Annotated in this window: 49 protein-coding genes, 1 tRNA gene and 3 rRNA genes (2 of these 53 running past the window's edge); 28 read left to right on the top strand and 25 right to left on the bottom strand. The window is 48.9% G+C overall.

The genetic code is table 11. The annotated features are described in order from the left end of the window. The 3 genes in view from AC5YBX_RS17540 to AC5YBX_RS17530 are tightly spaced (at most 1 nt apart) and all read right to left on the bottom strand, a layout consistent with a single transcriptional unit that may run on beyond the window. Positions 1 to 2,794, bottom strand: partial view of an efflux RND transporter permease subunit gene (locus AC5YBX_RS17540; protein ID WP_494524173.1) — the 5' portion only. 260 nt of this gene lie to the left of the window's left edge; only the first 2,794 of its 3,054 coding nucleotides appear in the window; the start codon lies at positions 2,792 to 2,794; the stop codon falls past the left edge of the window. A gap of 1 nt (position 2,795) precedes the next feature. Further along, on the bottom strand, positions 2,796 to 3,827 hold the full coding sequence (locus AC5YBX_RS17535) for an efflux RND transporter periplasmic adaptor subunit (RefSeq protein WP_494524172.1): 1,032 nt from the start codon (positions 3,825 to 3,827) through the stop codon (positions 2,796 to 2,798). After that, a complete protein-coding gene (locus AC5YBX_RS17530) occupies positions 3,824 to 5,059 on the bottom strand; it encodes a metal transporter (protein WP_494524171.1) in 1,236 nt (411 codons plus the stop codon). Before AC5YBX_RS17530 ends, AC5YBX_RS17535 begins: the two co-directional genes overlap by 4 nt. Positions 5,060 to 5,364: 305 nt before the next feature. Between AC5YBX_RS17530 and AC5YBX_RS17525 the strand changes: the two genes are divergently transcribed. The 3 genes from AC5YBX_RS17525 (at position 5,365) to AC5YBX_RS17515 (ending at position 7,818) form a co-directional block, all read left to right on the top strand. After that, positions 5,365 to 5,907, top strand: a complete 543-nt coding sequence (locus AC5YBX_RS17525; protein WP_494524170.1) for a helix-turn-helix transcriptional regulator — start codon at positions 5,365 to 5,367, stop codon at positions 5,905 to 5,907. Positions 5,908 to 6,030: 123 nt separating this feature from the next. After that, positions 6,031 to 6,267 carry a GDCCVxC domain-containing (seleno)protein gene (locus tag AC5YBX_RS17520; RefSeq protein WP_494524169.1) on the top strand — a complete coding sequence of 79 codons (237 nt, stop codon included), beginning with the start codon at positions 6,031 to 6,033 and terminating at the stop codon, positions 6,265 to 6,267. 882 nt (positions 6,268 to 7,149) lie between these two features. Then, positions 7,150 to 7,818: a DNA-methyltransferase gene (locus tag AC5YBX_RS17515; protein WP_494524168.1), complete on the top strand. Its 669-nt coding sequence runs from the start codon at positions 7,150 to 7,152 to the stop codon at positions 7,816 to 7,818. A 479-nt stretch (positions 7,819 to 8,297) separates the two neighbouring features. Here AC5YBX_RS17515 and hutI read toward each other — a convergent pair whose 3' ends face one another. Beyond that, a complete protein-coding gene (gene hutI, locus AC5YBX_RS17510; RefSeq protein ID WP_494524167.1) occupies positions 8,298 to 9,524 on the bottom strand; it encodes an imidazolonepropionase in 1,227 nt (408 codons plus the stop codon). A 184-nt stretch (positions 9,525 to 9,708) separates the two neighbouring features. On the opposite strand from hutI, the gene hutC reads away from it, so the two are divergent. The 4 genes from hutC (at position 9,709) to AC5YBX_RS17490 (ending at position 14,462) form a co-directional block, all read left to right on the top strand. Beyond that, the gene (hutC, locus tag AC5YBX_RS17505) at positions 9,709 to 10,416 is read left to right on the top strand and encodes a histidine utilization transcriptional repressor HutC (RefSeq protein WP_494524166.1); all 708 of its coding nucleotides are present in this window, start codon (positions 9,709 to 9,711) and stop codon (positions 10,414 to 10,416) included. Between the two features lie 89 nt (positions 10,417 to 10,505). After that, positions 10,506 to 12,185 (top strand): urocanate hydratase, encoded by a 1,680-nt coding sequence (gene hutU / locus AC5YBX_RS17500; protein WP_494524165.1) that lies wholly within the window; start codon positions 10,506 to 10,508, stop codon positions 12,183 to 12,185. A gap of 24 nt (positions 12,186 to 12,209) precedes the next feature. Beyond that, a complete protein-coding gene (gene hutH, locus AC5YBX_RS17495; protein WP_494524164.1) occupies positions 12,210 to 13,742 on the top strand; it encodes a histidine ammonia-lyase in 1,533 nt (510 codons plus the stop codon). A gap of 225 nt (positions 13,743 to 13,967) precedes the next feature. Further along, positions 13,968 to 14,462: a PaaI family thioesterase gene (locus AC5YBX_RS17490; RefSeq protein WP_494524163.1), complete on the top strand. Its 495-nt coding sequence runs from the start codon at positions 13,968 to 13,970 to the stop codon at positions 14,460 to 14,462. A gap of 103 nt (positions 14,463 to 14,565) precedes the next feature. On the opposite strand, the gene AC5YBX_RS17485 is transcribed toward AC5YBX_RS17490, so the two are convergent. After that, positions 14,566 to 15,246, bottom strand: a complete 681-nt coding sequence (locus tag AC5YBX_RS17485; protein WP_494524162.1) for a DUF3157 family protein — start codon at positions 15,244 to 15,246, stop codon at positions 14,566 to 14,568. A gap of 375 nt (positions 15,247 to 15,621) precedes the next feature. Here AC5YBX_RS17485 and AC5YBX_RS17480 point away from each other — a divergent pair, with 375 nt between their 5' ends. Beyond that, positions 15,622 to 16,878, top strand: a complete 1,257-nt coding sequence (locus tag AC5YBX_RS17480) for a mechanosensitive ion channel family protein (protein ID WP_494524847.1) — start codon at positions 15,622 to 15,624, stop codon at positions 16,876 to 16,878. Positions 16,879 to 16,923: 45 nt separating this feature from the next. Here AC5YBX_RS17480 and AC5YBX_RS17475 read toward each other — a convergent pair whose 3' ends face one another. Both AC5YBX_RS17475 and AC5YBX_RS17470 read right to left on the bottom strand, forming a co-directional pair. After that, positions 16,924 to 17,547, bottom strand: a complete 624-nt coding sequence (locus AC5YBX_RS17475; RefSeq protein ID WP_494524161.1) for a LysE family translocator — start codon at positions 17,545 to 17,547, stop codon at positions 16,924 to 16,926. 76 nt (positions 17,548 to 17,623) lie between these two features. After that, a complete protein-coding gene (locus AC5YBX_RS17470) occupies positions 17,624 to 18,181 on the bottom strand; it encodes a lysophospholipid acyltransferase family protein (RefSeq protein WP_494524160.1) in 558 nt (185 codons plus the stop codon). A gap of 108 nt (positions 18,182 to 18,289) precedes the next feature. Between AC5YBX_RS17470 and AC5YBX_RS17465 the strand changes: the two genes are divergently transcribed. Then, positions 18,290 to 18,712, top strand: coding sequence for a YybH family protein (locus tag AC5YBX_RS17465; RefSeq protein WP_494524159.1), 423 nt, complete (start codon positions 18,290 to 18,292; stop codon positions 18,710 to 18,712). On the opposite strand, the gene AC5YBX_RS17460 is transcribed toward AC5YBX_RS17465, so the two are convergent. Together AC5YBX_RS17460 and AC5YBX_RS17455 are read right to left on the bottom strand one after the other, a co-directional pair. Beyond that, positions 18,709 to 19,479 carry an NRDE family protein gene (locus AC5YBX_RS17460; protein WP_494524158.1) on the bottom strand — a complete coding sequence of 257 codons (771 nt, stop codon included), beginning with the start codon at positions 19,477 to 19,479 and terminating at the stop codon, positions 18,709 to 18,711. The two genes, AC5YBX_RS17465 and AC5YBX_RS17460, sit on opposite strands and share 4 nt — an antisense overlap. 84 nt (positions 19,480 to 19,563) lie before the next feature. Next, a complete protein-coding gene (locus AC5YBX_RS17455; RefSeq protein WP_494524157.1) occupies positions 19,564 to 21,162 on the bottom strand; it encodes a ZIP family metal transporter in 1,599 nt (532 codons plus the stop codon). A 229-nt stretch (positions 21,163 to 21,391) separates the two neighbouring features. Here AC5YBX_RS17455 and AC5YBX_RS17450 point away from each other — a divergent pair, with 229 nt between their 5' ends. Beyond that, the gene (locus AC5YBX_RS17450; protein WP_494520489.1) at positions 21,392 to 21,994 is read left to right on the top strand and encodes a YhgN family NAAT transporter; all 603 of its coding nucleotides are present in this window, start codon (positions 21,392 to 21,394) and stop codon (positions 21,992 to 21,994) included. 268 nt (positions 21,995 to 22,262) lie between these two features. Then, complete coding sequence (locus tag AC5YBX_RS17445) at positions 22,263 to 24,869, top strand: immune inhibitor A domain-containing protein (protein ID WP_494524156.1); 2,607 nt, start codon at positions 22,263 to 22,265, stop codon at positions 24,867 to 24,869. Between the two features lie 3 nt (positions 24,870 to 24,872). Here the strand turns inward: AC5YBX_RS17445 and AC5YBX_RS17440 are convergent, their stop codons facing one another. Then, positions 24,873 to 25,445, bottom strand: coding sequence for a chorismate--pyruvate lyase family protein (locus tag AC5YBX_RS17440; RefSeq protein WP_494520491.1), 573 nt, complete (start codon positions 25,443 to 25,445; stop codon positions 24,873 to 24,875). Positions 25,446 to 25,617: 172 nt separating this feature from the next. Here AC5YBX_RS17440 and AC5YBX_RS17435 point away from each other — a divergent pair, with 172 nt between their 5' ends. Together AC5YBX_RS17435 and rlmF are read left to right on the top strand one after the other, a co-directional pair. Beyond that, positions 25,618 to 26,025 carry a flagellar basal body-associated protein FliL gene (locus AC5YBX_RS17435; protein ID WP_494520492.1) on the top strand — a complete coding sequence of 136 codons (408 nt, stop codon included), beginning with the start codon at positions 25,618 to 25,620 and terminating at the stop codon, positions 26,023 to 26,025. A gap of 80 nt (positions 26,026 to 26,105) precedes the next feature. Then, complete coding sequence (rlmF, locus tag AC5YBX_RS17430) at positions 26,106 to 27,281, top strand: 23S rRNA (adenine(1618)-N(6))-methyltransferase RlmF (RefSeq protein WP_494524155.1); 1,176 nt, start codon at positions 26,106 to 26,108, stop codon at positions 27,279 to 27,281. Positions 27,282 to 27,289: 8 nt separating this feature from the next. Here the strand turns inward: rlmF and AC5YBX_RS17425 are convergent, their stop codons facing one another. The 5 genes from AC5YBX_RS17425 to def are packed head-to-tail and all read right to left on the bottom strand — an operon-like array spanning position 27,290 to position 32,955. Beyond that, positions 27,290 to 28,732, bottom strand: coding sequence for a TrkH family potassium uptake protein (locus AC5YBX_RS17425; protein WP_494524154.1), 1,443 nt, complete (start codon positions 28,730 to 28,732; stop codon positions 27,290 to 27,292). Positions 28,733 to 28,761: 29 nt separating this feature from the next. Next, positions 28,762 to 30,171, bottom strand: coding sequence for a Trk system potassium transporter TrkA (gene trkA / locus AC5YBX_RS17420; protein ID WP_494520495.1), 1,410 nt, complete (start codon positions 30,169 to 30,171; stop codon positions 28,762 to 28,764). Positions 30,172 to 30,180: 9 nt separating this feature from the next. Next, a complete protein-coding gene (gene rsmB / locus AC5YBX_RS17415; protein ID WP_494524846.1) occupies positions 30,181 to 31,461 on the bottom strand; it encodes a 16S rRNA (cytosine(967)-C(5))-methyltransferase RsmB in 1,281 nt (426 codons plus the stop codon). Then, positions 31,461 to 32,435 (bottom strand): methionyl-tRNA formyltransferase, encoded by a 975-nt coding sequence (fmt, locus tag AC5YBX_RS17410; RefSeq protein ID WP_494520496.1) that lies wholly within the window; start codon positions 32,433 to 32,435, stop codon positions 31,461 to 31,463. Before fmt ends, rsmB begins: the two co-directional genes overlap by 1 nt. A gap of 7 nt (positions 32,436 to 32,442) precedes the next feature. Continuing rightward, the gene (gene def / locus AC5YBX_RS17405) at positions 32,443 to 32,955 is read right to left on the bottom strand and encodes a peptide deformylase (protein ID WP_475515318.1); all 513 of its coding nucleotides are present in this window, start codon (positions 32,953 to 32,955) and stop codon (positions 32,443 to 32,445) included. Between the two features lie 125 nt (positions 32,956 to 33,080). Here def and AC5YBX_RS17400 point away from each other — a divergent pair, with 125 nt between their 5' ends. The 6 genes from AC5YBX_RS17400 to hemF all read left to right on the top strand — a co-directional run bounded on the left by AC5YBX_RS17400 (position 33,081) and on the right by hemF (position 38,100). Next, entirely contained in the window at positions 33,081 to 34,178 is a 1,098-nt protein-coding gene (locus AC5YBX_RS17400; protein WP_494524153.1) for a LysM peptidoglycan-binding domain-containing protein, read from the top strand. A gap of 84 nt (positions 34,179 to 34,262) precedes the next feature. Continuing rightward, entirely contained in the window at positions 34,263 to 35,282 is a 1,020-nt protein-coding gene (gene dprA / locus AC5YBX_RS17395) for a DNA-processing protein DprA (RefSeq protein WP_475515316.1), read from the top strand. A gap of 2 nt (positions 35,283 to 35,284) precedes the next feature. After that, complete coding sequence (locus AC5YBX_RS17390) at positions 35,285 to 35,758, top strand: DUF494 family protein (protein ID WP_475515315.1); 474 nt, start codon at positions 35,285 to 35,287, stop codon at positions 35,756 to 35,758. Positions 35,759 to 35,909: 151 nt separating this feature from the next. Further along, complete coding sequence (locus AC5YBX_RS17385) at positions 35,910 to 36,473, top strand: DNA topoisomerase family protein (protein WP_494524152.1); 564 nt, start codon at positions 35,910 to 35,912, stop codon at positions 36,471 to 36,473. A 104-nt stretch (positions 36,474 to 36,577) separates the two neighbouring features. After that, positions 36,578 to 37,135 carry an L-threonylcarbamoyladenylate synthase type 1 TsaC gene (gene tsaC / locus AC5YBX_RS17380; RefSeq protein ID WP_475515313.1) on the top strand — a complete coding sequence of 186 codons (558 nt, stop codon included), beginning with the start codon at positions 36,578 to 36,580 and terminating at the stop codon, positions 37,133 to 37,135. 47 nt (positions 37,136 to 37,182) lie between these two features. Further along, entirely contained in the window at positions 37,183 to 38,100 is a 918-nt protein-coding gene (gene hemF / locus AC5YBX_RS17375; protein ID WP_494524151.1) for an oxygen-dependent coproporphyrinogen oxidase, read from the top strand. A 52-nt stretch (positions 38,101 to 38,152) separates the two neighbouring features. Here the strand turns inward: hemF and AC5YBX_RS17370 are convergent, their stop codons facing one another. Continuing rightward, positions 38,153 to 38,581: a group II truncated hemoglobin gene (locus AC5YBX_RS17370; protein WP_494524845.1), complete on the bottom strand. Its 429-nt coding sequence runs from the start codon at positions 38,579 to 38,581 to the stop codon at positions 38,153 to 38,155. 187 nt (positions 38,582 to 38,768) lie between these two features. On the opposite strand from AC5YBX_RS17370, the gene aroE reads away from it, so the two are divergent. Both aroE and AC5YBX_RS17360 read left to right on the top strand, forming a co-directional pair. Then, positions 38,769 to 39,587: a shikimate dehydrogenase gene (aroE, locus tag AC5YBX_RS17365; protein WP_494524150.1), complete on the top strand. Its 819-nt coding sequence runs from the start codon at positions 38,769 to 38,771 to the stop codon at positions 39,585 to 39,587. Positions 39,588 to 39,644: 57 nt separating this feature from the next. Further along, on the top strand, positions 39,645 to 39,914 hold the full coding sequence (locus AC5YBX_RS17360; protein ID WP_494524149.1) for a DUF1488 family protein: 270 nt from the start codon (positions 39,645 to 39,647) through the stop codon (positions 39,912 to 39,914). On the opposite strand, the gene AC5YBX_RS17355 is transcribed toward AC5YBX_RS17360, so the two are convergent. Then, positions 39,911 to 40,468 (bottom strand): gamma carbonic anhydrase family protein, encoded by a 558-nt coding sequence (locus AC5YBX_RS17355; RefSeq protein WP_475515308.1) that lies wholly within the window; start codon positions 40,466 to 40,468, stop codon positions 39,911 to 39,913. The two genes, AC5YBX_RS17360 and AC5YBX_RS17355, sit on opposite strands and share 4 nt — an antisense overlap. 566 nt (positions 40,469 to 41,034) lie before the next feature. On the opposite strand from AC5YBX_RS17355, the gene AC5YBX_RS17350 reads away from it, so the two are divergent. The 4 genes from AC5YBX_RS17350 to AC5YBX_RS17335 all read left to right on the top strand — a co-directional run bounded on the left by AC5YBX_RS17350 (position 41,035) and on the right by AC5YBX_RS17335 (position 46,219). Continuing rightward, a 16S ribosomal RNA gene (locus AC5YBX_RS17350) occupies positions 41,035 to 42,579 on the top strand. 339 nt (positions 42,580 to 42,918) lie between these two features. Then, positions 42,919 to 45,812 (top strand): 23S ribosomal RNA (locus tag AC5YBX_RS17345). A gap of 136 nt (positions 45,813 to 45,948) precedes the next feature. Beyond that, positions 45,949 to 46,064: ribosomal RNA gene (rrf, locus tag AC5YBX_RS17340) — 5S ribosomal RNA — on the top strand. Together the 16S, 23S and 5S rRNA genes with 1 tRNA gene alongside form the textbook arrangement of a ribosomal RNA operon. A gap of 78 nt (positions 46,065 to 46,142) precedes the next feature. Then, positions 46,143 to 46,219 (top strand) — tRNA-Asp (locus tag AC5YBX_RS17335). A gap of 707 nt (positions 46,220 to 46,926) precedes the next feature. Here the strand turns inward: AC5YBX_RS17335 and AC5YBX_RS17330 are convergent. The 8 genes from AC5YBX_RS17330 to AC5YBX_RS17295 all read right to left on the bottom strand — a co-directional run bounded on the left by AC5YBX_RS17330 (position 46,927) and on the right by AC5YBX_RS17295 (position 54,277). Continuing rightward, a complete protein-coding gene (locus AC5YBX_RS17330; protein ID WP_494524148.1) occupies positions 46,927 to 47,904 on the bottom strand; it encodes an alpha/beta fold hydrolase in 978 nt (325 codons plus the stop codon). Between the two features lie 132 nt (positions 47,905 to 48,036). Continuing rightward, positions 48,037 to 50,118: a flagellar biosynthesis protein FlhA gene (gene flhA, locus AC5YBX_RS17325; protein WP_494520506.1), complete on the bottom strand. Its 2,082-nt coding sequence runs from the start codon at positions 50,116 to 50,118 to the stop codon at positions 48,037 to 48,039. Positions 50,119 to 50,133: 15 nt separating this feature from the next. Continuing rightward, the gene (gene flhB, locus AC5YBX_RS17320) at positions 50,134 to 51,264 is read right to left on the bottom strand and encodes a flagellar biosynthesis protein FlhB (RefSeq protein WP_494520507.1); all 1,131 of its coding nucleotides are present in this window, start codon (positions 51,262 to 51,264) and stop codon (positions 50,134 to 50,136) included. Continuing rightward, a complete protein-coding gene (gene fliR, locus AC5YBX_RS17315) occupies positions 51,261 to 52,040 on the bottom strand; it encodes a flagellar biosynthetic protein FliR (protein WP_494520508.1) in 780 nt (259 codons plus the stop codon). Before fliR ends, flhB begins: the two co-directional genes overlap by 4 nt. Position 52,041: 1 nt before the next feature. Further along, positions 52,042 to 52,311, bottom strand: coding sequence for a flagellar biosynthesis protein FliQ (fliQ, locus tag AC5YBX_RS17310; RefSeq protein WP_494520509.1), 270 nt, complete (start codon positions 52,309 to 52,311; stop codon positions 52,042 to 52,044). 4 nt (positions 52,312 to 52,315) lie between these two features. Further along, on the bottom strand, positions 52,316 to 53,047 hold the full coding sequence (fliP, locus tag AC5YBX_RS17305; RefSeq protein ID WP_494524147.1) for a flagellar type III secretion system pore protein FliP: 732 nt from the start codon (positions 53,045 to 53,047) through the stop codon (positions 52,316 to 52,318). After that, positions 53,047 to 53,403, bottom strand: coding sequence for a flagellar motor switch protein FliN (fliN, locus tag AC5YBX_RS17300; RefSeq protein WP_110458447.1), 357 nt, complete (start codon positions 53,401 to 53,403; stop codon positions 53,047 to 53,049). Before fliN ends, fliP begins: the two co-directional genes overlap by 1 nt. Then, entirely contained in the window at positions 53,396 to 54,277 is an 882-nt protein-coding gene (locus tag AC5YBX_RS17295) for a FliM/FliN family flagellar motor switch protein (protein ID WP_494524146.1), read from the bottom strand. Before AC5YBX_RS17295 ends, fliN begins: the two co-directional genes overlap by 8 nt. Positions 54,278 to 55,172: 895 nt before the next feature. On the opposite strand from AC5YBX_RS17295, the gene AC5YBX_RS17290 reads away from it, so the two are divergent. The 3 genes in view from AC5YBX_RS17290 to fliE are tightly spaced (at most 27 nt apart) and all read left to right on the top strand, a layout consistent with a single transcriptional unit that may run on beyond the window. Beyond that, positions 55,173 to 56,042 (top strand): OmpA family protein, encoded by an 870-nt coding sequence (locus AC5YBX_RS17290; RefSeq protein ID WP_494520512.1) that lies wholly within the window; start codon positions 55,173 to 55,175, stop codon positions 56,040 to 56,042. Between the two features lie 25 nt (positions 56,043 to 56,067). Then, complete coding sequence (locus AC5YBX_RS17285; protein WP_494524145.1) at positions 56,068 to 57,375, top strand: sigma-54 interaction domain-containing protein; 1,308 nt, start codon at positions 56,068 to 56,070, stop codon at positions 57,373 to 57,375. A 27-nt stretch (positions 57,376 to 57,402) separates the two neighbouring features. Continuing rightward, on the top strand, positions 57,403 to 57,671 hold the 5' portion of the coding sequence (gene fliE, locus AC5YBX_RS17280; protein ID WP_494520514.1) for a flagellar hook-basal body complex protein FliE. 70 nt of this gene lie beyond the right edge of the window; only the first 269 of its 339 coding nucleotides appear in the window; its start codon is at positions 57,403 to 57,405; the stop codon falls past the right edge of the window.

The following is a 57,671-nucleotide window of genomic DNA, read 5'->3' as shown; positions in this document are numbered from 1 at the left end:
TGACCATCACGACCCCGTTGAGCACCGCCACCCCCAGCAGCGCGATAAAGCCAACCGAGGCGGGTACCGACAGGTATTCACCCGACAGATACAGGCTGACAATACCGCCCATCATGGCAAACGGCACGTTAGCGAGGATCAAGCCCGATTTTGCCAATGAGCCAAAGGTGGTAAATAAAATTAAGGTGATCAAGGCGATTGCAATGGGGATCACCAGTAATAAGTTGTTGGTGGCACGTTGCTGGTTTTCAAACTCACCACCAAAGTTGACGCTGTAGCCGCTGGGAAGTTTAACTTGTTCGGCGATTTTAGCGTCCAGTTCTTCGACAAAGCTGACAATATCGCGACCTTGTACATTGGTGGTGATCACCGAAAAGCGATCGCCTTGCTCGCGTTCAATTAAAATGGGCCCCTCTTTGTAACTTAGTGTCGCCACATCGGTCAGGCGTCTAAGCGAATGATCTGGCATCACCAATAGCTGATTTTGCAACTCATTAATGCTGCTTAAACTGCTTTGATTATTGGCCATCAACACTGGAGTGCGTTTTTTACCTTGCAGCACTTCGGTCACGATAACGCCCTCGAGCTGGCTCTTAAGGTAGCGCGCAAACTCCATGGTGCTCATGCCAAACCCACGAGCCAATTCGTTGTCTAGGGTAAGGTTAATAAAGGGGCTGCCCTCAATCATCGACATTTTGACATCTATGCTGCCGTTGGTGGCGCTGACTAACTGCTCAATTTGACCGGTTAGCTGGCCAAGTGTGTCGATATCACTGCCAAAGACCTTAATTGCCACATCGCCAATGCTGCCGGTCAGCATTTCAGATACCCGCATCTGAATGGGCTGGGTAAAGTTAAAGTTTACCCCTGGGTAATTGAGTAGTTCGCTGCGAATAGCATCAATAAGTTGCTCTTTGGTGTCAAAGCGCCACTCGCTGCGCGGCGCTAGCTCTAAAAACACATCGGTCTCGTTAAGCCCCATAGGGTCCAAGCCTATCTCATCGGCACCAGTACGGGCCACCATCTGCTTGATCTCGGGCACCTTGGCTAGCAGGGTGTGCTCTATCTGTTTATCGATATTGATAGAGGCCTCGAGCGAAATCGACGGTGATTTTTCTAACTGTAAGATGATGTCACCCTCATCTAAGGTTGGCATAAAGGTTTTACCCACCAGACTAAACAGACCTAGGCTGATGATGAGTAAGCTAAAAGCGACAATCATAAAGGGCTTTTGGTAGACAATCGTGCTCTTAAGGCTGGCAAGATAAGCCGCTTTTAGCTTTTCGATCGCCTTGGGCTCCTGCGCCGCTTTTTCGTTAACTAAGTAAGAGGCGATAACCGGGATCACTGTGAGCGACAAGACCAGCGCCGAGAGCATGGCAAACACTATTGTGACAGCCACTGGAGTGAAGAGTTTACCTTCAAGCCCCGTAAGAGTGAGCAGCGGCGAGAAGACGATCATCACGATAACCGTTCCTGACACCACTGGGATCGCCACATCTTTGGTGGCACGAAAGATGAGGTGCAGCCGAGGTAAACGCTGTTTGGTGGCGATAAGGTTGACCATGTTTTCGACCACCACCACAGAGGAGTCGACTAACATACCGATGGCGATCACTAAGCCGCCTAAGCTCATTAGGTTGGCTGATAGGTTGAAAAAGTCCATCATCAAGAAGGTCATTAAAGCCGCAAGTGGCAAAGATAGCGACACGACAAGCGCGGCGCGCACATTACCTAAAAATAGCGCCAGCAACACAATCACTAAAATGACCGCCTCGAACAGTGCGTTAGAAATGGTATCGATAGCGGTGTTGATCAGGTTGGCGCGATCATAGAAGGTGTTGATCTCGCTCCCTTCGGGCAAACTGGCACTGATTTGCTCCAGCTTAGCTTTGATATTGTTGACCACGTCGGCGGTGTTAGTGTCTTTTAGCGCGATGATCAGCGCTTCTGCCGTTTCTTCACCATCTTTGGTCACTGCGCCATAGCGGGCAAGGTGACCTATCTGAATATCGGCTAAATCCTGTAGGCGATAAACCTTGGCATCGTCGGCCTTAATCACCAGTTGTGCCAGTTCGTCGATATCGTCGATACGCCCTTCGGCACGCACAATAATGGTGTCTGTGCCTATGGTAAGCTTACCCGCACCTTCATTATGGTTGTTATCGATAATCGCCTGCTGCAGGGCGGCAAAGCTGACTCCTGCTGCTGCCATCGCCACAGGATTGGGGTTGACGCTAAAGCTTTTAGCATATCCGCCCAGAATATTCACATCGGCCACGCCTGCCACAGTGCGCAGTAGCGGACGCACTTCCCACTCAAGCAGTTGTCGGCGTTCCATCAGCGACAGATTCGGATTTTCTAGCGAGAACATAAAAATCTCGCTCAGCGGGGTGCTCATAGGCGCTACGCCGCCAGAGACGCCTTCGGGAAAGCTGTCCCATACCGCGGCAAGGCGCTCGCTCACCTGTTGGCGTGCCCAGTAGATATCGGTACCTTCGGTGAAATCTAGGGTGATATCGCTGATGGCATATTTGGTGGTCGAACGTAAGATCGCCTGATTAGGAATACCCAATAACTCGGTTTCAATGGGCACGGTGATCTGGGCTTCTATCTCCTCAGGCGTCATGCCTGGCGCTTTGAGGATTATTTTGACCTGGGTCGGCGAGATATCGGGAAAAGCATCGAGCGGAATGGCAAACCAGGCGCGAGCACCGGCTAACATTAAGATCAGCGCCACAATCAGCACAAACAGGCGCTGAGTCAGCGAAAAACGGATCACAGAGGTCAGCATATTATTCGCCTCCTAGGCCGAGCATTATGCCTTTTACTGCGGCAACCGACTGAGATAACACTTGGATTTGGCTCAAGTCTTGGTCGCTGGCGACTATGTATTGCTGTGGGGTTGAGCCTAATATATCGATATTGATGGCCGTGAGTGTCTCTGCGGTTTGAGTAAACACTTGGGTCTCTTGCTGCCAGCTAAATACGCTGTTTTTCGGCAGTAAATATACCGCTTTTTGATACTCGGGTATCACAGTGATTTGTTGGCCTAACAGCAGGTTACACTCTGTTGGTACCGACATTGACCATGCGCCCACAAATGCACCGTCGGCGATGGCTGACATCGAATCGATGGCGATATGGCACTGGTTAATATTGATGGCCGAGAGTGACGTCGACTGGCTCATCGGTACATTAACTTGTACACGAATGCTGTCTGCTGGCACCAGTGAAAACAGCTGTGAGTCAGCCATATAGGGACTGTTGAGTGTGTTTAGTTTAACGATACCGGCCACGGGGGCGCTGATCACTAACGACTCGGTAGTGGCATCTTTACTGTGCACCATCTCCATAAAGTGTTGCATATGCTCAAATTCGAGGTGGCTGCTAAAGTAATCTTGGCTGATCTCACGCCACTTTTCGGCGCTGATACTGCCATTTTTTAATAGCGGCTTATTACGGTCATAGCGCTGCTTAGCCAACTGATACAGACTGCTGGTGGCCTCAAATTGTGCAAGATAATGAAACACTTCTGGCCCTGTTAACCTGACAATCTCTTGTCCTTTGGTGACAATCTGTCCCTGACCGACCAAGAAAGTGACCTGTTGGATATTTTCAGGGGTGCTCACCCAGTAATCGTTACCCGGTAAACGGTCAACTTGTGCCGGTAGCGGGCTACCTTCATAGCTCGCGACCTTTTGCGGTTGGGTATAGCTCAGTTCTAAGTTGCCTAAAGCCGCTAGGGCTAACGATTCGGCTTGTACCAAGCTGGTGGATAGGCAGGCAGATAAACATAACAGGCTTGCGCCATACTTGGCGATCATAATGAAATTCCTAAGGCTTGCAGTTGCTGAGAATGAAGTTGTTGTTGCATCACTTGGTTGAGCGTTAAGCGTGACTCAGTATCGAGAGCGTCCACATAACGGCGAAGCCAGATCTCGTAGCTCACCTGATCTTGGTCTTTTACTTTGGCGAGCTCTTCGGTAATGGTGCGGCTTAATGACAAGCCACGGCTTAAAAGGGCGTGTTGCTGGTGTAAATTACCTTGCTGCTGGGTGAGCTTGTCGATTTGGGTCGTTAACTCTAGGTAGGTGCGATCGCGAGCCAGATTTTGCTCTGTGTGTGCTTGCTGCCATTGTGATAGCTCACCTTGTGACAGCGCCGAACTAAAGCCCAGTGGCACTGTAATACCTAACCCCAATTGCTGGTCATCGACTTGAGCGTCAGACGTGTTTTTTGCCGTAAGCGACACAGTCCAAGGGTCTTGTTCACCCGCTTGCTGGCTTTTGATGATCAACAGCTGTTGCTGCTGTTGTAACGTTTGCAGTTGCCATAGAGGATGCTGGGCTAAATCTGAATTGCCATTGGCTAGTGGGCGCTGGCTTTCGGCTATCTGGGTGGGAACCTCATCTTGTCCTGTCAGTTGGCGATAGAGGGCATGGGCTTCATCTTGTTGCTGCTGAATATCAATTTGCTCAAGCTCAATATCAACCAGCTCGCGCTCAAGCAGTAGCAGATTCGCCAGCGGTAACTCGCCCACATCGGTAAGCCGTTTTTGCTGGGCGTGTAACTTTTGCAGTAAGTTTGTTTTTCGCGCTAACTGCTTAAGCTTTACAGAGGCAATGCGATGCGCCCACAGGCTTTGCCTGAGTAATCCCGATAGGTACAAACTTTGTAAGGCTGATTGCTGGCTCTGAATCGCTTGGCTCAGCTGCGTTAAGCGTTTATCACTTCCGTGTTGCCCCGGTGATTTAAGGGGTAAGTTGAGCGACACTTCTTGCTCGTAACTGTTACCATTATCTAGGCTGCCCAAATGGCTCAAGCTGATGCTAGGTAGGCCGCTTAGCCAAGAAGATGCGCTTAATTCAAGTGCGCGCTCATCATTAAGCGTTGTGCTATTGAGCTGTGACGCTTGTAATCTGGTTTGGCTTAACTGGAGCAGAGGGGACAATGGGCGCTCGGGTGGGGTGTCGCCTGTGGCCGTATGGCCGAGAATACTCGTGCAACTTAACACGCTTAACAGACATATCTTGATACAAGACTTTACAACAGACATACGCGATTTCTTTGCTTTTAAAGTGTGCTGTTAGTCTAAGGCTTGGTACACTGATGTCTTGGGGGAGATGTATCATAAAAACGCTTATGGTACATATGCCCCATAAGTTAATTTTATGATTTTATTTGTTTTTCCTTGTGGTGCCCAAATTGCATCGATAAGGCGCTTGGTTATCATCATAGGCCTCATTATGCTGCTGGTAGGTTGAAAGTTGTATAGCTCGTAGCGAAATAGAGCCTAAATAGATGTGATATCAAATCAACTTATTAGGTGTCATTGATCTTGCTGATGGAGTAGAAGTTCCCATGAAAAAGGATGTCGTCATTATTGTGTTGTTGGTGCTGATCATGCTGTTTAAATTGCTTGATATTGTCGCCGACGTTCAGCTTGATATCCCTGCTTGGCATATAGCTCAAGAGGGGATTTTAGTGTTGCTTACTGTCATCGCGACCGTTTATTTAAGTCATGACTTGATGCGCCGTTCGCGGCAGGTGAAAACCTTAGCCCAGCGGCTAGCCAAAGCCGATAAGCAGATAGATAACATGACCAGCCAGATGCGCTCCGCTCGGCAAGAATATAGCCAGGCAGTCTCTAGTCAGTTTACGACCTGGGGGTTCACTAAGAGCGAGCAACAGGTTGCTTTTCTCTTGTTAAAAGGCTTAAGTTTTAAAGAGATTGCCGAGGTGCGGCAAACCAAAGAGAAAACCGTACGCCAGCAGGCTTCCTCTATTTACAGCAAGGCCGATGTCGATGGTCGCCACACCTTCTGTGCTTGGTTTATGGAAGATTTTATTCAAGATCGTAATGATGAGTTAGCCTCGAGCGCTGCGGCAAATGAGGCTGCTTAGTCGGTAGGCAAACCTACCCAGCACAGCTCGAATCACCTTAACTAAGCCATTTAGTTTACTCGAATAGGGTTTTACCTTATCGACACCGATGTGAGCTATATGTGCGCTATAAAAAGTGGAGGCATGATGAACCCGATACCAAGCCCAATAGCGTTAGTTTCTGAAATAACCTGCCCTTACTGTGGTAAGCATGCACAAGAAATCATGCCAACCGATGCCTGTCAGTTTTTCTATGAGTGCACCGCTTGTCACCAACTGCTTAAGCCGCTTGCGGGTGATTGCTGCGTGTTCTGCTCTTACGGCACAGTGAAGTGTCCGCCGATTCAGCAAGGTAGCGGCTGTTGTCAGGGAAAAGGCTAACAGACTCAGTTGTTCAGTTGTTAGTTGCGGTCTGATTGCTGTGAGGTAATAGGCCGCGAAGGAGTGGGCTGACTCTCAACACTTTTAGACATACCTGACTGCAATAATATTGGCTTAGATGTATGCGGGTCTTTCCTTCATCGAGGTTAATCGCCTGTAGCGGGCTTATGTGCAGGTATGTCCAACGTCTCTTCGATTAACCTTTTTGGGTTAATGCCGCCAAATAAATATTGTGGGTATCAGTGCATGTCAATGTATCGGCGAAGCTAGATATATTGGTTATGAGCCTTTGTGTTTATAGATAACCGACTAATTTATCTTATTTTATTCTATATTCTGTTTCGTGAGATCAAGGGGCGTTGAGGTCGAGAAAGTTGGTTTGTTAAAAAGCACTAGCAGAAATTTCATAAAAATCAGTGTCGACGTTAGAAATCATTTCCATTGATTCTTTTTTGGTCTCAATCTTACTGCCAGCCTAAATAGTGAACAGGTTTATGTATAGATACATGCAATCTGCGTTTTTCTTATCGTTATGCGATTCGCTGTATCACGTTGATTTAATAATTTAAAAGTTCAATATAAAAAGGAGTTTTATATGGGATGTGCTTGCTGTGGATCTAAGTTAAATAGTGGCATGTTGACTAAAATTGATTTCAACACTGGTCAAAAATTTAAGTCATGCCCGCACTGTTCGGCTGCCAATGGGAGGAGCATGTGTTTCATCCATATCCTGCTCAATTTGGCAAAACTCCTGCTCGTGTAACGGCAAGAAATCCTGATGGACATCAAAGTTATTGCATTGATTGTCGGGGGTTAGACAAAGGCATTGTTTCAACAGTACACTCGCATGGACGTTCTTGTAGTACTTTTTAGCAGGTATTAATGCAGTTATTTCGTGATGACGCTATAAGTTGGTTATCAACGCTCGCCGATGCGAGCGTTGATCTTATTGTGACTGACCCACCATATGAGTCTCTTGAAAAACATAGGAAAATAGGGACCACGACTCGTTTAAAAGTCAGTAATGGTTCGAGTAACCAATGGTTTGATATTTTTCCTAATCAACGCTTTGAGGAGCTGTTCACTGAAATTTATCGTGTATTAAAGAAAAACGCTCATTTTTATCTGTTTTGCGATCAAGAAACTATGTTTTATGTGAAGCCAATAGCTGAGAAAGTTGGTTTTAAATTCTGGAAACCAATAGTTTGGAATAAGCTCGCGATTGGTATGGGCTATCACTATCGAGCTAAATATGAGTTTATTCTTTTTTTTGAGAAGGGTAAGCGTAAGTTAAACGATCTCGGCATATCCGATGTTTTGGAATGTAAAAGAGTGCATCGGGGCTACCCGACTGAAAAGCCTGTCGAGCTGATAGAAATTTTGATAAAGCAAAGTTCTCTCCCCAATGAGTTAATCGCCGACCCATTTTTTGGTTCTGGTTCTGCTTTAATCGCTGCAAAAAATTTGGGGCGGAAGTCGATAGGGTGCGATATTTCAGAGGCAGCACATACTCATATTCGCCAAAGAGTCAAAATTGATGAGTTGAGTTAATCATTAAGTCATTCAAGTGGTGTTAAGTATACGAAATAGCTGTGTGCTGAACAAAGAGTCCAATCGAAGAGATTGATGACTAAGTGTAAGCACGCTTTTGGCCTTCGGTGGCATGGCCGCTCTTTGACATCTAGGTCATCGCTGCATTTGTGAATCCATTCACATCAGATGCCATGGAAGAGCACCCAGGGATGGTCTTGAACAACGTCCCTGTTTAACTGCCAGTTCGGCATCCATGCCTCTCGTTCGTGAGCTAGAAGCAGCGCTTCACCCACCGTGTCGAGGCGGTATCTGCACATGAGGTCGTTCTTTCACATCCATGTGATCACGACATTGGTATGTCCCTATACTGCACCTGCGGCAGGCAATTAAGATAACTAATAGGCCATGGTTATCTAACCCTAAAACGAGTATCGAATTACTTTCGGCTAAATCAACCTAAACGATGCATCAGCCTCATCGCTTAGGCTAAGCCAAGGCTATTGATGCACTAATCGGCCTTTTTTCACCACATCCTTACACACATTAACCCCATAGCTATAGGCCAGTGCGGCTGGGGTGGTGATATCCCAGTGACAGAAGTCGGCTTGCATGCCAGCGCGCAATACGCCGACACTCGCTTCAATACCCAGCGCCTTGGCGGCGTTGCGTGTCATGCCGGCTAAGGCTTCTTCTGGCGTTAAGCGGAACAGGGTGCAACCCATGTTGAGCATCAATAGGCTCGAACACAGCGGTGATGAGCCGGGGTTGTAATCGCTGGCGAGCACCATAGGCACTTGATATTGGCGCAACAAGTCGATAGGAGGCATCTGGGTTTCACGCAGGAAGTAGTATGCGCCTGGCAGCAGGGTGGCACAGGTACCGCTTTCACTGAGGGCCTTTACGCCCGCTTCGTCTAGGTATTCGATATGATCCACCGATTTAGCGCCCAGCTTGGCGGCCATAGCCGAGCCGCCTAAATTAGATAACTGCTCGGCATGAAGCTTGATATCCAGCCCCGCCGCTTTGGCGGCGCTGAGTACGCGCTCCGTTTGCGCTAGGTTAAAGGCGATATTTTCGCAAAACACATCGACGGCATCGGCAAGGTTTTCAGCTATCACCGCGGGTAGCATCTCGTCGATAACGAGATCCACATAAGCGTCGCTATCATTTTTATACTCTGGCGGGATCGCATGGGCGCCTAAAAACGTGGTTTTTACATCCACATGATGATGCTTGCCAAGCTCACGGGCAACGCGCAGCAGTTTGAGTTCGGTGTCGGTATCCAGCCCATAGCCTGATTTTATCTCGACCGTGGTCACTCCCTCTTTAGCTAGGGCATTGAGACGTTGCCTTGCAAGGTCAAATAACTCGGCTTCTGAGGCGTCACGGCAGGCTTTGACTGTCGAGATGATACCGCCGCCCGCCCGCGCAATCTCTTCGTAGCTGGCGCCTTGCAGGCGCAGTTCAAACTCATTGGCACGATTACCTGCGAACACTAAATGAGTGTGGGCATCGATAATGCCCGGGGTCAGCCAGCCACCTTTACCTCTGTAAACTGGGGTTGACAATACGTCAAATTGTGGCAATTCACTGCGTGGGCCAACCCAAGCAATTTTGCCCTCTTTTACTGCCAGAGCCGCATCGGTGATTGCACCGTAAGGCACTGAAATATCTGGATCCATTGTCGCAATGTTGACGTCAATCCAAACCTGATCCCAAGACATAATATTTCCCTCAAGGTGCGACCTAAACATGTCGCGATCATTAATTTGTGTGAGCTAGCTTGTGCTTGCTTGTATATACAAGCTAGGATTATAGCGGTTAATTTAATCACTTTTAAAGTGATATTGCCCTATCACAGTCTGCATCAAGATGATGGGGTCATCACCATAAGCTTAAGGAGCTTAGATGGCTACGCCTAAGTTTGCTGAGATTAAACAATTCATTCTGACCAAGGTTGAAACCGGTGAGTGGCAACAACATAGCCGCGTGCCGTCTGAAAATCAGTTAGCCGAGCTGTTTGAGTGTAGTCGCATGACGGCCAGACGGGCGTTAACAGAGCTCACTGAATCGGGCGTGCTCGAGCGCTCTCAAGGGCTAGGCACTTTTGTGGCTGGGCTAAAGTCGCAGTCGTCGATGCTGGCGATTCGCAATATAGCCGATGAGATCAAAGACCGCGGTCATGGCTATAGCGTGCAGCAACTTGAACTAAAACAGATTCAGGCGCAAGCGCAGACAGCGATAGCCTTGGGGCTCGAAGAGGGTAGCCCTGTGTTTTACTCACTGTTAGTGCACTGCGAGCAGGCGCTGCCGCTGCAAATTGAGGAGCGCTATGTTAATCCGCAACTGGCGCCTGATTACCTTGAGCAAGATTACACTTTGCAAACGCCTCATGAGTACCTGTCATTTGTGGCGCCCTTGACCGAGGCACGTCACACCATCGAGGCGATCCTTGCCAATCCGTCACAGCAACAACAATTGCAGATTGAAGGCAGTGAGCCCTGCTTGCAGATCTTACGTCGCACCTGGTCACGCCAAGGTGTGGTGAGTTTTGCGCGGCTTATCCACCCCGGTAGTCGTTTCCGTTTAGGTGGTCATTTGACCTTTAACCGTTAACGCCTGCCTGATGAAATGAGCGTAATACCAAAAATATTAAATATAACAATCGCGTTAAGCGATGAGATAACACAAATTGAGGAAAACCCATGACCAATAGACACGACCCAAGCCGTCGCATTATCGCGCCCCACGGCACAACATTAAGCTGTAAGAGTTGGCTTACCGAAGCGCCGATGCGCATGTTGATGAACAACCTGCATCCCGATGTGGCCGAACGTCCAGAAGACCTCGTGGTCTATGGTGGCATTGGCCGAGCGGCGCGTGACTGGGAGTGTTATGACAAGATCATCGAAGTACTGCAGAGGCTAGAAGATGATGAAACCTTGTTGGTGCAGTCTGGTAAGCCAGTGGGCGTATTTAAGACCCACAGCAACGCGCCTCGCGTGATCATCGCCAACTCAAATCTAGTACCGCATTGGGCTAACTGGGAACACTTTAACGAGCTAGATAAAAAAGGTTTGGCTATGTACGGCCAGATGACCGCGGGGTCTTGGATCTATATAGGCTCCCAAGGCATAGTGCAGGGCACCTATGAAACCTTCGTTGCTATGGCTAAGCAGCACTTTGGCGGTGACGCTAAGGGTAAATGGATCTTAACTGGCGGCCTTGGCGGCATGGGCGGAGCCCAACCTTTAGCTGGCACCATGGCGGGCTATTCGGTGCTGGCTTGTGAGGTTGATGAGACGCGTATCGATTTCCGCCTACGTACCCGCTACGTCGATAAAAAGGCCACTAACCTAGATGAAGCGTTAGCTATGATCGATGCAGCGAACAACGCGGGCACTCCCGTATCAGTCGGCTTACTTGCTAATGCTGCCGATGTGTTTGCCGAGTTGGTCGAGCGCGGCATTACCCCTGATGTGGTGACGGATCAAACCTCTGCCCATGATCCGCTCAATGGCTATCTACCCCAAGGCTGGACTCTAGAACAGGCTGCTAAGATGCGTCAAAAAGATGAAGCTGCGGTAGTTAAGGCGGCTAAGCAATCGATGGCGGTACAAGTTAAGGCCATGTTAGCGCTGCAAGCGGCAGGTGCTGCGACGACCGATTACGGCAATAATATTCGTCAGATGGCGTTCGAAGAGGGCGTAGCGAACGCATTCGATTTCCCCGGTTTCGTGCCTGCCTATGTGCGTCCGCTGTTTTGTGAAGGTATTGGCCCGTTCCGTTGGGCGGCACTGTCTGGTGATCCAGAAGATATCTATAAAACCGATGCCAAGGTCAAAGAGCTTATTCCTGATAACCCGCAGCTGCATAACTGGCTGGATATGGCGCGCGAGCGCATTGCGTTTCAAGGTTTGCCTGCGCGTATCTGTTGGGTGGGATTAAAAGACCGTGCGCGTTTAGCGTTAGCGTTCAACGAGATGGTTAAAAATGGTGAGCTATCGGCGCCAATTGTGATTGGTCGCGATCACTTAGATTCAGGCTCTGTTGCCAGCCCTAACCGTGAAACCGAATCTATGCTTGATGGCAGCGATGCGGTATCAGATTGGCCCTTGATGAATGCATTGCTCAATACAGCGAGTGGCGCCACTTGGGTCTCCTTGCATCATGGTGGTGGTGTCGGCATGGGCTTTAGTCAGCACTCGGGTGTGGTGATTGTGGCCGATGGTAGCGAGGATGCCGCCGTGCGTTTAGGCCGTGTATTGTGGAATGACCCTGCAACAGGGGTGATGCGTCATGCCGATGCCGGCTACGATATTGCTAAGCAATGCGCCGCCGAGCAGGGCTTAGATCTGCCCATGCTCACGACAGCAAATAAATAATAACAATAATAAGAGAGCGTATTTATGCATCATTTAGTATTAAAACCGGGCACCCTTAGCCTAGAACAACTGCGCGAAATTAGCCGCAGTAAAGTGAGTCTTGAGCTGTGCCCGAGTGCCATTGCCGATATCAATACCAGCGCCAGTCTGGTACAGCAAGTTGTCGATGAAGGTCGCACTGTCTATGGTATCAACACAGGTTTTGGTCTGCTGGCCAACACCAAAATAGGTAATGATGATCTGCAGTTGTTGCAGCGTTCTATCGTGCTGTCTCATGCAGCGGGTACCGGCCAACCTATGCGCGATGCGACCGTGCGCTTGATGATGGTGCTCAAAATTAATTCCCTTAGCCGTGGTTTTTCGGGTATCCGACTTGAGGTGATTAACTTTCTTATCGCCTTGGTCAATGCCGAAGTTTACCCCTGTGTGCCTGAGAAAGGTTCTGTGGGGGCATCAGGCGATTTAGCGCCACTGTCACACATGTGTCTGCCGCTGCTTGGTGAAGGCAAGATGAGTTATCGTGGTGAGCTGATTTCAGCTGTTGAAGGTCTTGAAATCGCAGGTCTTAAACCCATTGAGTTGGCGGCCAAAGAGGGCTTGGCGCTGCTTAATGGAACACAGGCGTCGACCGCATTAGCACTGGAAGGGTTGTTTAACGCAGAAGATCTATTTGCCGCTAGCTCGGTGATTGGTGCCATGAGTGTCGAAGCGGCAATGGGCAGTCGTAGTCCGTTCGATCCTCGTATTCATGCGGCGCGTGGCCAAAAAGGCCAGATCGATTCGGCAGCAATTTTCCGTCATCTATTAGGTGATGAGTCGGAGATCAGTCTCGATCACGTCAACTGTGAGAAGGTGCAAGATCCTTACTCTCTGCGTTGTCAGCCGCAGGTACTGGGTGCCTGTTTGACCCAAATTCGTCATTCGGCAGAGGTGTTAGCGGTTGAGGCCAACGGGGTAACCGATAACCCATTAGTGTTCCAAGATACTGGCGATATCATCTCTGGCGGTAACTTCCACGCCGAACCTGTGGCAATGGCTGCCGATAACTTGGCGATTGCGCTTGCCGAGCTTGGCTCGATTGCCGAGCGCCGTATTGCGCTGCTGATCGACTCAAACCTGTCAAAACTCCCGCCATTCCTCGTCGAGAATGGCGGCGTAAACTCTGGCTTTATGATAGCGCAAGTGACCGCTGCGGCGTTGGCTTCAGAGAACAAGACTTACGCGCATCCGGCGTCTGTTGACAGCTTACCGACGTCGGCTAACCAAGAAGATCATGTATCGATGGCCACGTTTGCGGCTCGTCGTCTGCGTGATATGTCAGAGAACACTCGTGGTGTGCTGGCGGTGGAGTTACTCGCTGCGGCGCAGGGACTTGATTTCAGAGCGCCATTGCAGCCCAGTGTCGCGGTAGCCAAAGCCAAGGAGGAACTGCGTGAGTTAGTCACTTACTACCATAAAGACCGTTTCTTTGGCCCAGATATCGAAGCGGCGACAGACTTGCTATTGACCGCAAGCTTCAATGCTTACCTGCCAGTGGGCACTATGCCAAGCTTTTAATGGTATCGCTTTAGTTGTCGCAGAAAGGGCCTAACGGCCCTTTTTTATTGGCGAGTGTTTAACTGGAAGCGTGCTAATTCCCCTTCATACACTTTCTGCATCTGCACTTGTGAGCATCGAAACTGGTGACAATAGGTAGTTAGGATTAAGCCTTAAGTTGGTATTGTTCAAGGGGGTGAATCGATATAGCGTGGTAACTTGCCATAATTGATAGAGGATGTGTAGATGCAGCAAGGAGTCGCGTTTCAGGATGTCTATCCTGATGATTTAAGTCACTGTTATGGCTGTGGGCGTAATAATAGTCAGGGGCATCAGCTTAAGAGCTACTGGCGTGGGGAGGAGACCGTCGCCCACTTTATGCCCGAGCCGTTTCATACTGCAATCCCAGACTTTGTCTACGGCGGGCTTATTGCCTCGCTTATCGATTGCCATGGTACCGGCAGTGCCAGTGCAGCGGCGCAGCGAGCAATGCAACAGGCGGGGGATTCGGATGCAGAACCACCAAGATTTGTCACTGCAGCGCTGAATATCGATTACTTATCCCCGACGCCAATGGGGGTAGAACTCGTGCTTGTGGGCGAGATTAAAGAGGTGAAACCGCGCAAAGTGGTGGTCGATATTTCACTGTCTGCTGGTGGGATCCTTTGTGCTAGAGGTCATATGGTGGCGGTTAAGATGCCCGACACCATGAAGTCAATGGCTGGCAGTACCGCATCTTAATGTGAAGTGCTAACCAAAGTGGCTCAATCACGGATGATTGCGCCACTTTGCTCTTATCAACAACGAGTCCTGTGATGTTAATGGGAGCGTTAACAAGCCGGGCTTAGCGTGAATCCATCTCTTTAATGTTGAGTGTTAGTAACTGTTTGCTCCACTGGGCTTTGTCTACCCCTTCAATCCAAAACGTGTCGCTCTTGCGGGTTTGGCCTTGGCGAAGGTAGGTCTCTGGCATTCTGAAAATGGCCTGCCACACTTCAACTGTTTCCTTCTTGAGTTGCTGTCCAGAGTCGGCAAATAAGCCTATTTCTAGCTCGATCATCACATAACTTTCTGGGCTGGTACTGCTAAGCTCGAAGCTAAGCCCTAGCCGTCCCTTACTGTCCCATTGACTATTCAGGTAGCTAATTTTAACCCCATTTTTAGCCGTAGACTTAAGCAGTTCTGACTGCTCAATGGCGCGACGGCTTAAGCTATTGGCAACCTCGGCGGCGGTGGTGGTAACGGCGACAGCACCTTCCCCTTGTGCAGCGGCAATGACCACTGGCGCACTCGATGCGGGGCTTAGAGGCGTATCTTTTGCGGCTTGTGCTGTGGGTTGGCTGTCTAGAAACAGATATTCCCAGGTAAAGTCATCGTTGAGTTTGACGCTAGCGCCATTTTCAAGGGTGACAATGGCCACAGGTTCTGGCGCCACATCCCTAGCCAGCGTCGATAGCGATATCAGCATCATGGCCAAGGCGGCATAATAGGGTAGTGCTTTATACATGGAGTTAAACCGATTCATTAGGGTTGCCAAGTTGGTTAGCATAGACAAACTGAAAGATAATTCATATACCAATCGGCCCACATTGGATGTTTGTCGCAAGGTGGGAGCGCTCGTTGGGGTAAAGCGAGGTGATAATCGCCGTAATTAACCAGTATCATCGATTTGATAAGCGATGAAAGTAAGTTTTTGGTCAGAGGGATCAATTCTTATGGCTGATAAATGGATTGTTGTTTGGCTTTATATTACAGTCGAGCAATCTGGTTAAAAAAGCTGTAAAAATAACGATTTGTCATGTGTTTGTAGGTAAGTTGATATGGGCAAGTGACTGGCCACTGTGATGGCGATGTCGATGGTTTAGTGGCGCGAGTGATTTCGCCTCAGGAGATAAATATTTTGGATCAAGAATTACGCGCACAGGTGTCGCAATGGCTGGCACACTTTGGTATCGATACCCCCGCCGATGGCGTTTCTACTGGGATCATGTTGCTGGTCAGCCTAGTGATTGCGCTTATTGGCTATCTTATTGTTAAGCGTGGTGTCGTGCGTGCTATGAACCTAGTGATCCAGCGTTCCAAAGTGACCTGGGATGACATTTTTATGCGCCATCAGGTGCTGGAAAAATTTGCGTTACTGGTGCCGGCGTTGGCTTTAAATATCTTGCTGCCACTGGCATTGGTGGGGCACCCTCTACTGGGGAGTTTGGTCGATCGCCTGCTTGATGTGGCTATCGTCATTTTATTTGTGCGCGGGGTATATTGTGCGCTGGATGCGCTGAATGAGATTGCCGATGTAAACCTTATCAGTCGCCGCTTACCCATTAAGAGCTTTGTGCAGCTGTTAAAACTGTTCATGTTCTTTGTAGCCATCATTATCTCAATCTCGGTGTTGGCGCAGCAGTCTCCGGTGTATTTTCTCAGCGGTTTAGGTGTGGCCACCGGTTTGGTGATGTTGGTGTTCCGTGACACCATTTTAGGCTTTGTTGCGGGTATCCAACTTGCCGCTAACCGTATGGTGAGCCCGGGTGATTGGATCCAGATGGACAAATATGGCGCCGATGGCGCGGTCGAGGAGGTGTCATTAACCACGGTTAAGGTGCGTAATTGGGACCACACACTCACCATGATCCCCGCTTATGCGTTGGTGTCTGATGCCTTTAAAAACTGGCGCGGCATGCAAGAGTCGGGTGGACGGCGGATTAAGCGCGCAGTGAATATCGATATCGACTCGATAGCCTTTCTCAGCGAAGAGCAGAAGCAACGCTTGGGTAAAATTAATTTACTAAAAGCATATCTGGCTCGCAAGGAGGCTGAAATTACTGAATTTAATGCCCAAGTCGAAGATGGCGATATGCCAGTCAACAGCCGTAATCTAACTAATGTGGGGACCTTTAGGGCTTATCTGCTGGAATATATGCACAAGCACCCAAAAGTGCATCAAGATATGACACTGTTAGTGCGTCAATTGGCGCCGACAACTGAGGGGTTACCGATAGAGGTGTACATTTTCACTAACGATACCCGCTGGGCTATTTATGAAGATATTCAAGCGGATATATTCGATCATATTTATGCTGTACTACCGCAATTCAATCTGCGAGCGTTCCAATCACCTACCGGAGGCGATATTCGCAGCCTTAAGGGCGAGCATTAGCGTTAAGGGGACGGCTTGAGAGCGGTTGAAAGTTAGCTCTCAAGCTCACTCTCTGGTGACTAAAATAGCGGCGAGGCTAAGAAACACGCCACCACTGACTCTGTCAAACCAATGCAGTCGGTTACTGGATTTGAGTTTGGGAGCCAACATGTTGGCCATGCTGGCGTAGATCATCACAAAGCTAAAATCGATCACCGCCCAAGTGAGCGCCAATATCGCCAGTTGGGGGATTTGGGGCTGACTGATGTCGATAAACTGTGGAAACAGTGCGCCGAAGAAGAGCAGATCTTTGGGGTTACTGATCCCCACTAAAAATGCCTCTTTAAACATTTGCTTAGGCGAGCCTTTACCTTTGATATATTGCAGATCCAGCCCTTGGGCGCTGGCTTTGGTCATGATGAGCTTAACGCCAAGAAACAACAGATAAGCGGCGCCGCAGTATTTCAGTAGCGCGAACCCATGCTCGGTGGCACTGAGTAGTGCGCCCAGCCCCGCGGCGGAAGCTAACATCAACAGCAGCGCCGAACTGACACTGCCTAACGCCGTTGCCAAGCTGCGGCTCTTCCCGAAATGGATACCATGGCTCATCGACAGTACCGCCATGGTGCCAGGTGAAATGGCAATCAATAAGACGGCAAACAGGTACAGTAACCAGGTATCTAAAGTCATAAAAAAAGCAGGTAGATAAAATGGGCGGTGGCCGCACTATAACCAGTGCGACCGGCTTTGGCAAACCCGCTAGCGGCTATTTTTGCGCGCTGTAATTGGGAATGGTTTTAGGGTGGCGTCCTTTGATGGTGCGGTAGAAATCTAAGATGGCCCCCATCTCTTGTGCTATGTCACCACTGACTTTTATGGCGGGTGGGATCACTACGGTTTTATGGGAAAAATCCAATGCGACCGTCACAATAGGGACATCGGCAGCCAGTGCAATATGGTAGAAGCCAGTTTTCCAGCGCGTGACAGGGCTACGGGTGCCTTCGGGTGCTAAGGCCAGTTTAAAGTGGGCATCGGCCTTAAACAGTTGCGCCACGGCATCCACCAGATTGTTACTCTTGCGTCGATCCACTGGTGTGCCACCAATGGCCTTGAACAACCAGCCCCAAGGTGGAATAAAGAGCTGATGTTTTCCGAGGAAGTGGATGTTGTGTCCCAGAGCACCACGGGCCAATACACCGATAATAAAGTCCCAGTTACTGGTGTGGGGCGCCACAATGGCAAGGTATTGCGGCGTGGTCGGTAAGGCGCCATCAATTTTCCAGCCCATTAACTTGAGTAGTGTTTTACACAGGGTTTGCAGCATAATTTAAGCTCTTTTAATAATGCAGTTGGGTGTTTTTTTAGTTAACCGATAATGTCTTACAGTGGTTTATTATATACTACACCTTAATTTCTCCCGCTGGAGTACATCATGATTAAAAATGGATGGTTAATGCTGGTGCTGCTGTTGGTCTTTCCGGCGCATGCAGTGCCAACCGATGAGATCACCAAGGTGATCACCGAGCAGCAAGATGCATGGAATCGCGCCGACTTAGATGCGTATATGCAGGGTTATTGGCACAATGACAAGGTGCGGTTTGTCTCGGGTAATAAATTTCGCTATGGCTGGGAAGAGACATTGGCGGCTTATAAGAAAAACTACCCAGACAAGGCGACATTAGGCACGCTAAAATTCACCATCAAGGAGATCAAAATGCTCAGCAATTATGCGGCCTTAGTGGTCGGGCGCTGGGAGTTGACGCGGGCGAAAGATCAGCCCAATGGTGTGTTTACTCTGTTAGTCGAAAAAATTGATGATAAGTGGGTGATCACCCACGATCATACCTCCGATTAAGCGCTTTTCTCTGGGCTTAGGGTAAAGCGCTGCCGCCCTAGGTTGCGCCCCTTGCCATCGTAACGCACCTCGATAAACTCGCTATTGCCTTGGTTATCTTGCAAGATAATCGAGGTCGAGCGCGTGCCATATTCTGGGTGTTTAATATAGATAGACGACAGTAATCTTTCCCACTCTAATGCGATGCCAGTTTGTGGCAGCTCGCTGTCTTGAGCTTGGCTTTGGTCGGTCATGATGGTGAGCAGGGCATCGATATCTGGGGGCGTCGTTTGCGACAGTTGTTGCTCTAAGGCGCGGGTACCTTTAGCCATTTTTGGCCAAATATCATCTAACGCCCCATTACTGATGGCATGAAAGCCGGGTGTGAGTTGCTTAAGGCTGTTATCTAAGCTGTGGTAACAATAGAGTTGGTTGTGGCGGCCAAACAATAGGTTGAATGGGTTGTAGCGCTGATAATGCTCATTCAGCCACTCATGGGTAATGCTGCCTGGGTCATTTAACGCTTTGATCACTAATTCTCCGCGGCTGCGGCTATCAGCATGCAGTTGTTCTGGCGCACGAATATTGGTCAGCGCCGCAATATCACCCTGTTGATTGACGCCTAACCAACTGCCTCCTGCTTGGAGATCTTTACCTGCCAGCACATGATACTTACTCGGCCAGAGGTGGGCGGGGTCTGTGGGGCGCACATGGAACTCGTCGCGGTTAGCACAGATGATAACCGGATGGTCAGGATGTACGTCGAGCGCGACAAAGAGAATGCACATTAGCTCAAACTCACAGGGTAAATGATGGCTTTAATTTAGCTTTGTCGCGTCATAAAAGCCATCTAAATGGGCATCATCGTCTGACTAATGGTGATGATGTTTGTGAGTGTGCTGCTCAGGTTTTGCGGTTATGGCGTCATCAGTGTGTGCATGAGCCGTATCATCATGGTGATGATGATCGTGGACTTTTGGTGTCCACAAGGTGATGCGCGCCATAAATTTACGGGGCCCTAACCTAAGTAAGCTGGCGCCAAACAGGAAGGCAATAACGGCTAATGCTGCGGTATTCAGGTTTTGCGGCAGGGCAATAATGGTGCTCCACTGTGGGATAAGCCAATGGGTGCCCAACAGGCAGATAATAATGAGCCCGGCTAATAGTAACCTTTGGGTCCAGTTCATCAGCTTTAGCTGCGCTAGATTAAATACCGGTGCGGCGAGCAGTGTGACCATGACAGCCTCGATACTCCAGCCACTGTAGGCCAGCGATAAGGCTAAGACGGCGCCGCCAAGATTACAAAAACGCATAGGTAAAAACAGCGCCATTAGCACCATCACTTGCACCAATGGGCTTTCTAGCGGCACTGATGGATGGCCGATAAGGTTGGCCAAAATTAAACTGAGGATGATCCACGGCGCGCTTCTATCCACTAAATGGGCGAAGCCAAAACGCCATGCTGAGATAGGCAGCCCTTGATGAGGATCGGTCAGTTGTACTCTGGTTAGCGTGAGCAATAGGCCGATAAGGGTTAAGCCGATCAGTTGGATCATTGCCAAGCTTGGCCCCAGCAATAACAGGGTGATCACTAGTGCTTCTGGGCCTGCCAGTCGTTGCAGCCAGCGTTTACCTAGCTGAGGATGCTGTGGCGATAAACCAAACAAATAGCGCACGGTGGCGATAACATAGGCCAGAATAAGCACTGGCGCTAAGGTCAGTAACCATTGCATCAGTTGTTCTGTGCTGTGGCTGTGCTCATGATGCTCGTGTCCACCCGAATCCATGGCGAGCAGAATAAACAGCAAGGCGATGCCGAGCAGGCTGCCAATGCCGGCCTGGTATTCATATTTACCTTGTTTATCACTGATATTGTTGCCATGAGGCTGATGCAGTACCACATGTAAAATTGAGCCGGTGACAAAGGCTTGCAGGTAAACTGTGTTATCTAGGCTGAGGTGATTAAGCAGTTGTTCACCGGCGAAGTAGCCGATACCCGTGAGTAGCATCATGCTAGCCAATACCGCCATGGCCCAGCGGTTGCCGACTTGGGGTTTGAGTAACCACCATATGGCCAAACCGACCGGCAGCCGATGCAGTATCACGCCTAGGGCCAGTAGCGCCGAGTTGCCCTCTTGTTGGGCTAATACCATGGCGCCACCATCAGTCATCGTGTGCAGTAATAGACCGGTGATCCCCAGCGTTAGGGTGAGGTTATGGGTTACTTCAGAATAGCGATGGAAGAGGCGCTCACTCAGGGTAGGGCCCCACAAGCCTATGATCACAAACACTATGGCTAAGAAACCACCGTGCTCTAATAGTTCAGGCAAAATATGGATTAACACTAAGCCACCTAGCGAGACAAAGATAAATCCATCTAAGCCTTTTTGCAGGCCTGTTCCCGTGGTAAAGAAACGGTAGAACAGTGGGCCTAGCAGGAGTGCAATACAACTGGCGACGAGATAGTACATATTTAGTGTTAACAAGGGAGTCTAGAAAGCCAGATAGTATACCAGTGTTATGCTGTCCAATCGAATAATTAGCACGCAGCATCATTTAATTTACATTGCCAAGGCGATAAGCGTCGCAGCTCATGGGGTAAAGATGTTGTTTAAAACCGGCATTTGTTGTGCTATTGACTGATAAATATTGAGAATAAGTTGTACAATAACGCCTACATTTTTGACCAATATTTGAGTTATGGACATATTTTCTGCTGCGGTAATGTTGTTTCTGATTATGGATCCGCTTGGCAATCTGCCAATTTTCGCCTCTATCTTGCGTCATATTGAGCCGAAGAAGCGGCGCCGAGTCTTGATCAGAGAGCTACTCTTCGCCCTGATCATCATGCTGCTGTTTCTGTATGCAGGCGAAGCCATATTGAACTTCCTTAACTTGCGTTCTGAGTCGGTCAGCATCGCTGGCGGCATCATCTTATTTTTGATAGCCATTCGAATGATTTTCCCCCAACCCGGTGGCGTGGTGGGATTGGCAGCGGGTGAAGAGCCATTTATCGTGCCAATGGCGATTCCACTTATGGCTGGGCCGTCGATATTAGCGGCCTTAATTTTGTTAGCCCATACCGATAGCACCCGTATGATGGATTGGACGCTCGCCTTGTTAGGTGCTTGGGGCGCCAGTGCCGTTATCTTACTCTTCTATAAAGGGTTTACTAAGCTATTGGGTGACAAAGGCTTAACAGCCGTAGAGCGCCTGATGGGAATGGTACTGGTGATGATTTCGGTGCAGATGTTCCTCGATGGCATCGCCAACTATATGGCGCACACGGGGCAAGCGAACTAGTTGTAGTATCAAGGCTTACCAGCAAATGTGGTAAGCCTTGTGTTAAAGGCTATCGTGATCGTTCTGACTATTTTACCCCCCTCATTTGTCTATTTATTCCTCTTGTTCATGCCGCCGCGTGACTGTGGTGGTTCGACTGTGATAGTGATCCTTTTAGTGCTTAGCAGACTAGAATAAACACTATAGACCAATCGATATGACGTATCTGCTGACGTGTAGTAAGTGTTGAGTACGGCAGTTTTGATACTGGATCGTATGAGGGTGAACGATGAAATATCAATGTGTTGCAACAAGGCTATTGGCGTTGCTATTGTCAGGGCTTTGGCTGGTTTCAAGTGCTTTCGCCGCCCCCCTAACGCGTGATGAACCAGGTGGATTTGCCGATGCGGGGGTGATTAATCAGCAGCGTATACTCTATTGGTTGGTCAAACGAGGCGAACTGGCCAGTGATGCCAGCGACACCGAGCGTCGTGATGCGCTTGCGGCCTTTACCGCCAGAGCTAAGGGCTACCCGCAGAATACGGCTATTATCTTGAGCCGCCTTGAGCGCCAGCAAAGATTGCGGGCTAAGAGTCTGCCGTCCACTCGCACCATGAGTTTTGCCGCCGCCCGCGCCGACGCCGATATCAGTAAAACTGTTAAGGTGCTGGCTATCTTAATTGATTTCCCCGATCTACCCCACGACAACAATCGCTTATCTGCTGGCGATACCAGCATGTATTATCCCAGTTATCCGCGCGCTCATTATCAAGATCTGATGTTTTCCACCTCGGGCTTTGCTGGGCCGCAGGGGCAAAACCTCATCAGTGCTTATCAATATTATCAAGCGGCTTCTGGCGGCAGTTTATTTTTTACGGGTAACGTTAAGGGCTGGTATACCGCTAGCCAAAATGCGGCTTACTATGGTGAAAATAACCCTAATAACAGTGATGACGATCAAGCCGTGCCCGAACTGGTTAAAGAGGCGGTGACGCAAGCCTTAGCTAATATGACTCAAGCCGAAATCGACACCTATGACGTGGAAGACCCTTACGATCTCGATGGCGATGGTAATGTGAATGAAGCCGATGGTGATATCGACCATGTGATGCTGTTTCATTCCAGTATTGGTGAAGAGGCGGGTGGTGGTGTGCTGGGGCGCGATGCCATTTGGTCGCATCGTTATTTTGTCTATCAAGACGGTGTTCCAGGATACGCTATTGCGGGCACTAACAAGAAAGTGTTTGGCTACACTATTCAGCCCATAGATGCCGCCGCTGGCGTTGTGGTGCATGAGTTTGGCCATGCACTGGGTTTGCCAGATGAATATGACACCACCAACCGCGGCGATGGTTCGCCAGTGGGAGATTGGTCGATTATGTCTAGCGGCAGCTGGTCGGGTGAACTTGCTGGTACCCAACCTGTGGGGTTTAGTCCCTATGCTCGCTCTTATCTACAGGGTAAATATCGGGGCAATTGGGTGAGAGAGTTACAAGTCGATCTCGACCGTATCCCTATTGGCGGCCAAGAGGTGCGCCTTGTCGAGGCAGTTAATTATGACCAAGTCAATCAACTGTCCCTGAGATTACCCTCGGTCGATATTGCCTTTAAGGCGCCCTATTCTGGCGCTTATCAATACTATTCCAATCAAGGCAATTTACTGAGTACCGCGGCAGCGGTGAATATCGATTTTCCAGCAAGCAATAATTTGACCCTTAAGATGAAGGCGCATTGGGATATTGAACTCAATTATGATTATGCTCAGGTGATGCTCGATGGTGTGGTGCTTAAGGGCAATTACACTCGAGCCAGTAATGGCGTTAATGGTGCCACCAATATTATCACTGGCACGTCGGCGGATATTGGCGCAGCCGAGGGCGTGGATAATTGGGTCGACTTAACGTTTGATGTTTCTGGATACGCTGGTACTACGGGCAGGCAGCTGAGTATTGTGTACCGCACCGATGAGGCGGTGGGTGGATATGGTTTGGTGGTTGACGACATTGGCCTATTTGATGGTAATAATCGCCTCTATTTCGATGGCGCAGAAGCTGCCGGAGTGATGCAGTTAACCGGTGGTTTTGTGCGAATTGATAACAATCGTCCCGGTGGTGAGCGCCGTTACTTAGTGCAGCTACGCAGCCATAACGGTCTCGATGCCGGCTTGGCCAGCCGCGATTATGAGCCCGGTGTATTGTTATGGTTGGAAAACTTGAGTGAGGTCGATAACAACGTCAGCAATCATCCGGGCAGAGGCTTGATTGGTGTGGTGGACGCTGATCAAAACTTAATTGGCAACGCCGCCACGCAAGTGCAGATCCGCGATGCGACTTTCAGCATGTTTAATCAATCACGCTATTTTAATGACAATCACCTATCGGCTATCAGTTTGTTCGATGATCGCCGTGATTACAGTGCGCCCTTACAACCACAATCAGGTGTAGTGCTACCAGTATTAGGGCTCACTATGGAGGTTATAGAGCAGCAAGCGGATTCTAGCGTTGCTACGGTGCGGTTTGAATACCGCAGTGAATCGGTCAATCTGCCCAGTGCTAATTTTGATTATGTGGCGACCGAGTTAAGGGTCGCGTTTAGCAATACCACATCGGGAGGGAGCGGGCCGTTTAGCTATGTGTGGACCTTTGGTGATGGCAGTAGCAGTAGCGACATTTCGCCAACTCACACCTACGCCAATGCTGGGCGTTACCTGGTGACATTAACGGTCACCGATGGCAGCAATACGCAATCGAGCGCGACGCAAACGGTTATCGTAGCCACGACCCGTGATCTTGACACCAACTCAGACTCTGGCGGTGGTGGTAGTGTGGGCTGGATGACGCTGTCGTTGTTATTCTTGCTCGGTTATCATCGTCTTCGTTGGCATAAGCAGCAATAAGGGTCATTCGAGTTGATGTTGTTCGATAAGTCGCTGCGCCGCCGGTAAAAAGATTTCGCTGACGATAAGCTGCTGCTCGTTATGGCTAAAATAACGCCTTCTGCCCCAGAGCGTCTGCTCACTGCTTTGGTGTAAGGATTCGATAAGCTTGGCTAAGGTGCTGCAGGCGTTAAACTGGCCCACTTCAATTTTGCCTGGGATGAACTCGCCACTGTTGAACAGCAGTTCGCCAAGGGGGCGATTACCCAAGGTTAAAAAGTCTGACTGAGCATTGTCGAGCATGCTGCCGGGCACTAACGTACGGGCAAAGACCCAAGGCAGACCATCGAGGCACAATAGTACTTCTCTAATCCAGGCCTGTTTTTGTTGTGGCATCTCATTGGCAAAGGGGCTAAGAATATCTTCACCCAAGACCTTTACTTCAAATTGACCACAGTGAGACTTAAGCTTTTGGGTTAAACTACCTGGGGCGAGTAGCCAATCCTTGAGGGGAGACGGTGGTAGCTGCGGTATCTGATCCGCTTCATACCAGTGAAGAGATTCACCATAGGGAAAGCTTAATTTCGTTACGCTCATTAAATTCTCGGTACTATACTCGCAAACGCCTGCAGTTTATCATGCTGTTACTATGATGTCGGTAATTAAAGTATTGGCACAAGGTGGCGATAATTGAGTATCAATTGAATCAATATGAAGCCGCTTAAGCTAACAATGGCGAGCTTAAATAATTAGGGAGTACCCACCAAAAATGAAAAAGTTTGCATTGCTACTGTTACTGTTGGCGAGCTGTAGCATGAGCCATGGCGCTTTTGCCGCCAAAGATGATGTCGTCGATACTTATGCTTATTACGGCTTTACCCCCGATATCGTCACCAATTACATCTCCAATAGAAAGAAACTCGGCTTTGTAAAAATTAGCGTCGAGCTGATGGTTCAAGCTCCTGAGGACCTAGTGGTGTTGCAACATCATGATCCCTTACTGCGCGCGGCAATTTTGGAAATATTAGGTGCCCAAACAGAAGACAAGGTGAAATCATTAGTGGGCAAAGAAGAGATCCGCCGTGAGTGCTATGAGGCTGTTAATCGTCTCTTGCAACAAGAGGTGGGTAAGCCTTTGGTGGTCAATATGTTGTTTACCAAATATCTGTATGACTAACCGCCGTTAGTTGACCCCCGGCATTTTCTGTGGCCGCGCAGCCGATCCTGCGCGGCCACCTCTTTAATGGTAATTGCTTCATGACTCAGCCTGATAAACCTCGGCGCGCGACGAACACCCCTCCAAGCGCCCACAGTAAATCTAAATCAACAGCGGCGAAATCGAGCCAGATTAAGCCAACCAATAAGGCTAAGTTAGTGAAAAAGACGCCATCATCACATAAGAAGCCTAATCAGGTGCAAGGTCGCGAGGCTCAAGGTGGCAAGGGGCTTCATCCACGGAACGTGCATGGTAATGGTTATGACTTTAACACCTTGATTGCCAAGACGGAGCAGCTAAGCCCGTTTGTGCGACCGAATCCTTACGGTAACTTGTCGATCGATTTCGCCGATGAACAGGCGGTTAAAATCTTGAATTTAGCCTTACTTCGGCAGCATTACGGTATCGATTATTGGGACATCCCTGCCGGGTTTTTGTGCCCTCCTATCCCTGGGCGGGTCGATTACCTGCATCACTTAGCCGATCTCTTGGCTGAGGACAGTGCCGCGAATACGCATCGCGTCAGTGGTCGCGCCACCCAAGTTAAGGCACCTAAAGGTGCAAAAATTCAGGTGTTAGACATAGGCACTGGGGCCAATGGTATCTATCCTATTTTAGGCGTACAAACCTATGGCTGGCGTTTTGTGGCCAGCGACATCGATCCCCTATCGATAACCAATGTACACACCATTATTGACCGTAATCCGTCGCTACAGGGTAAGATCAACTTACGTCTACAGAACACACCTAAGGCGATTTTCAATGGCGTGATCAAGCCACAAGAGCGTTTCGATGTGACCATGTGTAACCCGCCGTTTCATGCCTCATTGGCGCAGGCTGCTGCTGGCAGCGAGCGCAAACTGGCGAACCTTGCTGCGAATCGCCGCGCCAAAGGACATGCAACCCTGGCCAACAATCCTACGGCTAAGCTTAACTTTGGTGGTCAGAAGGCGGAGCTCTGGTGTGAAGGGGGAGAGTTGCGGTTCTTGCTGGATATGATCGATGAGAGCAAAATCTTTGCCCAGCAATGCTTATGGTTTAGCAGTTTAGTGTCGAAAAAAGAGAACGTAAAGCCTTGCTATAACGCGCTGGAACGGCTCGGCGCCGTCACGGTGAAAACCATAGAGATGACCCAAGGCAATAAGCTAACGCGAGTATTGGCGTGGAGCTTTCTCACCCCACCCCAGCGACAAATGTGGCATAAATTTCGTGGCTAAGACAGAGGTTAATATTTCCAAAAATGCGGGTGGAATAGTACGGCCACGGTCAAAATTTCTAAGCGCCCCAGTAACATGCCGATTGCTAATGCCCATTTAGCCACATCAGGCAGCGATGAAAAATTCCCCGCAGGGCCGATAATAGGCCCAAGCCCGGGGCCGACATTGGTCACAGCGGTAACTGCACCGGTAAAACTAGTGGTGGGATCGAGCCCTGTTATCACGAGTATGACCGATAGCGTCACAATAACCAGCATAAACAGCAGAATAAAGGTGACCAGTGAGCGCACAATATCTTCGCTAATGGCGCGGCCATTGTAGCGTTCTTTGAAAATACCGTTAGGGTGGAACTGCTGCTTAAGTTGCTCGCGCATAATGGCGATGGCAATTTGAAAGCGGAAAATTTTAATCCCGCCCGATGTCGAGCCCGAGCAGCTACCTGCAAACATTAAAAACAGAAAGGCAACGTTGGCCAGTGCTCCCCAGGCGGTATAGTCAGTGAGCCCATAACCTGTGGTGGTGACCACGGAAACCACGTTAAAGCTGGCTAGACGCAAGGCATCGATAGGCATCATCTCATGTCCCTGCCAAAGCCAAAAGGCGAGGCTGCAAGAGATGCACAGCAAAAATAATAGGTAGCCTTTAACTTGATCATCATTCCATATTTTTACCGAACGCTGCGACAGCGAATGCACAAACATCAATAGCGGTAATCCGCCTGCTGTCATAAACAGGGTGCCAACCCAATGTGCCGAGTTCGAGAAGGCCGCCATCGAGCTGTCAGAGGTCGAATAGCCGCCTGTTGAAAGAGTCGTCATGGCATGGTTTATGGATTGAAACCAAGTCATGCCGGCAAGGTGATAGGCGACGCCACAAGCTACAGTCAGCCCCACGTAGACCCCAAATAGTTGCTTGGCCATATTCTGTGTGCGCGGTACTGCTTTTTCGCCCCAGTCTGATGACTCGGTTCTAAATAGCCGCATGCCGCCGACATTAAGGAAGGGCAAAATGGCTACCGCCATCACAATAAAGCCGATGCCGCCGAGCCACTGCAACAGTGAGCGCCAAATAAGGATGCTGTGATCCATGCTGTCTAAATTAGATAATACCGTCGAGCCAGTGGTGGTGATCCCCGACATGGTTTCGAAGAACGCGTCGGTGTAGTTAATGCCGTGATACAGGGTAAAAGGCATAGCAGCGAACAAGCTAACAATCAGCCAGGTGAGGCTGGTGAGCAGAAACATATCGCGTATATTAAGACGCAATTTGTCTCTGTGTCCTTGGTGCATCGAGGCGCTTGCACACGTGCCGGTAACTAGAGAGGCGATCATAAAGGCCCCCACTGTTTCTTCACCATAGAATAGGGCAAAGAGCAGCGGGATAAACATAAAGGCGGTCAGCGTCGACAGGAAAACGCCTAATATGAACAGTAATGGCCGAATATTAAGCATATTGAGCTGCCACTGAATTAAAGGAACGGCTAAAAGAAGAAGGCACTAGGCTGAAACAGCTTTTCAACTTCACCGATAAACTTCTTATTAACTAAGAAGAGGATGACATGGTCGCCCTGTTCGATAACGGTTCTATCGTGCGCCATCAAGACCTCTTCGTCTCGCACTATGGCACCTATGGTTGTTCCTGGGGGGAGTTTGATTTCACCAATCTGTTTACCCACCACCTTTGAAGTGCTGGGGTCGCCATGGGCAATGGCCTCGATGGCTTCTGCAGCGCCACGTCTAAGGGAGTAGACGTTACAGATATCCCCTTGACGAATGTGAGTTAACAGTGCCGAAATAGTGGCTTGTTGGGGGGAGATAGCGATATCGATATTGGCCTCTTGCACAATATCCACATAGGCTTCACGCTGGATCAGCACCATCACCTTTTTCGCGCCCATACGTTTAGCCAGCAGTGCTGCCATGATGTTGGCTTCATCGTCATTGGTCACGGCGATAAAGACATCGGTCTGATCGATATGTTCTTCAAGCAGCAGTTCTTGGTCTGACGCGTCACCGCAAAATACCGTGGTGTTTTCTAGCTTTTCCGATAATGCTTCGGCGCGATCTTGTCGATGTTCAATCAGTTTCACTGAATGATTGCGCTGCAACTGCTTAGCTAACCCTAGGCCTATGTTACCCCCGCCCGCGATCATGATATTACGATAGCTGTTGTCGAGCTTTTGCATTTCGCTCATCACCGCGCGCACATGGCGGCTGTCGGCGACGAAAAAGACCTCGTCGTCGGCTTCGATAATCGTAGTGCCGCGCGGCATAATCGCGCGGCCTTGCCTAAAGATGGCCGCGACCCGGGTATCAATATTTGGCATGTGCTCACGCAATGCCGCCAATGCATTACCGACTAATGGCCCACCGTAATAGGCGCGCACGGCCACTAAGCTTAGGCGCCCTTCGGCAAACTCCAGTACCTGCAATGCCCCCGGGTATTCGACCAAGCGGCGAATATAGGAGGTGACTAACTGCTCTGGCGCGATGAGTTCATCGATAATAAAGCCGCCACGTGGGCGGTTTTCGCTGTTTTTGGTTTCACTGTTAATAAACAGTTTGTCACGCAGGGCAAGGTATTGTTCTGAGCGAATACGGGCAATTTTCGTCGGGGTGCCATAAAGCGAATAGGCTATCTGGCAAGCGGCCATGTTGCATTCATCGCTATTGGTTACTGCAATTAACATATCGGCATCTTCGGCCCCGGCGTCTTTGAGTACGCTGGGGTGAGCACCATGACCGAGTACAACGCGAAGATCGTACTTGTCTTGTAGGGAACGCAATCTTTCTCTGTCGTTATCGACGATAGTGATATCGTTATTTTCGCCCACTAAGTTTTCGGCTAATGTGCCGCCAACTTGTCCTGCACCTAATATGATAATTTTCATAAACTAACGTTACCCTTTAAGCAGACGTGCGTAATAAAACCCGTCCATATTGTCTTGTCCTGGCGTGATTTGCCAGCCGATATCGTCGCGATGAGTCTGCTGCGTAATGGGTACGAGCGTGGCGTCCGCCGTTCTGGCCAAAAAGGCGCTGATCTGCTCGGCATTTTCTTGCGGCAAAATAGAGCAGGTTGCGTATAGCAATGTGCCACCCGGTTTTAGCCACTGCCAGCAGTGATCTAAAATTTGTGATTGCAACATGGCTAACTCTTCGATATCTGCTTGTTTTCTAAGCCACTTAATATCGGGGTGACGACGTATTACGCCCGTTGCGGAGCAGGGGGCGTCGAGTAAGATGCGATCAAATTTTTCCCCTTGCCACCATGAGTCAATATTGGCGGCATCACCGTGGATCACCTTGGCGTGCAGTGACAAACGGTCCAGATTTTGTTGTACCCGTTCGAGTCGTTTGGCGTCAAAGTCTACGGCGACTAGATCTATGCTATTTTCGGTTTCTAGCAGATGGCAGGTTTTGCCGCCGGGCGCGGCACAGGCATCGAGTATTAATTCGTTGGCCTGCGGTGCCAGTAAGGTGGCCGCCCATTGGGCTGCGCCATCTTGTACCGATGCAGCGCCGTCGCTAAAGCCTGGCAGTAGAGCCACATCTTTAGGGCTGTCCAGTAAAATGGCGTTGTCGCTGTTGCCTGCTGTGGCACCAATCTCTTGCTCGGCGAGTAATGCTAGGTAGCGCTGGCGCGTTTGTGATAACGCGTTATTACGCAGCCACATAGGTGGGCGTTGATGGCTCTGCTCTATCACCTGTTGCCAAGTGTCTGGATACGCCTCTTTAAGGCGTTTGATCAGCCACGCGGGCGTATTAAAGGCCAAGGTGTCGTTATCGGTTGGCAGTGGTGCTTGATTACGCTGTAGGTTACGCAATACACCATTAACCACTTTGACTAAACCATCGAATTTAAGCTGTCGACAGGCTTCGGCGGTTTCTGAAATGGCCGCATGACTTGGAATACGAGTGAAATACAGTTGGTAGCAACCAATTAATAGCAGTTGGTGGACGATACGTTGCTTGCCTTTCATCGGCTTGCTCATGCAATCGCTCACTAGTTTGTCTAACTGAGGCAAATGACGCATCACGCCATAGCTGAGTTCGGCCAATAAGGCTTTGTCTTTAGCGCTACTCAGTTTCTGCTGTTGCTCGGGCAGAGCGACTGACAATGACACGCCTTTTTCCAGCACCTGAAAAATCACTTTGGCCGCTAACGCGCGTAAATTCATCACGAGTTAGCCTCAAGGTTGTCTGCGCCATTGTGCAGCCGAGTGCCTGGAGTAAACCAGTCGGCGCGCGAGTTTAGGATCTCGGCCACCGGCAGCGCTTTTTTACCAGGGAGCTGTATGGTTTGTAGCACTAAGGTGCCGTCACCCGTCGCCAAGGTAACACCTTGTTTATCGGCGGCTAAAATGGTCCCTGGCACGGCGTCAGTTGCATGCTCTCCAACGGCGGCTTGCCATACCTTAATGCTGGCATCCATATGATTGAAGTGGCTTACCGGCCAAGGGTTAAAGGCTCGGATCTCACGCCACAGTTGTACGGCAGGTTTACTCCAGTCGAGCAGCGCTTCCTCTTTGCTGAGTTTTTCAGCGTAATTGGCGAGGGCTTCATCTTGTGGCTCTGGAGTGAGCGTGCCTTGAGCTATCCCTGCTAGCGCTTCAATCAGTGCACTTGGCCCTTGTTGAGCGAGCTTTTCATAGAGGGTCGCCGAGGTGTCGCTATCTTCGATGGGCAGATGGGTTTTAAGCAGCATGTCACCCGTATCTAGGCCAATATCCATCTGCATTATGGTCACGCCAGTGGCGGCGTCGCCCGCCCATAGTGCGCGCTGGATAGGTGCAGCACCTCGCCAGCGAGGCAGTATTGAGCCGTGCACATTGATACAACCCAATCGTGGTGTGTCGAGTACCACTTGCGGCAAAATCAATCCGTAGGCGACCACCACCATGATGTCGGCTTTCAGTGAGGCTAATTCGGCTTGTGCCTCTGGGGCGCGCAAACTACTGGGTTGATACACGGGAATATTGTGCTCGAGTGCCAATGCTTTCACTGGGCTTGCTTGCAGCTTTTTACCGCGCCCTGCGGGTCTGTCAGGTTGGGAATAAACCCCTATGACATTGTGCTCAGATTCGATCAGCGCTTGTAGGTGGCGGGCAGCAAAGTCTGGCGTGCCCGCAAAAATGATATTGAGTGGTTTCAAGTGCAACTTATCCTTGCTTGGCTTCGAGACGGGCGGCTTTTTCAAGCTTCTGTTTAATGCGCTGCCGTTTCAGGGGCGACAGATAATCGACAAATAACTTGCCATTGAGATGGTCAAGTTCATGTTGCAAACAGATAGCAAAAAGCCCATCAGCCTCTAAAGTGAACTCGTTACCATGGCGGTCGAGGGCTTTGATTTTTACACACTCGGCGCGATCGACTTTGGCATAAACCCCGGGTACCGATAGGCAGCCCTCTTCATTGGTAAATTCACCGCTTTTTTCGAGAATTTCTAAATTAATAAAGACTTTGGGTCGCTCTATATCATCTTGTAGATCCATGACGATAAGTTGTTTGTGAAAGTCGACTTGGGTGGCGGCTAGGCCGATGCCCTTTTCTTCATACATGGTTTCGAGCATATCATCGATCTGTGTTTGCAGCTCGGGGGTAAATTCTGTCACTGGCTCCGCAATGGTGCGTAAGCGTTCATCTGGAAAACGTAATACTTTGAGTAAGCTCATACATAAACTCTTAACAAGTCTGTCAAATTTGAGCCAGTTAGTTATACTGACTCAGGCTAATAGGTTAATTTTAATCCTTAGTGGCATTCAATAACAGCAAAAGCTCTATTTAAAGAGCAAACAGCATGGATACCCCCATGAAACGACTAATTTTACTCGGTTTAATGATATTAAGTTGTTCGTCTGTTTTCGCAGACACTTTGACATTGAAGTCTGGTCATCCTGACTCTTACATAGTAAAGAAAGGCGATACCCTTTGGGACATTTCTGCACACTTCCTTAATGATCCTTGGCGTTGGCCTAAATTGTGGGGGTCGAACCCACAAATTGCCAATCCTCATCTCATTTATCCTGGCGACAGGCTGACGTTGGTGTTTATCGATGGCGAGCCCAGATTAGTGGTTAAACCCCATGTGCGTAAAAGTCCACAGGGGCGCATCATGGCCAAAGACGGTGCGATTCCTGCTATCGATTTGTCCTTAATCCAAGCTTATTTAGTGCAAAACCGTGTGGTTGATAGCCGTTGGTTTGAGCAGCAACCCATGGTGATGGGCGGAGAAAGTGAATCTAAGCATCACATCATCAATGACATTGTTTATGTGCAGGCTGAACTCACCGTGGGTGACAAATTGGGCGTGTATGCACCTGGGCGTGAATTTGTGGCCCCCGACTCGGGCGATAACTTAGGCCAAGAGGTGATCATGACCGCCAGTGGTCGTGTGATTGAGTCTGGTCCAATTTCAAAAGTCCGTTTGTTGAGTAATCTGCAAGAGACCAAAGCCGGTTATCGTATCTTACCTATTGATGATGACTCACTCATGTCTGCGTACTTTATGCCTAAGGCTGCGACAACGCCTGCTTCGGTATTGGCGGCCGAGGGGAGTTTGCGAGAAGTGGGTAAACTCGATGTGGTGTATATCGATAAAGGCAGTAATGGGGGTGTCGAGCCTGGTCAGGTATATTCCATTTTCAGAGATGGCCAAGCCATAGTGATCGATGGCGATGGCATGCCGGTAAAACCAGAAGATCGCAGCACTTATGAAGATCTTCTTTCGAGTATCTCTGCCGATAATGAAATTAAGATGCCCGATATCTACCACGGAAAACTCATGGTGTTTAAAGTGTTTGATAAGGTGAGTCTTGGGTTGATCTTACTCAATAAAAAACCGGTGCGCGTTAACGATAAGCTGCTGCAACCGGACACGTTATTACAAGGTGAATAAATAGACGACAAACTGGTCGATTGGCTAGTTGTTTGTGCTGTATCTGGGCTTGGACCCGCTCGGATTAAACAATTATTAAACTACATGGAAGTAGAGGAACTCAGGCATAGGCTAGAGCATGAACCGCATGCGCTACCTTTGCCTGAGAAACTGCTGAATCGCTCGTTCGCACCTGATTTTACCCGTGTTGAAGCGGCGCTCAACTGGCTGGCTAAAGCCGATAATCATCATATTATTTGTCAAACTTCTTCTCTTTATCCCAGTTTGTTGCTCGACATCAGTGATCCTCCGCCCCTGCTCTTTGTTAAAGGAGCACCGACCGCTTTACTGCATCCAAGTATTGCAGTGGTGGGCAGTCGCGCTGCATCTCAAACGGGGCTTTCAACCGCTTATCAATTGGCAACCGAGCTAAGCGATGCGCATATTGGCGTTACAAGTGGCATGGCTGCCGGTATTGATGGTGCGGCTCATCAGGCGGCGATTGATGCCAAGAAGCCTACGGTCGCTGTGCTGGGGACTGGGGTCGATGTGGTTTATCCTAAGCGCCATAGGACGTTATATCAGGCGATTGTGCAGCAAGGATGCGTGATCAGTGAGTTTTGGCCAGATATGAAACCTTATGCTGGTAACTTCCCTAAACGTAACCGTATAATTAGCGGCCTGTCGTTAGGTGTACTCGTGGTTGAAGCCACGCGTAAAAGTGGTTCCTTGATCACCGCTAGGTTGGCATTAGAGCAGGGACGAGAAGTGTTTGCAGTGCCGGGGAATATTTTGGCGGGCGATCATCAAGGTTGTCATGATTTACTGCGTGATGGCGCCAAACTTGTCGAGTGTGCGGCCGATATTATTGAAGAGCTGACACCTTTATCGAGTTTCCACCTTGAAGAGTTACATCGTCGCCACCATATAGGGGGGAACGATGCTTCTGATTTGCCATTTACCTCACTGTTAGCTAGTGTAGGTTATGAGGCCACGCCATTAGATGTGGTGGTCGAACATAGTGGAAAAACGATAGAGCTAGTACTAGAGCAAATGCTTGAACTTGAACTGCAAGGTTGGGTTTCAGCGGTACCCGGTGGTTATATAAGACTTAAGAGGAGCTAGCCATGTTTGATATCCTCATGTATCTATTTGAAAACTATGTTCACGGTGAGGTTGAGCTGTTGGTCGACGAGGATGAGTTGACGCAAGAGTTAACCCGCGCTGGTTTTCATCAGTCTGCAATTATCAAGGCCTTGTCTTGGTTAGAGCATTTGGCTTCATTGCAAGAAAGTGATCAGCCCTATTTGTGCAATCATGATCAACATTCATTTCGTATTTATACTCAAGATGAGATGGAAAAGCTCGATGTCGAATGTCGAGGCTTTTTGCTGTTTTTAGAGCAGATAAAAGTATTGAGCGTCGAAACCCGTGAGATGGTGATCGATCGCGTCATGGAACTGGATGAACCTGTACTGATTTTAGAAGATCTCAAGTGGGTTATCTTAATGGTATTATTTAATGTGCCTGGTAACGAATCTGCTTATGAGCAGATGGAAGATCTGATTTTTGAGCAGCCAGATGGTCGGTTCCATTCATAATCGACACAGCAATGGCAACACATTAAGGAGGCGATAGCCTCCTTTTTGAGTTTAAATCACCATAGGTTTAGTGGCAGATGATAATTGATTAACATCATACCCTAGGGATTAAAATACCTGAGTATCAGCAACGGCGCCCATTGAGGAAAGCATGTCTAAAATAGATCAGCAACTGTTTAGCTCGCATGAGCACGCGTTAGAAAAAGAGTATGAACTCTGTCCTAAGTGTGGCTGTGAGTTGTCGATAAAAAACAGTAAGCATGGTGGGTTTATCGGTTGTAATAATTACCCAACTTGCGATTACACTCGGCCGTTGGTGCATCATGAGTCGATAGAGAGTCAGGTCATTGAAGGCTCAGAGTGCCCTGCCTGTGGTGCGGAGCTCGCGGTAAAGTCGGGTCGTTTTGGTATTTTTATCGGCTGCACTCGTTATCCCGAGTGTACTCATATTGAAAAGCATGATCATGACGACGAGCAGGCGCAGATTGCTTGTCCTAGTTGTAAAAAGGGAGTCATAGAGCATAGAACCAGTCGTTTCGGTAAAACATTTTACGCCTGTAGTGCTTACCCTAAATGCAAATTTTTAGTCAATTATCCTCCAGTGGCAGAAACCTGCCCCGACTGTGGGTTTGGTATCTTGGTCGAGCGTAAAGGCGCAGCCGGTATGCGTGTGGAATGCCCGCAAAAGGCATGTAAATATAAACGCCCTTTATAGGCGCTTATGTTTACAGCGTTGTCAGTATTAGCCATCTCTGTATAATCTCGACTCATTGAAAATGATAATGCGTCTAAATAAGTTCGACGAGAAGGTTAGGCTAAATGTTGCAGCAAGATCCCCATGCGGTAGTTGATGTTGTTTTACAAGGCGGTGTCATCGCGTACCCAACAGAGGCGGTATATGGCTTAGGTTGCGATCCTGATAATGACAGTGCCATTCAAAAGTTGCTTGAATTAAAGCAAAGGCCTTGGCAAAAAGGGCTGATCTTAGTGGCTAGCGATTTTTCACAGCTAAAGCCCTATATTGACGAATCGCAGCTTAGTGCCGAGCGGTTGCAACAAGTATTCGACAAATGGCCTGGGCCCTTCACCTTTATCATGCCCATTAAACCTAACTTATCTCAGTTACTCTGCGGCCAATTTAATTCATTGGCGGTAAGGGTCTCTAATCATCCCGGTGTACAAGCCTTATGCCAAGCTCTGGGTAAACCCATTGTTTCGACCAGCGCCAATTTGACCGGCCAAGATCCTGCGATGACGGCAGCAGAGGTGATTTTGCAGTTTGATGGCAAAATCGATGCGCTGGTTACAGGCGAGTTAGGCCGTGAGCTAAAGCCTTCGACGATAATCGATGCCATTAGCGGCAAGATTTTGAGATAAAACCGCTTTTACGTTGAAATTAGATAAAACCATAACAAGGACTAAATATGAGTAAGCCAACTACCTGTGAGGTCAAAGCATTCCTACTCGGTCTGCAACAGCAGATATGCGAAGGTTTAGAGCGCCTCGATGGTAAGGCTGAGTTTATTGCTGACTCTTGGACGCGAGAAGAGGGTGGCGGCGGAACCAGTCGTGTGATGACCGATGGACAAGTGTTCGAACAGGCCGGGGTTAATTTTTCCCATGTGACGGGAGCCGCCATGCCAGCATCGGCCACGGCGCATCGTCCTGAGTTGGCGGGCCGTAGTTTCGAGGCGATGGGCGTGTCATTGGTTATTCACCCCAAAAATCCTTATATCCCAACCACTCACGCTAATGTTCGTTTCTTTATTGCCGAAAAAGAGGGCGCCGATCCAGTATGGTGGTTTGGTGGTGGGTTCGACCTCACTCCTTATTATCCGTTTGAAGAAGATGTCATTGGCTGGCATCAAAGTGCCAAAGAGTTATGTGAGCCTTTTGGCGATGATGTTTATCCTAAATACAAGAAATGGTGTGATGACTATTTCTTCTTGCCACATCGCAACGAAACCCGTGGTGTGGGTGGCTTGTTCTTTGATGATCTCAATGAACAAGGCTTCGATACCAGCTTTGCCTTTATGCAGGCGGTGGGTAATGGGTTTTTAAACGCCTATGCGCCTATAGTTGAACGCCGCAAAGACACTGAATATGGTGAGCGCGAGCGTAACTTCCAGCTCTATCGTCGCGGGCGCTATGTCGAGTTTAATTTAGTGTATGACCGAGGCACCTTATTCGGGCTGCAAACCGGTGGCCGTACCGAGTCTATTTTGATGTCGATGCCGCCATTAGTGCGTTGGCAATATGCTTACACCCCTGAAGAGGGTAGCCCAGAGGCGCTGCTTTATAGCGATTACCTCGCGCCAAGAGATTGGTTAGGCACTAAGTAACACTGTAAAAAGGAGCTAATCAGCTCCTTTTTTGTGGATTATTACGTCATCTTTATCGATTACGCATATGGTCGGCAAGAGTCGATATGGCTTGATAGATGGCTTCTCTATGCTGTGGCTGCTGAATCTCTAGCTCAATAGCGCGTTTCATACACAGTAACCATTGATCGCGCATGTCACTATCGATAGCAAAAGACATATGCCTTGCCCTAAGAGCAGGATGACCGTATTTTTTCTCAAACAGCGGTGGGCCACCTAGCCAGCCACTTAAAAACTCAAATAGTTTCTGCTCCGATTCGGCGATAGGTGAGTGATGCATCGCTAACAGCGCCTGAGTCTCAGGATTACTTTGCATCTGCAGATAAAACTGTTTTGCTAATGCCGCAATGACTTTCTCACCACCGATACGATCGTAAGCATTCGACTGCTGTGGATCTCGTTGATCCTGCTTTTTAGATATTAACCTTGTTAACCACTTCATTGCCAAAACTGCCATTACCTTAGCCTTGTTATATGCCGCGCACACTAGCTTATCTGCTCAAAGCGATCAACTAACACCTTTAGCGCTTCAATGGCAGCTTATTATAAGTAACACTTGGTTTTTTGGCTTTGATTCACAGATAAAGCATGGGTAGACTGATGCCATCGTCAAAAAACTGAGTCAATCGATGACAGACAGATATGCCGTATTGGGTAATCCAATAGGTCACAGTAAATCGCCCGCGATTCATCAAGCGTTTGCCGCAGCCACAGGGCAAGCAGTAAGTTATGAAGCGATACTCGCGCCAATCGATGGCTTTGAGCCTTGTTTACGGCAATTTATTGCTAATGGTGGCAAAGGGGCCAATGTTACCGTGCCTTTTAAGGAGCAGGCCTTTGCCTTATGCGATGAACTTAGTGAAGAGGCCAAACTGGCTGGCGCAGTGAACACCTTAAGCGTATTAAAAGGCGGTCGATTAAGAGGTGACAATACCGATGGCATGGGGCTGGTTGCCGATCTGCAGCGTCATATCGGCAAGCTTAATGGCAAGAAAGTATTACTCGTGGGGGCTGGTGGTGCGGCAAGAGGCTCTATCCTTCCTTTACTCAATAGTGGCATCGACTCGATAGTTATCCATAACCGTACCCACGAGAAAGCTACCGCCTTAGCCAAGCTATTTGCTCCCTTTGGCGATATTCAGGCTAAGGGGCTAGACGAGCTAGAGCAGCCTTTTGATCTGGTGATTAACTCGACATCATCGAGTCTAAGCGGTGAAGCTCCTGCATTACCAAGCTCGGTAATCGGTACTCATACCGCTTGTTACGACATGATGTATGCCAAGCAGCTTACTGCCTTTAATCTGTGGGCGCGGGAGCAAGGTGCCGAGCAAGTGATTGATGGTCTCGGGATGCTTGTCGGCCAAGCTGCCAAGAGCTTTGCATTGTGGCGCGGCATCGAGCCTGATGTTACCCCAGTACTCGCTAGCTTGCGCGAGCAATTAAGCTAGCACTAGGCGCAGTAAAATCTGTAATTTAGTAATTTTCAAGTTAGTAAAGGGTAGGGTATGAATCAAAGCGTCATATTTAGCGACAGTTGCCAATGGGATGCAGAGCGCAGCGCCATTCATTTTGTCGCGCAGCAACAAGGGATGACGATCGACTGTTATATTAGCCTAGCGGTACTGCAGACATTATCAGGCACGGAAGGGGGTCTGCCTCAGCAGGCTATCGACCTGTTTGAACAATTTCGATTCGATATAGAGGATAAGGCACAAGAGCTCATCGACCAGGAAGCGGTCGATGAGCAGGGCTGTTTAGTGATTAATTCAATTTAAGTCGGTAAGTTCTGTAGCGCTTCTTCTATATACTCATTCTTCAACCGCACATAGTTGTCGGCCGATTGTGGTAAGAAGTTCAATTCATCTTGGGTCAAGGCTCTGATCTTTTTCGCAGGGCTTCCCACATAAAGGTGGCCCTTCTCAAGTGTCTTATTCGGAGGAACCAAAGAGCCCGCTCCCAAGATCACATCATCTTCAATGATCGCCCCATCTAAAATAATCGCTCCCATACCAATGAGAATACGATCCCCCAACTGACAACCATGCAGCATGGCTTTATGGCCAATAGTGACATCATCGCCAATAATCAACGGATGACCCTGCGGACGTGCGGCCGATTTACGGGTCACGTGCAATACAGTGCCGTCTTGAATATTAGAGCGCTTCCCAATTCTTATGTGGTTCACATCGCCACGAGCTGCCACTAAAGGCCAAACACTAGCATCGGTATCTAAAAACATGTCGCCAACCAATACACAAGCTTGGTCAATATAGACGCTGTTATCAAACTGCGGGCTGATACCCTTATAAGATCGTAAACAATTTGCCATTGGGTAGTCCTTAAAACGGCTAAAATAGCGAGAATCTAGCAGTATAATGGGTAAAAAGTAGCTAGTCAGGCTAAAAAGCATTCAAACAGTGCAAAAGTAATAGTTTTCTTTAAAAAAGCCCTTGCGCGTAATCGATAACGCCCTATAATGCGCCCCAATGACACGGCAAACAGCGTCGCTAAGCGACATGAATGCAGTGACTCAGCAAGTTGAGTTTAAAGTGAACAAGTTGAAAAACTTATTAAAAATCACTTGACGCCAACAGTGGGAAGTGTAGAATACGCATCCCTAAGCCAACGACCTAGCGTCAACGGCAGCTAACTTAACGCATTAATTGCTCTGATGTTAGCAACGCTCTTTAACAAGATGAAACAAGAAATCTGTGTGGACACTCACAGGTGTTGAGTTAATCGAAATTGCCTAACCTTCGGGTTGGCAATCAAAGAATTAAATCAATGTAACGATGAGTGTTCATAGCAATATGTACAAACGTTTTTAAGATTCTTCCGAGTCTTTTAAACGGAATCAGAATTCATTGAGCCGAATCGCAAGATTCAACAAAACTTTAATTGAAGAGTTTGATCATGGCTCAGATTGAACGCTGGCGGCAGGCCTAACACATGCAAGTCGAGCGGTAACAGGAAGAAAGCTTGCTTTCTTTGCTGACGAGCGGCGGACGGGTGAGTAATGCCTAGGGAACTGCCCAGTCGAGGGGGATAACAGTTGGAAACGACTGCTAATACCGCATACGCCCTACGGGGGAAAAGAGGGGACCTTCGGGCCTTCTGCGATTGGATGTACCTAGGTGGGATTAGCTAGTTGGTGAGGTAATGGCTCACCAAGGCGACGATCCCTAGCTGTTCTGAGAGGATGATCAGCCACACTGGGACTGAGACACGGCCCAGACTCCTACGGGAGGCAGCAGTGGGGAATATTGCACAATGGGCGCAAGCCTGATGCAGCCATGCCGCGTGTGTGAAGAAGGCCTTCGGGTTGTAAAGCACTTTCAGCGAGGAGGAAAGCTTAAGCGTTAATAGCGTTTAGGTGTGACGTTACTCGCAGAAGAAGGACCGGCTAACTTCGTGCCAGCAGCCGCGGTAATACGAGGGGTCCAAGCGTTAATCGGAATTACTGGGCGTAAAGCGTACGCAGGCGGTTTGTTAAGCGAGATGTGAAAGCCCCGGGCTCAACCTGGGAATTGCATTTCGAACTGGCAGACTAGAGTCTTGTAGAGGGGGGTAGAATTTCAGGTGTAGCGGTGAAATGCGTAGAGATCTGAAGGAATACCGGTGGCGAAGGCGGCCCCCTGGACAAAGACTGACGCTCAGGTACGAAAGCGTGGGGAGCAAACAGGATTAGATACCCTGGTAGTCCACGCCGTAAACGATGTCTACTCGGAGTTTGGTGCCTTGAGCACTGGGCTCCCAAGCTAACGCATTAAGTAGACCGCCTGGGGAGTACGGCCGCAAGGTTAAAACTCAAATGAATTGACGGGGGCCCGCACAAGCGGTGGAGCATGTGGTTTAATTCGATGCAACGCGAAGAACCTTACCTACTCTTGACATCCAGAGAATTCGCTAGAGATAGCTTAGTGCCTTCGGGAACTCTGAGACAGGTGCTGCATGGCTGTCGTCAGCTCGTGTTGTGAAATGTTGGGTTAAGTCCCGCAACGAGCGCAACCCTTATCCTTATTTGCCAGCACGTAATGGTGGGAACTTTAGGGAGACTGCCGGTGATAAACCGGAGGAAGGTGGGGACGACGTCAAGTCATCATGGCCCTTACGAGTAGGGCTACACACGTGCTACAATGGCAAGTACAGAGGGTTGCAAAGCCGCGAGGTGGAGCTAATCTCACAAAGCTTGTCGTAGTCCGGATTGGAGTCTGCAACTCGACTCCATGAAGTCGGAATCGCTAGTAATCGTGGATCAGAATGCCACGGTGAATACGTTCCCGGGCCTTGTACACACCGCCCGTCACACCATGGGAGTGGGCTGCACCAGAAGTAGATAGCTTAACCTTCGGGAGGGCGTTTACCACGGTGTGGTTCATGACTGGGGTGAAGTCGTAACAAGGTAGCCCTAGGGGAACCTGGGGCTGGATCACCTCCTTACCTATACGACTAACTCAATATTTGCTGAGTGTTCACACAGATAACTTGTTCTTGTTAGAGCAGGTGGCACGTCTTAACGGCGATGCTTGTTCTTTAAAAATTTGGAAAGCTGATAGTGTTAATGTGAAAGGGATAGTGACGTACTTGTACGTGATTATTTGTAACATTGACGCGAAAATTAAAATTGAGTTCTCAAACACTTAAATCAAGTGCCGAGTCATTGTAATGATGATTCATGAGTATTCTTTTGGCGAAAGTAAACACCATTAGTTGCGATACAACATCAAGCTTACCCGCTTGATAAAGTTTGTTTCCTTGTGAAACTCATTTGGGTTGTATGGTTAAGTGACTAAGCGTATACGGTGGATGCCTTGGCAGTCAGAGGCGATGAAGGACGTAGTAACTTGCGAAAAGCGTTGGCGAGCTAGTAACAAGCATTTGAGCTAACGATGTCCGAATGGGGAAACCCACATGCATAAGCATGTATCACAACATGAATACATAGTGTTGTGAGGCGAACCCGGGGAACTGAAACATCTAAGTACCCGGAGGAAAAGAAATCAACCGAGATTCCCCTAGTAGCGGCGAGCGAACGGGGATTAGCCCTTAAGCGTAGAGGGTGTTAGTGGAATGTGTTGGAAAGCACAGCGGCACAGGGTGATAGCCCCGTACATGAAAACTAACTTTACGTGAAAACGAGTAGGACGGGACACGTGACATCTTGTCTGAACATGGGGGGACCATCCTCCAAGGCTAAATACTCCTGACTGACCGATAGTGAACCAGTACCGTGAGGGAAAGGCGAAAAGAACCCCTGTGAGGGGAGTGAAATAGAACCTGAAACCGTATACGTACAAGCAGTGGGAGCGGTTCTTGAGACCGTGACTGCGTACCTTTTGTATAATGGGTCAGCGACTTACATTTTGTAGCGAGGTTAAGCGAATAGCGGAGCCGTAGGGAAACCGAGTGTTAACTGCGCGTTTAGTTGCAAGGTGTAGACCCGAAACCCGGTGATCTAGCCATGGGCAGGTTGAAGGTTGAGTAACATCAACTGGAGGACCGAACACACGTATGTTGAAAAATGCGGTGATGACTTGTGGCTGGGGGTGAAAGGCCAATCAAACCGGGAGATATCTGGTTCTCCTCGAAAGCTATTTAGGTAGCGCCTCGAGCGAATACCATTGGGGGTAGAGCACTGTTAAGGCTAGGGGGTCATCCCGACTTACCAACCCTTTGCAAACTCCGAATACCAATGAGTACTACTCGGGAGACACACGGCGGGTGCTAACGTCCGTCGTGAAAAGGGAAACAACCCAGACCATCAGCTAAGGTCCCAAAGTTATTGCTAAGTGGGAAACGATGTGGGAAGGCTTAGACAGCTAGGATGTTGGCTTAGAAGCAGCCATCATTTAAAGAAAGCGTAATAGCTCACTAGTCGAGTCGGCCTGCGCGGAAGATTTAACGGGGCTAAGCAATACACCGAAGCTATGGGTACTAGCGCTTGCGCTAGTGCGGTAGAGGAGCGTTCTGTAAGCCGTTGAAGGTGAAGGGGTAACCCACGCTGGAGGTATCAGAAGTGCGAATGCTGACATGAGTAACGATAAAGGGGGTGAAAAACCCCCTCGCCGAAAGACCAAGGGTTCCTGTCCAATGTTAATCAGGGCAGGGTGAGTCGACCCCTAAGGCGAGGCCGAAAGGCGTAGTCGATGGGAAACAGGTTAATATTCCTGTACTTCTGCTAACTGCGATGGAGAGACGGAGAAGGCTAGGCTAGCGCGGCGTTGGTTGTCCGCGTTTAAGGCTGTAGGTGGTGCACTTAGGCAAATCCGGGTGCACATACACTGAGAGTTGACGACGAGGTTCTACGGAACTGAAGTAGTTGATGCCATGCTTCCAGGAAAATCTTCTAAGCTTCAGGTTAGCAGGAATCGTACCCCAAACCGACACAGGTGGTTGGGTAGAGAATACCAAGGCGCTTGAGAGAACTCGGCTGAAGGAACTAGGCAAAATGGTACCGTAACTTCGGGAGAAGGTACGCTCCTGTTGGTGATGAGACTTGCTCTCTAAGCTGACGGGAGTCGCAGATACCAGGTGGCTGCAACTGTTTATCAAAAACACAGCACTGTGCAAACTCGCAAGAGGAAGTATACGGTGTGACGCCTGCCCGGTGCCGGAAGGTTAATTGATTGGGTTATCTTCGGAGAAGCTCATGATCGAAGCCCCGGTAAACGGCGGCCGTAACTATAACGGTCCTAAGGTAGCGAAATTCCTTGTCGGGTAAGTTCCGACCTGCACGAATGGCGTAATGATGGCCACGCTGTCTCCAGCCGAGACTCAGTGAAGTTGAAATTGCGGTGAAGATGCCGTATACCCGCGGCTAGACGGAAAGACCCCGTGAACCTTTACTATAGCTTGGCACTGAACATTGACCCTACATGTGTAGGATAGGTGGGAGACTTTGAAGCAGGAACGCCAGTTCTTGTGGAGTCAACCTTGAAATACCACCCTTGTAGTGTTGATGTTCTAACTCTGGCCCCTGAATCGGGGTTGAGGACAGTGCCTGGTGGGTAGTTTGACTGGGGCGGTCTCCTCCCAAAGAGTAACGGAGGAGCACGAAGGTTGGCTAAGTACGGTCGGACATCGTACGGTTAGTGCAATGGCATAAGCCAGCTTAACTGCGAGACATACACGTCGAGCAGGTGCGAAAGCAGGTCATAGTGATCCGGTGGTTCTGAATGGAAGGGCCATCGCTCAACGGATAAAAGGTACTCCGGGGATAACAGGCTGATACCGCCCAAGAGTTCATATCGACGGCGGTGTTTGGCACCTCGATGTCGGCTCATCACATCCTGGGGCTGAAGTCGGTCCCAAGGGTATGGCTGTTCGCCATTTAAAGTGGTACGCGAGCTGGGTTCAGAACGTCGTGAGACAGTTCGGTCCCTATCTGCCGTGGGCGTTGGATGATTGAAGGGAGCTGCTCCTAGTACGAGAGGACCGGAGTGGACGAACCGCTGGTGTTCGGGTTGTCATGCCAATGGCATTGCCCGGTAGCTACGTTCGGAATCGATAACCGCTGAAAGCATCTAAGCGGGAAGCGAGCCCTAAGATGAGTCATCCCTAGGACTTTAAGTCCTCTAAAGGGCCGTAGGAGACTACTACGTTGATAGGCAAGGTGTGTAAGCGTTGTGAGGCGTTGAGCTAACTTGTACTAATGACCCGTGAGGCTTAACCATACAACCCAAAAGGGTTTCTAACTAAGTGAATACTTAGCGAAAGAATACCGACACTTGATTTAGTGTGACCAATTTTAATCTCTCTTGCTTCTTGAAATACAGGATTGAGAGCAGCTTTTCAAATTTACCAAATTTGTCTGGAAACCATAGCATTGTGGTACCACCTGATCCCATCCCGAACTCAGAAGTGAAACGCAATCGCGCCGATGGTAGTGTGGGGTCTCCCCATGTGAGAGTAGGTCATTTCCAGACGCCTAATAAGCTCAATAGAGCACGTCTCCTAACCATGACACGTTAGCGACGATAAAAGAATTTAGACTTCGGTCTAAAGGAGCGGTAGTTCAGTTGGTTAGAATACCGGCCTGTCACGCCGGGGGTCGCGGGTTCGAGTCCCGTCCGCTCCGCCAACATTACGATAAGCCCTTAGCAGCAATGCTAAGGGCTTTTTCGTATTTGTTTATCAGAGAAATGATAACGATGGTACTAAGTGTAGTGCGTAAGTCGTTGCTAAAGCTGCGGTCTCTCTCGATCATCCATGGTCTACATGACATTTATGCATCCATGCCCTTCGTCGTTCAGTTGGAACAACTATGTTGCCGATATTGTTTGACACTCACCCCACCCTAATGGCTGACTCTTTATAAGTAGAAAGCCGTCTGCATTCTGCCAATAGCCAGTTCGACTCAATATATCCCTATATAAAAGCCAGTTCAGTATCCTTGTTTCTCATTCGCTAGCATTTGGCTGTCGCCAAGTTGACTCTAGCTCTCGTTCATAAGCTTATTACTACGTCATATTTTCCCTGTCTATTTCGCTGTCTATATACCCTACTCCATGTTGGTCGAATGTTTTTGTTAAGCGGGTTAGGGTGCCCTTGTGATTGCTCGAAGCGGTATCTGCGGATAAGTTGGTGAATATCGAACCACTATTTCGATAAGTTTAGGGCTGTTTTTAATGCATAGATATGACTGGGTGGCTCAATGCAGATGGGGAGGTGGTTTATGACTGCGTTTATCTGTATGTAGATAAAGCCAATGGAGAGCGGTGAGCGATGTTTACCGCTAGTTTATTGGGATAGCCCTTATTGGGTATGACTACCCCAAAGTGATGGGGTTTAGGCGTATTGCTGGAAAAAGTCAAATAGGCTGTTAAGGGCGTGATTGCGGATGCTGTCGCTCTCAAACAGTATTTCGTGCCGCGCGCCATGGATAATGACCCGCTGGGCCTTCTCCCCTATTGCCCTGTCTTGTGCCGTGTTATCGACTATGGTGTCTTCATCTGCTTGCAGAATTAACGTGGGGACAGTACTGTATTTGACGCTGTTAACGCAGTATTCAGCAGCCTTAATTGACTCGGTTAGCCAGCGATTGGTAGGTGAGCCTAACTGTAATTCGGGGCGCTCGTTATAGAGCTGTTGGTAACGCTGATAGCGTATTCGACAATGAGTAAGCTCATTTTTTTCAAAGGCTACCTGACGATAGTTGCACCCGCCAGGTACATAGTTGGGTTCGCCATCTCGTCTGAATTTGTCTAACCAAGTGGCAAGCCAGAGGACCGCCGGTTTAGGCGCGGGTAACCGTATGCCATACATGGGCGCAGAAAATGCAGCCGCGCTAAAGGTGTGAGGATTACGTGCGACATACAGGCTACTGATGGCGCAGCCCATGGAATGCCCCATCAAAAAAAGAGGGCTCTCTTGTGCTTGTGCGGGTAGGACAACCTGTTCGATAAATTTTTCAAAGTCATCAACATAGTCATCAAAATGCTCGACATGTCCCTTATGAGGATTCAATGTCAGCCGACTAGAGAGTCCTTGTCCTCGGTGATCCAGAGCATAAACATTGTAACCTTGCTGATAGCAATCGTAGATCACTTCTTGGTACTTAAGGTAAGACTCGACGCGGCCATTACTGAGCACTAGGGTGCGCTTATGGCTGGGATGAGTCACTGCCATATAAGCCAGTGTGATCTCTGGGCTGACCGTCAGTTCACCAGTGGTTATTTGTTGCCAAAAACGTTGTAATTGGGGGGAGGTAAGCGTGTGCTCACTGCTGTAAGGATGAGGTATTACTGAGCCAGTTGTCGGTGTCATAGGGGTTACAGTCATTGAGTGAGCAAGATAAAAGTGGGTGCATTATAAGCTCATGAGTGTAACAGAGAAAAGCTTATGATGGCGATCAATCTTGCGTGCTAGCCTTGGGGCTCACCAAGGCTAGCGGCTAGGTTAACCGAGTTGCCCAGCGATCATCAGTTCTTTGGTTTCAGGCACTTCGTTATAGGAGAGTACATGTAGTCCTCTGGCAAAAGCCAGTGCATAACGAGCCAGCAGCGGCCTTAGTTGTGGCGATACCAGTAAGATAGGGCTGTGACCTTTCTCTTTGGTCTCGCTCAGCAGTTGTGGCATGCGCTGTTGTAGCTGGGCGAGTAAACTCGGTTCTACCGGAAAACTGTCGAGTGCCACTTTGCCCTGTTGCTGCGACTGGTTGAGTGCGGTCATCAGGGTTTGCTCTAATTCCGGCGCTAGGGTCAGTACATTCAATTTGGCACTGGTGCCCACTATCTGTTGTAAGATGCTGTTGCGCAATGCACAGCGAACATCGGCGGCCAGTAATACGGGATCTTTGGTCTGCTCGCTGCACTCAAGTAACGTGGTGGCGATGGTGCGAATATCTTTTAACGGCACCTGCTCTTTTAACAGCAAACGAAATACTTTCAGTAATTGCACCGGAGTTAACGCCGTGGTTAAGGATTCTGCCAGTTTAGGCGCTTGTTTACTGAGGCGATCGCTCAGATGCATAATATCATCGTGTTGCAATAAGTCGGCCAGCGATTCTCGTAGCTGTTTGCTCACATGGGTGGCAATAACGGTCGCGTTGTCGACCACCGAGTAGCCTAAATTCAACGCCTTGGCTTTAATATCCGTGTCTATCCAAACCGCATCCATTTGATAGGCTGGTTCGACCGTTAAGATACCATCAATTTTGCCATAGACTGGACCACTTTTAATGGCCATAAGACGATCGGGTTCTAACTCGGCATAGGCCACCTGAGTGCCCATAAAATTGATTTGATAGGCATTAGGGGCAAGAGTGAGGTTGTCTCGTACCCGCACTTCTGCAAGCAAGAAGCCTGCTTGTTCTGACAAGGTGCGTCTAATCCCGGTGAGGCGTTTTTGCAGTTCGGCGCCCTTGGTCTTTTCCACTAAATGCACTAGACGATAGCCAAGGCGAACCTCGATAATATCTGTGTAGGGCAGCGCGTCCCAGCTCGGTGCCGAGGGCTCAGTGAGGGTGTTCTCAATGGTTTCATCAGCGCTACTCTCGGCAATGGGCGTCACATTACGGCTTTGTCGCCATGAGGCGAACCCCAGTAACAGTGCAAACGACAGGAACACCGCTGCTGGCATGCCAGGGGTAATGCCTAAGATAAACATCACCACTGCCGCAGTCGCTAAAGTCTTTGGGTTAGCCAGTAGTTGCCGCGTTAACTGCGCCGGCATCTCTTCAGCATCAGAGACGCGGGTCACTATGATGGCTGCCGCTGTGGCTAACAATAGTGAGGGGATCTGGGCAACTAGGCCGTCACCTATGGTGAGTAGCGCGTAAGTTTTAAAGGCATCGGCGGCACTGAGATCGTGCATAAAGATACCGATACTGATACCACCAATAATGTTGATCGCGAGGATCAACAGGCCGGCAATGGCATCACCACGGACAAACTTAGAGGCACCGTCCATCGAACCATAGAAATCGGCTTCTCTGGCGACATCTTGGCGGCGGATGCGGGCCTGTTCATGGGTGAGGGTGCCTGCATTAAGATCGGCATCAATCGCCATCTGTTTACCGGGCAAGGCATCGAGTGTAAAGCGCGCAGATACCTCAGAAATACGTTCGCCACCTTTAGTGATCACCACAAAGTTGATGATCATTAAGATGAGGAAGATTACCGCACCGACAACATAGTTGCCGCCAATGACCACTTCACCAAAAGCTTGAATGACTCGACCTGCAGCATCGCCGCCTTCGTGGCCTTCAATTAACACCACTCGGGTGGATGCCACGTTCAGTGTCAAGCGCATCAAGGTGGCTAGCAGTAGGAGCGTTGGGAATACCGAAAACTCCAATGGCCGGCGGATCGACACACTCACCAACAACACCATCACCGCAAGGACGATGTTGAAGGTAAAGAGGACGTCGAGCAACCAAGGTGGCAGCGGCAAAATCACCATCGCCAGAATCGCCAGCAGCATCACAGGGATACCGATAGCGCTATAGTTTCCTGAAAAGGTGCGTGATAGCCAGTTCATAGGTTAAGCAATCCTTTAATCGTGTCGTAAATGTGGAGGAATGAAGAAATGAGGCAAAGGCTCAGGCTTTTGTTGTTTGCCTTGGCGAGACGCCTTAATCTGCATTACATAGCTAAGTACATGGGCAATCGCGGTAAATAGCGCTGCCGGAATTTGTTGATCGACCTGTGTCGTATGATAGATAGCGCGGGTAAGCGCCGGGATCTCAATCACTTCGATATTATGTTGCTTGGCGAGCTTACGCATATACAGGGCTAACTCTTCGGTGCCCTTAGTGATAACGTAAGGGGCATCAGCCAAGTTGGGGTCATACTTTAAGGCCACCGCATAATGGGTGGGGTTAACCAAGAGCACATCGGCTTTTGGAATCACGGTATCGGCACGAGAGCGCGCCATACGTTGTTGTAATTGACGTATTTTGGCCTTAATTTCGGGCTTACCTTCCTGCTGCTTATGTTCATCTTTAAGATCTTGATGAGACATGCGCAGCTCTTTACGGTGATGCCAATATTGATAGGGCACATCAATCAGCGCGATGGCCAGCAGACCTGTACCTAAATAAAGCATCCCTTCCGATAGCAGGGTCATACCGCGGCTAATCGCCTCGTCGATGGGCAGCTGACTGTAGTTCAGCAGCTCTTGTAAATGACTACTTAAAAACGTAAACATGATGCCGATCAACAACACAATTTTAAGCACAGACTTAAGCAGCTCGACCAAGGATTGCACCGAGAAGATGCGACCAATGCCAGAGACAGGATCGATGCGGCTATATTTAAATCCCGCATTACTAAAGCTCAATAGGGGGCCACCGGGCAGGGCGCCAGCCACGGCAGCCAATAGTGCCACCATAATAAACAGCGGCCCCAATAGCTCGAGCATATGCATCAGGCTCGCGCCTAAGTGGCGTGTCATCATATCTGGCTGGTTAAGATCGGCCTTGGTCAGGTACATATTGTATTTGAGCAGCTCTTTGACTTTCTCGGCAAACCAGTCGGCACTGCTGGTGAGCATCAAAGAACAGCTAATGATCAGTGCCGCTGCCGCCAGATCTTTCGATCGCGGTACCTGGCCCTCTTCTCTGGCCTTGCGCAGTTTCTGCTGGGTGGGTTCCTCGGTTTTATCGTGCTTATCGTCCTGACTCATGCACTGCCACCAATAAATTGATACATAGCGGTGAGCGCATCGAGGCAGACATCGCTGTAGCGACTAGGGATACCACTGAAAGAGAGTAATACGCACAGCAAGCCCATCAGCATGGTCATCGGAAAACCCAGCGAAAAAATATTCAACGAGGGGGCGGCGCGGCTTAATACGCCAAAGGTAATGTTAACCATCAACATGGCTAATACTGCCGGAATCGCCAGCATTAATGACGCCGAAAATAGCCAGCCAACGCGATTAACCAGTCCCATTAACGGCAGATCAAAAATGCCAGTGCCAACTGGCCACAGACGAAAGCTGTCGACCAGTATGCCAATCGCGACTAAGTGACCATCTAAGGCTAGGAAGATTAAGGTGCCAAACATCAAAAACCATTGGCTTAAAATCGGATTAGAGTTGCCATTAGCCGGATCATTCATAATGGCCATCGCCAAGCCCATCTGCAGTGACATGATAGTGCCCAGCATGCTCATCACGTGCAGTAAGATGCTGAGAAACAACCCCAGCATAAAGCCAATTAATAACTGTTCAATCGCCAGTAACAGCGCGCCAACCGAGACGGCATCCACCTGAGGCACGGGGGGCAGCATAGGGCCTAGCAGCGCGGCCAAGCAGAATGCCAGTAAAATCCTCACCGTCACAGGTACGAAGGCATTACCCAGCAACGGCATCACGATAAATGCCCCCATTAGGCGACAAAAAGGCCACCAGAAGCTGCCAATCATGGTGCTGATCTCGATTGAAGTGAGCGAAAGCATGTCAGCCTATGATGTGGGGAATGTTCATAAATAACTGGTCGAAGAAATCCATTAGTTTCTGAATTAACCAATGGCCAGCAAAAAGTACCATTAACAGGGTCAAGACCAAGCGGGGTAAGAAACTCAAGGTTTGTTCATTGACCTGAGTTGCCGCTTGGAATACGGCGATCAACAAGCCCAGCACTAGGCCGGGGGTCACGAGCACCATCACCATGGCGACCACAAGGTACATGGCATCGGCAAATAAAACCGTGAGTTGGTTGGTATCCATGACGTTACCCAAAACTCGCGGTCAGGGTACTGACCGTCATCGACCAGCCATCAACCAAAACAAAGATCATCAGCTTAAATGGCAGCGAAATGATCAGTGGCGACAACATCATCATCCCCATAGACATCAGCACGCTGGCCACGACCAAGTCGATCACTAAAAAGGGTAAAAATAACAAAAAGCCAATTTGAAATGCCGTTTTTAGCTCGCTCAGCACAAAGGCGGGCATTAGCACAAAAAAGGGCACATCTGCCGCTTTAAGATTGGTAGGTTCACCCGCAATCTTAAGCATCTGCTCTAAGTCGGTTTCTCGGGTTTGTGCCAGCATAAACTGACTCAAGGGCACTTTGGCAATAGCGACCGCTTCGGTTAGTTCAAGCTGACCTTGATCATAAGGCAGGTAGGCATCTTGATAGATACGCTCCCCCACCGGGCGCATGATAAAAATCGTTAGCACCAGTGCAATCCCGATAAGCACCTTATTCGGTGGGCTCTGCTGTAAGCCTAATGCCTGTCTTAAAATGGCCAATACGACGACGATGCGCGTAAAGCTGGTCATCATCATTAGCAGCGCAGGCAACAGGCTTAGCGCTGTCATCAGCGCTAAGATCTCCAGCTTTATATTGACGGCTTGGCTCTCTTGAGCCCCATCGAGCGTGAGTAATGTGAGGCCATCAGCGGCAAATGCCTGAGGCGCTAAAAGGCATAGGCACAGTATCAACGCTCGCAGTAGCATTAGTCGCTTGCTCCGCCTAAACCGATATCTTCCACTTCAAGTAGACGTACACCGTAGCGTCCGCCCACCTCAACCACTTCACCCTTACCTAGCAGTGCACCGTTGACTCTGATATCTAAGGGCTCACCCACCATACGGTCTAAGGCAATCACGTCGCCTTCACCCATGCGGGTCAGCTCACCAAGACACATCTCTGCACTGGCCAATTCAAGGGTGACCTGCACAGGAAGCTGTTGAAAGAATGAGATATCTTTCAATGGTTTATTTTGAGCCTTAGGCGTTGAAAAGTTATCTTCGGCGAAAATGTCATCGTCGAGTAAAAACTCGTCATTCGATAGTAAGTCCTGTTCAGCCAATGTTGCTGTCCTCATGTTGAAATATATCTTGGGTCAATTTGGCGACCATTTGGCCTTCGTGACTATGCACAGAAGCCTGGAATAAGGGGCGGTTACCCACATTAAGCTGGCCCTTAGGGTTTAAATTCATTGGCAGTATGTCGCCAACGTTAAGCTGATTAAGCGAGCGCACTGGCATGGCGTGCTGGCCTAAGGTCATCTGCAGTTTAATGGGTAATTGTTGTAGCCAAAGTTCGAGCTTTTTCGCCAGATCTTTGTTGACGACAGGCTCCTTAGGCTGCTCAGCCATCAAGCCGAGTAAGTGTTCGGTCATGCAAAACAGCATAGGTGGTACGAAACGTTCTTTGCCCAGTTCGATAGACCAGACTGCTGGCGCATCGAGTGTCATTGGTGGTTTCACCAATTCAAGTTCAATCTGCTCAGCGTCCATTGCCGTCATAGGTAGTGCATTTAAGGTGTGTACCAATAAGTTTTTCACTAGTCTGAACTCAGACTGGCTGGGCTCACGCAGCGGTGAGCTCAGAGGCGTGGCTAGGCTACCGTAATAGCAACTGGCCAGCTGATCTAAAGTGCAGCTATCGATGCGCCACCAACCTAGGGTCGTTTGTTGATAGCGGCACACAAACCAGGCATGGTAATGCTCAGGCTGCTGCGGATTATCTTGCTCTGTCAGCGTCACGTTATGCGCAGGGCCATGACCATTACGGATTAAGGGCGCCAGTACTGCATTGATGGCATCAAGTAATGGTCTGCGGCTAAGGACCAACTGCTGCAGTAAGCGTGCTCGAGCAAGTTTCTCTTGTACGAGCATCACTGGCCTAACCTTGTGGCCCGAGCCTGCCTTAAGTAGGCGAGATTTCGTCGTTGTTTTCATTTTTTCTCCGCATTGAAAGCAAGGTTCGCCTAACTGCTCACGCTAAGTACTGATTTAAAAGTTTTGATTTAAAAAGGACAAATACTAAAAATAACTCACATTAGCCTTGTTATGTCATTTATGTCATTCGTTTGCTCAAAATCAAAAAGTGAGCAATGGATCACACTTTAAAAATAAAACCTAATATAGGGTTTGTTTTATTTTTGCTCATCACTTTCGATTCGTTTGTTAGATAAAGTTTACCGATTGATCATTATTAAACATCTCATTATCAATTAGCTATTTTTATCATTAAATAAGCGCCAAATTTTTGTCGATAGTTATTTTATTGACTCTTTAAGTGTCATCTTTTTATATTTAAAGTGCAGTCCTTCTTAATTGGGCGCTAAACATACCAGTCAAGTATGTCGGTTTCAATATTAAAAGATCACCCATAGTGAACTATTTTTTAATCAGTGTGTAATTGACATAATATCTGTCATACTAGTAAAGTACTTTGCGTTTATATCGGGCAGCTCTCGATAAGACGCCTAAAGTAGTGTTAATTACTACTTTTTGAAAGATAAGGTTTTTTGCTAAATTATTGGTCGTTATATTCCCAGTGGACTAGGTATTAATTAATGAATCAACTAATTGATTTTCATTGATTGATTACTAGTTTTTTTTGGGTGAAAAATCGTCAGAATATATAGGTTGATTAATCTGAGTTAATTTATATCGCTTTATCACTTTGTTATTAAGCGTTTGGGTGACTTATTTGATGTTTGCGTGGATTAATTTGCGATGGACCGCGTTACTAGTTTTTAACAAATTGTGTTCCAGAGTAATTATTGCCAAAGATTAAGCTTTAGGAGTGTCGATCACGCCATAAGAATAAAAGGCATTGAGGTTGTTTATGCGTGGTTTTGTTAGTTTTTCTTTACTCTTATTGTTGGTATTGTCGGCCCCAGTCGCAATCGCGAATCCTAATCTGACCGTTTATAAGACGCCGCTTGAAAAAGCTCAGTGGCTGTTCGAAGGTGATCGCTTTGGCTGTGAGTTACGCCACCCGGTTATGGGTTTTGGTGAAATGGCGCTCGTCGCTCAGCCAGGCCAGCCGATTCGTTTAGTACTCAATGCCGATTGGCTGGCGCTTAACGATTTAGGTATTACCGCCAGTATCGAACCTTCTGCATGGCAGTCTCAGACCAGTATTTTGGCCCACACCACCTTACAAGGTCAGGGGAAAAGCGCAGTAAGCACCGCCTCTGCTGATCTCTTTCTCGAAGCATTAGAAAGTAATTATGCGTGGCAAATGTTGCTCGTCGAGCAAGGTGAGTTGCTCTATCAAATCGACTCCAGCGCAGTATCGACCCAAGCGGGAGCGCGCGCGATGAGCCAGTGCATACGTAATTTGCTACCCAAGCCTTTTTCTTATGTTCGCCAGCGTGAATTGTTGTTTGCCAAAGGTTCAGACACCTTAACGGCGTCACAGTTGGCCGACATCAAAGCGATCGCCGCCTACGTTAAGGTTGATAAACAGATTAACCAAATTTTGGTCGATGGTCATGCCGACAGCAACGGCGATCGACTGGCGAACTTGATGTTAAGCAGACAACGCAGTGACGAAGTGGTCGCACGCTTGATTGAGCAGGGGATAAGTCGCGCCATGATACAGGTGCGCAGTCATGGCATTCGCTACCCCAAAAGCAGCAACATATCTGAGGCGGGTCGACAGGCCAATCGCAGAGTCAGCATACGTTTAGTTAAGCAGACCTCAAAGTGATAGGTTCCAATTGGAGAGCATCGATATGAATACCCTCAGTATTAGAACCCTAGGCATTGAGCTGCCAGATGAAATCCAGCAACAGTTGTTTAGTGCTGGATTTAGTTTATGGCAACAAAGCACTAGTCAGCCTTGGTTAACCTTGGTTAACTTATCACAGTGTGATCCCACCGAAGTGGCTGCGCAACTCACCCAGTATCAAACCGCAAATCTGGTGGCACTGTTAGCGCCAGAGCAAAGTGAATTAGCCGCAGCGGCGATGCAAGCTGGCGCGCAGGATTACTTATTACTGCCAGTGATTGGCGAGTCGCTATTTGCGCTGTTAAACCGGTTACGCCGTCTCGAGCAGCCCGACACCAGTTTAGTTGTCGCTGCAGCCGTAAGCCGCCAGCTATTGATGTTAGCGCATCGCGCCGCCGCAACCGAGGCCAGCGTCCTGCTTTGTGGTGAGAGCGGCACAGGTAAAGAGCCACTCGCTCATTATATTCATCGCCACTCATCACGAGCCAATAAGGCATTTGTGGCCATAAACTGCGCGGCCATTCCTGAGAGCATGTTGGAATCGGTACTGTTTGGTCACGTCAGAGGGGCCTTCACCGGCGCTGTATGTGATAAAGCGGGTAAATTTGAACAGGCCAACGGTGGCACCTTGCTACTCGATGAAATAGGCGAAATGCCACTGTTGTTGCAAGCGAAATTATTGCGAGTATTACAAGAGCGCGAAGTCGAACGCTTGGGTGGTAATCAGCTGATCCCGTTAAATATCAGATTAATCGCCTCGACCAATAAAGACTTACGTAAAGCCGTTGAGATGGGCAGCTTCAGAGAAGACCTCTTCTATCGCCTGGACGTGTTACCGCTAACCATTTCACCGCTGCGTGAACGCAAGGCCGATATTTTACCCTTAGCCGAACATTTTTTATGTTTATACGACACCCCTGAGTCGGCGGCGCCGTGCTACTTCAGCGAACCGGCAAAACAGCTATTAATGGCACACGATTGGCCGGGCAATGTACGTGAGTTAGAAAACTGTATTCAACGCGCGTTAGTGATGCGCCGCGGCCAGGCGATACAAGCGGCAGAGTTAGGCTTAGCCGTTGAGCTGCTGATGTCACCAGAGCCTACAGACAATGGCGATGGCCTCAAGGCGTCTAAGCGTCAGGCAGAGTTTCAATATATCGTCGACATCCTCAAACGTTTCAATGGTAATCGTAACCAAAGTGCCGATGCACTAGGGATGACCACGCGAGCGCTGAGGTACAAGTTGGCACAAATGCGCGAGTCGGGCATCGACGTCGATCAATTACTACAACGTGCTGGTCAAGCGGCATGAAGCAACTAAAGAAAAATAGGAATTGTTATGGTTAATGGGACGCACGTCAGCTCGACTGGACTACTCGACACCCTGAGCGTGCATCGTGAGATTGCCAAGGGAGCCATCAATATTAGCGCCAATCCTGCCGATAATGGCATGGCTGTTGGATCGTTTACCGAGTTGATGAAACACAAAATCTCGGCGATAAACCAAGATCAAAACCACTCATCAATGATGATGAAAGCGGTAGATAGCGGCAAGAGCGACGACTTGGTAGGTGCCATGGTCGCGTCACAAAAGGCTAGCCTATCCTT

The sequence above is a fragment of the Shewanella sp. 492 genome (genome assembly GCF_059338445.1).
Note: the sequence above shows the minus strand (reverse complement) of the source record. Positions and strands in the feature narration are given on the sequence as shown.

Bases quoted from the DNA above. Each gene is read 5' to 3' on its own strand.
- AC5YBX_RS17535 (WP_494524172.1), bottom strand. From the start codon at position 3,827: ATGATCGCCAAGTATGGCGCAAGCCTGTTATGTTTATCTGCCTGCCTA.
- AC5YBX_RS17530 (WP_494524171.1), bottom strand. From the start codon at position 5,059: ATGTCTGTTGTAAAGTCTTGTATCAAGATATGTCTGTTAAGCGTGTTA.
- AC5YBX_RS17525 (WP_494524170.1), top strand. From the start codon at position 5,365: ATGAAAAAGGATGTCGTCATTATTGTGTTGTTGGTGCTGATCATGCTG.
- AC5YBX_RS17520 (WP_494524169.1), top strand. From the start codon at position 6,031: ATGATGAACCCGATACCAAGCCCAATAGCGTTAGTTTCTGAAATAACC.
- AC5YBX_RS17515 (WP_494524168.1), top strand. From the start codon at position 7,150: ATGCAGTTATTTCGTGATGACGCTATAAGTTGGTTATCAACGCTCGCC.
- hutI (WP_494524167.1), bottom strand. From the start codon at position 9,524: ATGTCTTGGGATCAGGTTTGGATTGACGTCAACATTGCGACAATGGAT.
- hutC (WP_494524166.1), top strand. From the start codon at position 9,709: ATGGCTACGCCTAAGTTTGCTGAGATTAAACAATTCATTCTGACCAAG.
- hutU (WP_494524165.1), top strand. From the start codon at position 10,506: ATGACCAATAGACACGACCCAAGCCGTCGCATTATCGCGCCCCACGGC.
- hutH (WP_494524164.1), top strand. From the start codon at position 12,210: ATGCATCATTTAGTATTAAAACCGGGCACCCTTAGCCTAGAACAACTG.
- AC5YBX_RS17490 (WP_494524163.1), top strand. From the start codon at position 13,968: ATGCAGCAAGGAGTCGCGTTTCAGGATGTCTATCCTGATGATTTAAGT.
- AC5YBX_RS17485 (WP_494524162.1), bottom strand. From the start codon at position 15,246: ATGAATCGGTTTAACTCCATGTATAAAGCACTACCCTATTATGCCGCC.
- AC5YBX_RS17475 (WP_494524161.1), bottom strand. From the start codon at position 17,547: ATGACTTTAGATACCTGGTTACTGTACCTGTTTGCCGTCTTATTGATT.
- AC5YBX_RS17470 (WP_494524160.1), bottom strand. From the start codon at position 18,181: ATGCTGCAAACCCTGTGTAAAACACTACTCAAGTTAATGGGCTGGAAA.
- AC5YBX_RS17465 (WP_494524159.1), top strand. From the start codon at position 18,290: ATGATTAAAAATGGATGGTTAATGCTGGTGCTGCTGTTGGTCTTTCCG.
- AC5YBX_RS17460 (WP_494524158.1), bottom strand. From the start codon at position 19,479: ATGTGCATTCTCTTTGTCGCGCTCGACGTACATCCTGACCATCCGGTT.
- AC5YBX_RS17455 (WP_494524157.1), bottom strand. From the start codon at position 21,162: ATGTACTATCTCGTCGCCAGTTGTATTGCACTCCTGCTAGGCCCACTG.
- AC5YBX_RS17450 (WP_494520489.1), top strand. From the start codon at position 21,392: ATGGACATATTTTCTGCTGCGGTAATGTTGTTTCTGATTATGGATCCG.
- AC5YBX_RS17445 (WP_494524156.1), top strand. From the start codon at position 22,263: ATGAAATATCAATGTGTTGCAACAAGGCTATTGGCGTTGCTATTGTCA.
- AC5YBX_RS17440 (WP_494520491.1), bottom strand. From the start codon at position 25,445: ATGAGCGTAACGAAATTAAGCTTTCCCTATGGTGAATCTCTTCACTGG.
- AC5YBX_RS17435 (WP_494520492.1), top strand. From the start codon at position 25,618: ATGAAAAAGTTTGCATTGCTACTGTTACTGTTGGCGAGCTGTAGCATG.
- rlmF (WP_494524155.1), top strand. From the start codon at position 26,106: ATGACTCAGCCTGATAAACCTCGGCGCGCGACGAACACCCCTCCAAGC.
- AC5YBX_RS17425 (WP_494524154.1), bottom strand. From the start codon at position 28,732: ATGCTTAATATTCGGCCATTACTGTTCATATTAGGCGTTTTCCTGTCG.
- trkA (WP_494520495.1), bottom strand. From the start codon at position 30,171: ATGAAAATTATCATATTAGGTGCAGGACAAGTTGGCGGCACATTAGCC.
- rsmB (WP_494524846.1), bottom strand. From the start codon at position 31,461: ATGAATTTACGCGCGTTAGCGGCCAAAGTGATTTTTCAGGTGCTGGAA.
- def (WP_475515318.1), bottom strand. From the start codon at position 32,955: ATGAGCTTACTCAAAGTATTACGTTTTCCAGATGAACGCTTACGCACC.
- AC5YBX_RS17400 (WP_494524153.1), top strand. From the start codon at position 33,081: ATGGATACCCCCATGAAACGACTAATTTTACTCGGTTTAATGATATTA.
- dprA (WP_475515316.1), top strand. From the start codon at position 34,263: ATGGAAGTAGAGGAACTCAGGCATAGGCTAGAGCATGAACCGCATGCG.
- AC5YBX_RS17390 (WP_475515315.1), top strand. From the start codon at position 35,285: ATGTTTGATATCCTCATGTATCTATTTGAAAACTATGTTCACGGTGAG.
- AC5YBX_RS17385 (WP_494524152.1), top strand. From the start codon at position 35,910: ATGTCTAAAATAGATCAGCAACTGTTTAGCTCGCATGAGCACGCGTTA.
- tsaC (WP_475515313.1), top strand. From the start codon at position 36,578: ATGTTGCAGCAAGATCCCCATGCGGTAGTTGATGTTGTTTTACAAGGC.
- hemF (WP_494524151.1), top strand. From the start codon at position 37,183: ATGAGTAAGCCAACTACCTGTGAGGTCAAAGCATTCCTACTCGGTCTG.
- AC5YBX_RS17370 (WP_494524845.1), bottom strand. From the start codon at position 38,581: ATGAAGTGGTTAACAAGGTTAATATCTAAAAAGCAGGATCAACGAGAT.
- aroE (WP_494524150.1), top strand. From the start codon at position 38,769: ATGACAGACAGATATGCCGTATTGGGTAATCCAATAGGTCACAGTAAA.
- AC5YBX_RS17360 (WP_494524149.1), top strand. From the start codon at position 39,645: ATGAATCAAAGCGTCATATTTAGCGACAGTTGCCAATGGGATGCAGAG.
- AC5YBX_RS17355 (WP_475515308.1), bottom strand. From the start codon at position 40,468: ATGGCAAATTGTTTACGATCTTATAAGGGTATCAGCCCGCAGTTTGAT.
- AC5YBX_RS17330 (WP_494524148.1), bottom strand. From the start codon at position 47,904: ATGACACCGACAACTGGCTCAGTAATACCTCATCCTTACAGCAGTGAG.
- flhA (WP_494520506.1), bottom strand. From the start codon at position 50,118: ATGAACTGGCTATCACGCACCTTTTCAGGAAACTATAGCGCTATCGGT.
- flhB (WP_494520507.1), bottom strand. From the start codon at position 51,264: ATGAGTCAGGACGATAAGCACGATAAAACCGAGGAACCCACCCAGCAG.
- fliR (WP_494520508.1), bottom strand. From the start codon at position 52,040: ATGCTTTCGCTCACTTCAATCGAGATCAGCACCATGATTGGCAGCTTC.
- fliQ (WP_494520509.1), bottom strand. From the start codon at position 52,311: ATGGATACCAACCAACTCACGGTTTTATTTGCCGATGCCATGTACCTT.
- fliP (WP_494524147.1), bottom strand. From the start codon at position 53,047: ATGCTACTGCGAGCGTTGATACTGTGCCTATGCCTTTTAGCGCCTCAG.
- AC5YBX_RS17295 (WP_494524146.1), bottom strand. From the start codon at position 54,277: ATGAAAACAACGACGAAATCTCGCCTACTTAAGGCAGGCTCGGGCCAC.
- AC5YBX_RS17290 (WP_494520512.1), top strand. From the start codon at position 55,173: ATGCGTGGTTTTGTTAGTTTTTCTTTACTCTTATTGTTGGTATTGTCG.
- AC5YBX_RS17285 (WP_494524145.1), top strand. From the start codon at position 56,068: ATGAATACCCTCAGTATTAGAACCCTAGGCATTGAGCTGCCAGATGAA.